The 57,671-nt window shown below is 64.8% G+C and carries 46 protein-coding genes and 1 pseudogene (1 of these 47 running past the window's edge); 15 read left to right on the forward strand and 32 right to left on the reverse strand.

Annotated features, from left to right (window positions below; translation table 11 throughout):
* Positions 1 to 223: 223 nt before the first annotated feature.
* The 13 genes and pseudogenes from A3CW_RS0126705 to A3CW_RS0126765 all read right to left on the reverse strand — a co-directional run bounded on the left by A3CW_RS0126705 (position 224) and on the right by A3CW_RS0126765 (position 15,971).
* Entirely contained in the window at positions 224 to 1,216 is a 993-nt protein-coding gene (locus tag A3CW_RS0126705; RefSeq protein ID WP_051481743.1) for a GlxA family transcriptional regulator, read from the reverse strand.
* A gap of 44 nt (positions 1,217 to 1,260) precedes the next feature.
* The gene (choW, locus tag A3CW_RS0126710) at positions 1,261 to 2,157 is read right to left on the reverse strand and encodes a choline ABC transporter permease subunit (RefSeq protein ID WP_028206284.1); all 897 of its coding nucleotides are present in this window, start codon (positions 2,155 to 2,157) and stop codon (positions 1,261 to 1,263) included.
* Positions 2,150 to 3,432 (reverse strand): annotated as a pseudogene (locus A3CW_RS0126715) (quaternary amine ABC transporter ATP-binding protein); the annotation flags it as partial. The gene choW and the pseudogene A3CW_RS0126715, both read right to left, overlap by 8 nt.
* A 119-nt stretch (positions 3,433 to 3,551) precedes the next feature.
* Positions 3,552 to 4,412 (reverse strand): glycine betaine ABC transporter substrate-binding protein, encoded by an 861-nt coding sequence (locus A3CW_RS0126720; RefSeq protein ID WP_028206286.1) that lies wholly within the window; start codon positions 4,410 to 4,412, stop codon positions 3,552 to 3,554.
* A gap of 112 nt (positions 4,413 to 4,524) precedes the next feature.
* On the reverse strand, positions 4,525 to 5,670 hold the full coding sequence (locus tag A3CW_RS0126725) for a hybrid-cluster NAD(P)-dependent oxidoreductase (protein ID WP_028206287.1): 1,146 nt from the start codon (positions 5,668 to 5,670) through the stop codon (positions 4,525 to 4,527).
* 35 nt (positions 5,671 to 5,705) lie between these two features.
* Positions 5,706 to 6,947: an aromatic ring-hydroxylating oxygenase subunit alpha gene (locus A3CW_RS0126730; RefSeq protein ID WP_028206288.1), complete on the reverse strand. Its 1,242-nt coding sequence runs from the start codon at positions 6,945 to 6,947 to the stop codon at positions 5,706 to 5,708.
* 49 nt (positions 6,948 to 6,996) lie between these two features.
* The gene (locus A3CW_RS0126735) at positions 6,997 to 7,806 is read right to left on the reverse strand and encodes a drug:proton antiporter (RefSeq protein WP_028206289.1); all 810 of its coding nucleotides are present in this window, start codon (positions 7,804 to 7,806) and stop codon (positions 6,997 to 6,999) included.
* The gene (locus A3CW_RS0126740; protein ID WP_028206290.1) at positions 7,803 to 8,972 is read right to left on the reverse strand and encodes an electron transfer flavoprotein subunit alpha/FixB family protein; all 1,170 of its coding nucleotides are present in this window, start codon (positions 8,970 to 8,972) and stop codon (positions 7,803 to 7,805) included. Before A3CW_RS0126740 ends, A3CW_RS0126735 begins: the two co-directional genes overlap by 4 nt.
* Positions 8,973 to 8,976: 4 nt before the next feature.
* On the reverse strand, positions 8,977 to 10,905 hold the full coding sequence (locus A3CW_RS0126745; RefSeq protein ID WP_028206291.1) for a (Fe-S)-binding protein: 1,929 nt from the start codon (positions 10,903 to 10,905) through the stop codon (positions 8,977 to 8,979).
* A gap of 3 nt (positions 10,906 to 10,908) precedes the next feature.
* Complete coding sequence (locus A3CW_RS0126750) at positions 10,909 to 12,972, reverse strand: NADH:flavin oxidoreductase (RefSeq protein ID WP_028206292.1); 2,064 nt, start codon at positions 12,970 to 12,972, stop codon at positions 10,909 to 10,911.
* Between the two features lie 66 nt (positions 12,973 to 13,038).
* Entirely contained in the window at positions 13,039 to 13,572 is a 534-nt protein-coding gene (locus A3CW_RS0126755; RefSeq protein WP_028206293.1) for a DUF5943 domain-containing protein, read from the reverse strand.
* 93 nt (positions 13,573 to 13,665) lie between these two features.
* Positions 13,666 to 14,637: a dipeptidase gene (locus tag A3CW_RS0126760; RefSeq protein ID WP_028206294.1), complete on the reverse strand. Its 972-nt coding sequence runs from the start codon at positions 14,635 to 14,637 to the stop codon at positions 13,666 to 13,668.
* A gap of 50 nt (positions 14,638 to 14,687) precedes the next feature.
* Positions 14,688 to 15,971: a serine hydroxymethyltransferase gene (locus A3CW_RS0126765; RefSeq protein WP_028206295.1), complete on the reverse strand. Its 1,284-nt coding sequence runs from the start codon at positions 15,969 to 15,971 to the stop codon at positions 14,688 to 14,690.
* Positions 15,972 to 16,426: 455 nt separating this feature from the next.
* Here A3CW_RS0126765 and A3CW_RS0126770 point away from each other — a divergent pair, with 455 nt between their 5' ends.
* Positions 16,427 to 17,458, forward strand: a complete 1,032-nt coding sequence (locus A3CW_RS0126770; RefSeq protein WP_028206296.1) for a GlxA family transcriptional regulator — start codon at positions 16,427 to 16,429, stop codon at positions 17,456 to 17,458.
* 594 nt (positions 17,459 to 18,052) lie between these two features.
* On the opposite strand, the gene fdhA is transcribed toward A3CW_RS0126770, so the two are convergent.
* The 8 genes from fdhA to A3CW_RS0126810 all read right to left on the reverse strand — a co-directional run bounded on the left by fdhA (position 18,053) and on the right by A3CW_RS0126810 (position 27,878).
* Positions 18,053 to 19,249, reverse strand: coding sequence for a formaldehyde dehydrogenase, glutathione-independent (fdhA, locus tag A3CW_RS0126775; protein WP_028206297.1), 1,197 nt, complete (start codon positions 19,247 to 19,249; stop codon positions 18,053 to 18,055).
* 175 nt (positions 19,250 to 19,424) lie between these two features.
* On the reverse strand, positions 19,425 to 19,922 hold the full coding sequence (locus A3CW_RS0126780) for a dihydroneopterin aldolase (RefSeq protein WP_081771828.1): 498 nt from the start codon (positions 19,920 to 19,922) through the stop codon (positions 19,425 to 19,427).
* Positions 19,919 to 20,554, reverse strand: coding sequence for a sarcosine oxidase subunit gamma (locus A3CW_RS0126785; protein ID WP_028206299.1), 636 nt, complete (start codon positions 20,552 to 20,554; stop codon positions 19,919 to 19,921). Before A3CW_RS0126785 ends, A3CW_RS0126780 begins: the two co-directional genes overlap by 4 nt.
* Positions 20,544 to 23,552: a sarcosine oxidase subunit alpha family protein gene (locus A3CW_RS0126790; protein WP_028206300.1), complete on the reverse strand. Its 3,009-nt coding sequence runs from the start codon at positions 23,550 to 23,552 to the stop codon at positions 20,544 to 20,546. The genes A3CW_RS0126785 and A3CW_RS0126790 overlap by 11 nt, the downstream gene beginning before the upstream one ends.
* Positions 23,549 to 23,851, reverse strand: coding sequence for a sarcosine oxidase subunit delta (locus tag A3CW_RS0126795; RefSeq protein ID WP_028206301.1), 303 nt, complete (start codon positions 23,849 to 23,851; stop codon positions 23,549 to 23,551). Before A3CW_RS0126795 ends, A3CW_RS0126790 begins: the two co-directional genes overlap by 4 nt.
* Positions 23,852 to 23,864: 13 nt before the next feature.
* Positions 23,865 to 25,109 carry a sarcosine oxidase subunit beta family protein gene (locus A3CW_RS0126800; protein WP_028206302.1) on the reverse strand — a complete coding sequence of 415 codons (1,245 nt, stop codon included), beginning with the start codon at positions 25,107 to 25,109 and terminating at the stop codon, positions 23,865 to 23,867.
* Between the two features lie 38 nt (positions 25,110 to 25,147).
* On the reverse strand, positions 25,148 to 26,533 hold the full coding sequence (locus A3CW_RS0126805; RefSeq protein WP_028206303.1) for an L-serine ammonia-lyase: 1,386 nt from the start codon (positions 26,531 to 26,533) through the stop codon (positions 25,148 to 25,150).
* Positions 26,534 to 26,735: 202 nt separating this feature from the next.
* On the reverse strand, positions 26,736 to 27,878 hold the full coding sequence (locus A3CW_RS0126810; protein ID WP_028206304.1) for a porin: 1,143 nt from the start codon (positions 27,876 to 27,878) through the stop codon (positions 26,736 to 26,738).
* A 346-nt stretch (positions 27,879 to 28,224) separates the two neighbouring features.
* On the opposite strand from A3CW_RS0126810, the gene betI reads away from it, so the two are divergent.
* The 4 genes from betI to A3CW_RS0126830 all read left to right on the forward strand — a co-directional run bounded on the left by betI (position 28,225) and on the right by A3CW_RS0126830 (position 33,652).
* Positions 28,225 to 28,839 (forward strand): transcriptional regulator BetI, encoded by a 615-nt coding sequence (gene betI, locus A3CW_RS0126815; protein WP_028206305.1) that lies wholly within the window; start codon positions 28,225 to 28,227, stop codon positions 28,837 to 28,839.
* A 19-nt stretch (positions 28,840 to 28,858) separates the two neighbouring features.
* Positions 28,859 to 30,328, forward strand: coding sequence for a betaine-aldehyde dehydrogenase (betB, locus tag A3CW_RS0126820; RefSeq protein WP_028206306.1), 1,470 nt, complete (start codon positions 28,859 to 28,861; stop codon positions 30,326 to 30,328).
* Positions 30,329 to 30,339: 11 nt separating this feature from the next.
* A complete protein-coding gene (betA, locus tag A3CW_RS0126825) occupies positions 30,340 to 32,058 on the forward strand; it encodes a choline dehydrogenase (protein ID WP_028206307.1) in 1,719 nt (572 codons plus the stop codon).
* A 154-nt stretch (positions 32,059 to 32,212) separates the two neighbouring features.
* The gene (locus A3CW_RS0126830) at positions 32,213 to 33,652 is read left to right on the forward strand and encodes a hypothetical protein (RefSeq protein WP_028206308.1); all 1,440 of its coding nucleotides are present in this window, start codon (positions 32,213 to 32,215) and stop codon (positions 33,650 to 33,652) included.
* A 94-nt stretch (positions 33,653 to 33,746) separates the two neighbouring features.
* Here A3CW_RS0126830 and A3CW_RS0126835 read toward each other — a convergent pair whose 3' ends face one another.
* The 3 genes from A3CW_RS0126835 to A3CW_RS0126845 form a co-directional block, all read right to left on the reverse strand.
* Positions 33,747 to 35,393, reverse strand: coding sequence for an APC family permease (locus A3CW_RS0126835; RefSeq protein ID WP_028206309.1), 1,647 nt, complete (start codon positions 35,391 to 35,393; stop codon positions 33,747 to 33,749).
* Between the two features lie 99 nt (positions 35,394 to 35,492).
* The gene (locus A3CW_RS0126840) at positions 35,493 to 36,443 is read right to left on the reverse strand and encodes a choline ABC transporter substrate-binding protein (protein WP_028206310.1); all 951 of its coding nucleotides are present in this window, start codon (positions 36,441 to 36,443) and stop codon (positions 35,493 to 35,495) included.
* A gap of 265 nt (positions 36,444 to 36,708) precedes the next feature.
* Positions 36,709 to 37,617 (reverse strand): LysR family transcriptional regulator, encoded by a 909-nt coding sequence (locus tag A3CW_RS0126845; RefSeq protein WP_028206311.1) that lies wholly within the window; start codon positions 37,615 to 37,617, stop codon positions 36,709 to 36,711.
* A 150-nt stretch (positions 37,618 to 37,767) separates the two neighbouring features.
* Between A3CW_RS0126845 and metE the strand changes: the two genes are divergently transcribed.
* Positions 37,768 to 40,062: a 5-methyltetrahydropteroyltriglutamate--homocysteine S-methyltransferase gene (gene metE, locus A3CW_RS0126850; RefSeq protein ID WP_028206312.1), complete on the forward strand. Its 2,295-nt coding sequence runs from the start codon at positions 37,768 to 37,770 to the stop codon at positions 40,060 to 40,062.
* Between the two features lie 115 nt (positions 40,063 to 40,177).
* Here metE and A3CW_RS0126855 read toward each other — a convergent pair whose 3' ends face one another.
* A complete protein-coding gene (locus tag A3CW_RS0126855; protein WP_028206313.1) occupies positions 40,178 to 41,848 on the reverse strand; it encodes a class I adenylate-forming enzyme family protein in 1,671 nt (556 codons plus the stop codon).
* Positions 41,849 to 41,858: 10 nt separating this feature from the next.
* Complete coding sequence (locus A3CW_RS0126860) at positions 41,859 to 43,187, reverse strand: MFS transporter (RefSeq protein ID WP_028206314.1); 1,329 nt, start codon at positions 43,185 to 43,187, stop codon at positions 41,859 to 41,861.
* 408 nt (positions 43,188 to 43,595) lie between these two features.
* On the opposite strand from A3CW_RS0126860, the gene A3CW_RS0126865 reads away from it, so the two are divergent.
* The gene (locus A3CW_RS0126865; protein ID WP_028206315.1) at positions 43,596 to 44,165 is read left to right on the forward strand and encodes a DUF4142 domain-containing protein; all 570 of its coding nucleotides are present in this window, start codon (positions 43,596 to 43,598) and stop codon (positions 44,163 to 44,165) included.
* 54 nt (positions 44,166 to 44,219) lie between these two features.
* On the opposite strand, the gene A3CW_RS0126870 is transcribed toward A3CW_RS0126865, so the two are convergent.
* Positions 44,220 to 44,819, reverse strand: coding sequence for a TMEM175 family protein (locus A3CW_RS0126870; protein ID WP_028206316.1), 600 nt, complete (start codon positions 44,817 to 44,819; stop codon positions 44,220 to 44,222).
* Between the two features lie 175 nt (positions 44,820 to 44,994).
* Between A3CW_RS0126870 and A3CW_RS0126875 the strand changes: the two genes are divergently transcribed.
* Together A3CW_RS0126875 and A3CW_RS50345 are read left to right on the forward strand one after the other, a co-directional pair.
* Positions 44,995 to 45,699: a cytochrome b/b6 domain-containing protein gene (locus A3CW_RS0126875; RefSeq protein WP_028206317.1), complete on the forward strand. Its 705-nt coding sequence runs from the start codon at positions 44,995 to 44,997 to the stop codon at positions 45,697 to 45,699.
* 85 nt (positions 45,700 to 45,784) lie between these two features.
* The gene (locus A3CW_RS50345; protein ID WP_051481744.1) at positions 45,785 to 46,036 is read left to right on the forward strand and encodes an H-NS family nucleoid-associated regulatory protein; all 252 of its coding nucleotides are present in this window, start codon (positions 45,785 to 45,787) and stop codon (positions 46,034 to 46,036) included.
* Positions 46,037 to 46,138: 102 nt separating this feature from the next.
* Here A3CW_RS50345 and kdgD read toward each other — a convergent pair whose 3' ends face one another.
* The 4 genes from kdgD to A3CW_RS0126900 form a co-directional block, all read right to left on the reverse strand.
* Positions 46,139 to 47,056 (reverse strand): 5-dehydro-4-deoxyglucarate dehydratase, encoded by a 918-nt coding sequence (gene kdgD / locus A3CW_RS0126885; RefSeq protein WP_028206318.1) that lies wholly within the window; start codon positions 47,054 to 47,056, stop codon positions 46,139 to 46,141.
* Positions 47,057 to 47,107: 51 nt separating this feature from the next.
* Entirely contained in the window at positions 47,108 to 48,457 is a 1,350-nt protein-coding gene (gene gudD / locus A3CW_RS0126890) for a glucarate dehydratase (RefSeq protein WP_028206319.1), read from the reverse strand.
* Between the two features lie 65 nt (positions 48,458 to 48,522).
* Entirely contained in the window at positions 48,523 to 49,611 is a 1,089-nt protein-coding gene (locus A3CW_RS0126895; RefSeq protein WP_028206320.1) for a lactonase family protein, read from the reverse strand.
* A gap of 39 nt (positions 49,612 to 49,650) precedes the next feature.
* Positions 49,651 to 50,982, reverse strand: a complete 1,332-nt coding sequence (locus tag A3CW_RS0126900; protein ID WP_028206321.1) for an MFS transporter — start codon at positions 50,980 to 50,982, stop codon at positions 49,651 to 49,653.
* A gap of 269 nt (positions 50,983 to 51,251) precedes the next feature.
* Between A3CW_RS0126900 and A3CW_RS0126905 the strand changes: the two genes are divergently transcribed.
* Complete coding sequence (locus A3CW_RS0126905; RefSeq protein WP_028206322.1) at positions 51,252 to 52,835, forward strand: aldehyde dehydrogenase (NADP(+)); 1,584 nt, start codon at positions 51,252 to 51,254, stop codon at positions 52,833 to 52,835.
* A gap of 100 nt (positions 52,836 to 52,935) precedes the next feature.
* On the opposite strand, the gene A3CW_RS0126910 is transcribed toward A3CW_RS0126905, so the two are convergent.
* Positions 52,936 to 53,676, reverse strand: coding sequence for a FadR/GntR family transcriptional regulator (locus tag A3CW_RS0126910; RefSeq protein WP_028206323.1), 741 nt, complete (start codon positions 53,674 to 53,676; stop codon positions 52,936 to 52,938).
* A gap of 409 nt (positions 53,677 to 54,085) precedes the next feature.
* On the opposite strand from A3CW_RS0126910, the gene A3CW_RS0126915 reads away from it, so the two are divergent.
* The 5 genes from A3CW_RS0126915 to A3CW_RS0126935 all read left to right on the forward strand — a co-directional run.
* The gene (locus A3CW_RS0126915; RefSeq protein ID WP_081771829.1) at positions 54,086 to 54,814 is read left to right on the forward strand and encodes a c-type cytochrome; all 729 of its coding nucleotides are present in this window, start codon (positions 54,086 to 54,088) and stop codon (positions 54,812 to 54,814) included.
* A gap of 94 nt (positions 54,815 to 54,908) precedes the next feature.
* Positions 54,909 to 56,192 carry a c-type cytochrome gene (locus A3CW_RS0126920; protein WP_028206325.1) on the forward strand — a complete coding sequence of 428 codons (1,284 nt, stop codon included), beginning with the start codon at positions 54,909 to 54,911 and terminating at the stop codon, positions 56,190 to 56,192.
* A 7-nt stretch (positions 56,193 to 56,199) separates the two neighbouring features.
* Positions 56,200 to 56,382 (forward strand): hypothetical protein, encoded by a 183-nt coding sequence (locus tag A3CW_RS0126925; RefSeq protein WP_028206326.1) that lies wholly within the window; start codon positions 56,200 to 56,202, stop codon positions 56,380 to 56,382.
* A 28-nt stretch (positions 56,383 to 56,410) separates the two neighbouring features.
* Positions 56,411 to 56,986: a cupredoxin domain-containing protein gene (locus A3CW_RS0126930; RefSeq protein WP_028206400.1), complete on the forward strand. Its 576-nt coding sequence runs from the start codon at positions 56,411 to 56,413 to the stop codon at positions 56,984 to 56,986.
* Positions 56,976 to 57,671 carry the 5' end (the start) of a cbb3-type cytochrome c oxidase subunit I gene (locus tag A3CW_RS0126935; RefSeq protein ID WP_028206327.1) on the forward strand. Its footprint extends 930 nt past the window's final position, so only the first 696 of its 1,626 coding nucleotides appear in the window; the start codon lies at positions 56,976 to 56,978; its stop codon lies off the right edge, out of view. Before A3CW_RS0126930 ends, A3CW_RS0126935 begins: the two co-directional genes overlap by 11 nt.

The following is a 57,671-nucleotide window of genomic DNA, read 5'->3' on the forward strand; positions in this document are numbered from 1 at the left end:
CATTCGGCAGCAAACAATCTGCCGCCAGTGCGATACGAAACTTCGATTTATTGAAAAGCCCCTTTGTGGGTGTCCAAAGAGGCTTGACCACTACAACCTACTTTTCTTTGCCGCTGGCAAAGAAAAGTAGGTGCCGCCCCGCACAGGGGCAACGCCTGCATACCGATGCGAAAACAAGAAAACCCAAAAAAACGGCCAAAAGCCATAACCAAAAACCAAACCCTCACTCCACCCCACGCCGCTCATGGCTAGGCGCGTGCCCAAACTGCACCCGATACGCCTTACTAAAATGGCAAGGTGAATTAAACCCACAAACAGCCGTCACACGAGAAATCGAAGTATCAGTGGTCCGCAACAGCTCCCGCGCCCGCTTCAGCCGCAACGTGAGGTAATAATGCGTCGGCGAAACGTTCAAATAAGCCTTGAACATCCGCTGCAAATGCCGCTGCGATAGCCGAACGAGCCGCGCGAGTTCCTCAAGCGACAGCGGCTCCTTGATATTCGCCTCCATCAACCGCACGACCTCCACCAGCTCCGCACGCGAAAATCCCACACGCGCATCCACGGGTATCGGCTGCAGATCGGTCGAGCCGCGAATCCGTTCGAGAATGAACTGTTCGGATACCTTGGCAGCAAGACTTTGCCCAAGGCGCGCGCCAACGAGTTCGAGCATCAAATCGAGCGGCGCGGTGCCGCCCGTGCAAGTAAGGCGGTCGCGATCGACCACAAACAGCTCGTCGGCGAAACGCACGCGCGGAAACTCTTCATGCAGGACCGTGAGATCCTCCCAATGCACGGCGCAGCGATAGCCATCCAGCAGCCCGCTCGCCATCAGCGCGTAAGCACCGGTGCAGATGCCGCCGAGCGGCACCCCTTGCTGCGCCACCATGCCGAGCGTCGCGCGCACGCCTTCGCTCATGATCTCGCGTATGCGTATGCCGCCGCACACGATCAGCACGTCGGGCAGACACGCCGGGTCGAGCGCCTGCGCGGGGCGCACCGTGATGCCGTTGCTTGCGCGGGCCGGTGCGCCGTCGAGCGAGTAGATCGACCAGCGGTAATGCTCCGCGCGCCCCACGTAGTTCGCCATGCGCAGAACCTCGACCGCACTGGAAAACGCGATCATCGAAAAGTTCTGCAACGTCAGGAAACCGAAATGTCTGAGAGACGATGCCGTGCGCGTCTCGGGCTCGGGCACGGCGATGTCGATCGTCACATTGCGCTCCTCGGGAACAGCGGTTGATCGTGTTATTTCAACGGCTACGCCTCTACGACTGCGGGACGCACGCGCATCAGATGCTTGAGTCCCGAGAACAGCGGCGCTTTCACGGCGCCCGGCGCCCGGCCAAAGCTTTCGGTGATGCGGTCGAGGATGATGGCGAGCAGCACGACGGAAAGTCCGCTTTCGAAGCCGAGGCCAATATCCAGCCGCTGAATGCTCGCGAGCACGTCGTTGCCGAGACCGCCCGCGCCCACCATCGAAGCGATGATGACCATGGAAAGCGCCATCATGATGGTCTGGTTCACGCCTTGCATGATGGACGGCAGCGCATTGGGAAATTGCACCTTGTACAGCAGCTGCCACGGCGTGCAGCCGAACGCCTGCCCTGCTTCGACGATCTCGCGGTTCACGTGCTTGATGCCGAGGCTCGTGAGGCGAACGGCGGGCGGCATGGCGAAGATCACGGTGGACAGGATGCCGGGCACGCGGCCGAGACCAAACAGCATCGCGGCAGGAATCAGATAGACGAAAGCCGGCATGGTCTGCATCAGGTCGAGTATGGGCCGCACGATGGTGTGCACGACCTTGCTTTTCGCCGTCCAGATGCCAAGCGGAATGCCGATCACGAGGCTGATCACCGTTGACGAGAGCGTGAGGCCGAGCGTCACGACGGTTTGATCCCAGAAGCCCGTAGCGTAGATCAGCAATAGCGAGCAGGTGGCGAAGATCGCGAAGCGCCAGCCCACGCGCCACAAACCGATTGCGATGAAGAGCGCCATGAGCGCCCACATCGGGATGGCCTGCAAGCCGTGTTCGACGAGGGCGGCGAAACTCTCGATTGCCTTGCCCACGGCGTCGAAGCTATTGGCGTCGTGGTCGAGCAGATAGTGAACCGACTGATCGACCCATTGGCCGACGGGAATGATCTCAGACATGGGCACCTCGATTACGCGTAATGACCTTCAGAACGGCCGCCTGATCGATGGAGCCGCAATAGCGGCCCTCGTCGTCGACCACGGGCAGCGCCGTCGTGTTCGCGCACACGCGCGAGACCACCTGCTCCAGCGGCGTGCCAAGCGTGATGCATTCGACTTTCTTCAGCGCTGGCTGCGCGGCGCCGATCGCATCGCGCGTGACGCAGCCGCTGATGCGGCGCTGCGCGTCCAGCACGAACGCGTAATCGGCGCTGCCGTTGAGCGACGAGGCCACGCTCTTCGCGTCGAGCGAGCGAATGAGCGGCACGGCTTCGCGCTGCATGAGGTCGCCTGCGGTGAGGTAGCGGCTCGTGTCCACGCCGTCGAAGAACGCGCGCACATAATCATCGGCAGGATTGCTGATGATTTCCTGTGGCGTGCCGATCTGCACGATGCGTCCGCCTTCCATGATCGCGATTCGGCTGCCAATGCGCAGCGCCTCTTCGAGGTCGTGCGAAACGAACATAATCGTGCGGCGCTGCTCCTTTTGCAGTTGCAGCAGCACGTTCTGCATTTCCTTGCGCTTGAGCGGATCGAGCGCGGAGAACGCTTCGTCCATGATCATGAGCGAAGGATTCACCGCGAGCGCGCGAGCGAGGCCCACGCGCTGCTGCATGCCGCCCGAAAGCTCGGCGGGCAGCTTCTGCGCAAACGGCGCGAGGCCGACCTGCTCCAGCACGGCCAGCGCGCGCCGCTCGCGCTCCTTGCGGCCCACGCCCGCCACTTCGAGGCCGAACGCGGCATTCGCAAGCACGCTGCGCTGCGGCATGAGCGCGAACGACTGGAACACCATGCTCATGTCGGTACGGCGCAGCGAGACCAGTTCCGAGCGCCGCACGGCCGCGATATCGCGCCCGTCGATGATGACCTTGCCGGCCGTCGGCTCCACGAGCCGGTTGATAAGCCGGCTCAGCGTGGACTTGCCCGAGCCGGACAGGCCCATCAGCACGAAAATCTCGCCCTCGTGCACCTCGAACGAGGCATTGTTCACGCCGAGCACATAGCCGGTCTTCGCGAACAGCTCGTCTTTCGTCGCGCCCTTCGCAAGCAGCTCACGCGCAAGCTTCGGGTTGGGCCCGAACACCTTGCATAATCCATCGACCACGATCTTGGGGGATTTCATCGACTCCGTCTCCTCGAACGGCAGGCGCCGGCCCGCACGGTATGTCTACATGGTTGCCAGAAAAAACCCTGTCGGGATGGCGAATTGCGACAGACGCTTACGCAAAAGCGACACGGCGCCGCTTCAGAAAAGTCATATGCTGCATATGCACAATCGCACTGCGCGCGGCCCGTGTTGGGCGCCGATCTGGCGGGGCCGCGGTGGGCCCCCTGCCGTTTTTAATTGCTTGCGATTACTGCGTGCCCGCCCAGGCGTTCACACGGTCGCCATGCGCGGCAATCCACGTGTCGGCAGCGGCGTCGGGCTTCTCGCCGTTCTGGATCGCGAGCATCACGCTATCGATCTCGCCCGGCTTCCACTGGAAGTTCTTCAGGAACGTCACCACCTGCGGAGCCTTCTTCTCGAGCTCGGGGTTGGCCACGTTGTCCACGTGCTCAGCCGCGCCGTAGACGTTCTTCGGATCGTCGAGGAAGCGCAGCTTGTACTTGGCGAACATCCAGTGCGGCGTCCAGCCCGTGACGATCACGGGTTTCTTCGACCCCACCGAGCGCGCCAGCTCGGCCGTCATCGCGCTGCCCGAACTCGGCATCACGCTGTAGCTGAGGTCGTATTGCTTGACGGCCTCGTCGGTCTTGCGCATCACGCCCGCGCCGGCGTCGATGCCGACGATGCGCCCGCCGAACGCCGACTTGTCCGCGTTGAGATCGCTGATGCTCTTCGCGCTCACGTAGTCGGGCACCACGAGGCCGATCTTCGCGCCCGTGAAGTTGGTGCCGAGGTCGACCACCTTGTCCTTGAATTGCGCCCAGTACGCGCCCTGCGTCACCGGCAGCCAGGCGGAAAGCGTCGCGTCGAGGTCGCCGCGGGCCACGCCCTGCCACATGATGCCCGCGGCCACGGGCACGAGTTGCACCGGATAGCCATAGCGTTTCTCGATGATGCGCGCGGCCACGTTGGACGTCGCGACGCTGTCGTCCCAGCCTTCGACATAACCGATCTTCAATGTCGGTTTGCCGTCGGCAAACGCCGGGGCGCTCAAGCTCACCATCGCCGATAACACACCGGTCCAAAAGAGTTTTGCAGCCTGCTTCATGGTCGATCTCCTGTGATATGGGCAAGCGCCCCGTGCCTATGCAGATTCGCCCGCCACAATCTGCCGCTAACGTCGATTTACGACGTGTTCTTGTCGTTGCGCGACGCGCGCGCTATTTGTCGACGACGAGGTCGGACAGCGGCTTCGAGCAGCACAGCAGCGCCATGCCCTGATCGATCTCGCGCTGGCGTATACCGCCGCTGTGTTTCATCTCCACCTGCCCGGAAACGAGCTTGACCTTGCAGGTTCCGCACATGCCCTGGCTGCACGAAGAAGCGAGGCGCACGCCGGCCTGGCGCGCGGCATCGAGCACGGTCTGTTGTGCACCGCATTGAATCTCGCGGCGGCTCTTCGCAAAGGTGATCTTAAAGCTGGCGGTTTCGACCGACGAATCCGCCGGGGGCTGTTCCACCGGCGCCTCGGCGTCCGCCGTAAGCGTTTCGAATGAAAAACTCTCTTCGTGGTAGCGTTCGCGCGCGAAGCCCGCTTCGTCGAGCAGATCGCGCACGGCTTTCATATAGGGCGCGGGCCCGCAGGTGAAGATTTCGCGCTCCATGAAGTCCGGGGCAATCAACTTCAGGAGCGGCAGCGAGAGAAAGCCCGTTACGCCGGACCAATCGGTCCGCGCGCCCACCCTTTCACAGACGAACGACGTGCGGAAATTCGCGCGGCTCGAAGCGATCAGTTCCAGCTCGCGCGCGAAGATGATGTCGTCGGGCGTGCGGGCGCTGTGCACGAAAACAATATCGCGGTCCTCCGCGAGATCGTGGTGCGCGCGGCTCATCGACATCAGCGGCGTGACGCCGGAGCCAGCGGAAAGAAACAGATACTTCGGCGCGGGGTGACGCGCGCAGGTGAATTCGCCGGCCGGCCCGAGCACGCGCAGCGATACGCCCGGGCGCAGGTTGTCGTGCAGCCAGTTCGACACCTTGCCCCCCGGCACGCGCTTGACCGTAATGGAAAGGGTATGCGGCCGTGCGGGCGACGACGAAATCGTATAGCACCGGTTGATGGCCTCTCCGTCGATCTCGAGTTCGAGCGTGAGGAACTGCCCCGGCTCGAACGAGAACGTGCGGCCCTGCGGCGAGCGCAGGAAAAAGCTCTTCACGTCGTGCGTTTCCTGCCATACGTGGCAGCACACGAGGGTTTCCTCGACCTCGCTCGTCCACCGCTCGGGCAGCGCGCCCCAGAACGCCGGGCGCGTCACCCGGCTGTCGCTGGCGTCGAGTGGATTGAATTGGGCCGCGTCTCGCATCATGTCAAACTCCGCTCTCATTGCTTTACGCGTGTGCGTTATGCGCCAATCTGCCGGGCGAGGCGGCCGATATACCAGGCCGAGAACTTTTCCACGAGTCCTTCCGTGTACGGCGAATACGGACCCGGTTCATACGCGCTGCTCGCCGCGCCGCGCTGCGAATACTCCACGAGCGTGCGGTCCTGGTTGTTGGTCGCGTTCCACACGGCGGTGAGGTTCTCCACGTCGTAATCGATGCCTTCGCGCGCGTCCTTGTGAACGAGCCAGCGCGTGCGCACGAGCGTTTCGCCGGCGGAAAGCGGAATCACGGAAAACGACACGATGTGATCGCTCATGAAGTGATGCCACGAATTCGGCTGCGTCCAGAACGAGAGGCCGCCGAGATCGGCCGTGTGAAACTCGCCGAGCAGCTTCTTCGAGGCGACCTTCGCGTCCAGCGTTTGCGACTCGCCGCCGCGGTCGAGCGGCAGGCGCTGCGTGCGAAAACCCGTAACGTCCAGCAGTTTTTCGATTTCGACCGACGGCAGGTCCATCGCTTCCCACTGCTTCGCGCGCTCGTTGCAGGTGCGCTCGAACGCGTCCATGCCTTCCGCGTTGGCGTCCGTGCGCGCGTAGCCAAAGCCGTATTCGTAGAGCGAAATCGTCAGCTCAGGATGATTCGCCACGCAGTGATAGCACTCGCGATTGTTTTCCATCACGAGCTTCCAGTTGCCCTTCTCGATGATGTCGACCTGGGCGGCGACCTTGCAGCCCGCCAGGTCGTGCGGCAGCAAGTACGGCTCCATCTCGGCGCGCATGAGCGCGAAGTCGGCAGGCGGTTCTTCGGCGAGACACACGAAGATCAGGCCCGCGAGATTTTCCACATGCACGTTCTTGAGACTGTGCTTGCAGCGGTCAAACTGCTCGCCCATGTGCTCGGCGAACATCAGCGCGCCGGTCAGGTTGTAGGTCCAGCTGTGATACGGGCAAACGATATTGCCCACCGATCCCTTCTCTTCGTTGCACAGGCGCGCGCCGCGGTGGCGGCAGACGTTGTGGAACGCGCGCACCTGCATGTCGTCGTCGCGCACGATCAGGATCGAGTCGCCCGCCAGATTGACGGTCACGTAGTCGCCCGGCTCGGGAATTTCCGCTTCCGTGGCGACCTCGATCCAGTGTTGCCGGAAAATCGTCTCCATATCGAGCGCGAAAATCTCCTCGCTCAGGTAGAAAGGCGCCTCAAGGCTGTAACCCGCTTGGCGGCGCTCGATCAGCGCGCGAATCTCTGCCGTTACTTTCATGTGTGCTCCGGATTTTTCATCCCAGTTCGTTGCCGACAGGCCAGCAAAATCAGTAATCGATGAGTTGATGCTCCCGCAAATACGCGAGGATCACTTGTGCTTTTTCGACCGAACTCCCTTCAATTACGACGTTGCCGCCCCGGCTTTCCGTCGTGGTCGCCGAAAGCATGCGCGCGTGGCCTGAGCGCTTCTCCGCAGCGGCGAGCCGCACGGGTTTACGCTCGATCGGGCCGACCGTCCATGCGGCCGCTTCGGTGGATTCGGCGGCGCTCACGCGTGTTGCGCTCGCGGGCCGCACCGCGCCCGCGCGCAGCCGCGCATAGGCGTAACGGGGCTGGGCGTTCGCGAGCGGATGCATGGCGATCACCGCGGGCAGCGCCGTCTGCACGCGACGGCGCAGACCCTTGGGCAGAAACTGACGCACCACGGCGCGCGTGGCGCCGTCCAGGTCGATATCCACCGCGCCGCCCACGATCGGCACGCCCAGCGCAGCCGCCACACGGTACGGCAGCATGCCGCTGTCGTGCGCGCCCTCGGCGCGCGTGCCGGTCAGCACGAGGTCGTAGCCCCGCACGCGCTCGGCGAGCACGCGTGCGGCGTCGCTGGATGGCGCGCAGCCCAGCACCTCCACTTCGTGCGCGCCTAGTGCGAGGTATTCGGCGAGCGCGGGATCGGCGGCGTCGCCTGCGTGCAGCACGTCGAGACGCGCGTGATGCCGCTCGGCCAGCGTGCGCGCGAGGTCGAGCGCTAGCGCGTCGTTGCGGCTATAACGCGGCGCGCCGCTCACGGGGTGGCGCCCCACCGAAACGAGCACCGCAATGCGCTCGATGCCACCTTGAGGATCATGGCGTGCGTTCATGCGGCGACTCCTGCAGAATGCGTTTCGTCACGGGCGGCGCTCGCCCCGCCACGCTTTGCGCGTGCGGCTTGCACCTGCTCGATCAGTGCGGCGATCGTGCCTTGCGCGTCGCCGACCACGGTTAAATTGGCGCGCTTCGCAATCGGCGCGCTGCCGTCGAGATTCACGGCAATCACATGGCGGCAGTCCTTGATGCCCTGCAAGTGCTGCACGGCGCCCGAAATGCCGAACGCGATATACACGCTCGCCTCGACCGTCTTGCCCGTTGCACCCACCTGCTTGTCACGCGTGAAGTGACCGTTGTCCACCGCCACGCGGCTCGCGCCGATTGCCGCGCCGAATGCGCCTGCGAGCCGTCCGAACGCGGCAATGTCCGTTACACCGTTGCCCGCCGAGACGATGAAATCGGCTTCTTCGAGCGCGACCTGGGCGGCGTCGATGGATTCGAGGCCGAGGTCCTTGTATGGCGACGCGAGGTCGGTAGCCGGCCGGATGAAATCGCCCGCGAGGCGTTCGCCCGCGCCGACGAAAGGCAGCTTCGCCTCGACAGCGCCCGGCGCGAGCAGGATCACGTCGGGCAGCGAGCGCGCGGCCCACGCGCGCTTCGCCTGTTCATACACGCCCACATGCTTCGCATCGATCTCGACTACATGGGTCGCCACGCTCGCACCAGCGGCGGCCGCATAGCGGCGGCCGAGGTCACCGTCGCCGCTGGCGTTGTCGGGCAGGAACACGTGCTTCGGCGCGAGCGCCGCCGCGCAGGCCTGCAGCGCGCGCAAACCGATCTCCGGCGCGAACGTGCGACGCTCGAATCCCGGCAGTTCGATCAGCTTGTCCACGCCGAGCGCCCCGGCATCGTCCTTCAGCTCACCGAACACGAGCAGCGCGACTTCGGTTTGCGCATCGGCCAGCAGCGCGGCGGCGGCAATGGCCTGGCACGCGTGATCGTCGAGTGCGCCGCGTTCCGCGTGTGCGACTACGAGCAGATGATGATTCGGATGGCTAACCACGCGGCGTGGCTTCGCTGCGCCTTCGTGCGCATGCTGCGTGAGCCATTGCGCATCGCTCGCGTCCGCGCTGCCGGCTTCGCCCAGCGTGATGCGCTTGAGGCCCGCCGCCGTGACGACGAAAGGGCGGCGCGGATCGATTCGTTTGAGGGTATTCATCGATTCACTCCAGCGAGGCGGCCACGAGTTCGGCCACGTCGAGCACGTCGGGGCGCGGGCCCACTACGCCTTCGAGCATCGCCGTGCACTGCGGGCAGGCCACGGCGACCACGTCGGCATTGACTGCGCGCGCATCGGCGATGCGGATGTCGGGAATGCGCTGCTTGCCGGGGATATCGGTGAGCGGCGCGCCGCCGCCACCGCCGCAGCAGCGTGCGCGCATACCGTGGCGATCCATCTCCACGACCTTGATGCCGATGGTCTTGAGCAGCTTGCGCGGTGCTTCGGTCTCGCCGTTGTAGCGGCCCAGATAGCAGGGATCGTGATACGTCGTGCGCTTTTCCGCGAGCGCCTGCACGGCCTTGGGCGCGATGCGTCCGGTCTCGGCGAGTTCCGCGAGGTAGGTCGTGTGATGGAGCACTTCGTAACGCCCGCCAAGCGCGCGGTACTCGTTGCGCAGGCTGTGCATGACGTGCGGATCGGCGGTGACGATGCGCGCGAAGTTCAGCGTGGCGAGCGTCGTCATCATCTGCCTCGCCATGTGCTGGAACGTCGCTTCGTCGCCGAGGCGGCGCGCCACGTCGCCCGTGTCGGTTTCTTGCGCGCCGAGCACCGCGTAGTTCACGCCCGCCTTGTTGAGTACCTTCACGAGCGCGCGCAGCGTGCGCTGATAGCGCATGTCGAACGCGCCCTCGCCCGCCACCACGAGTATGTCCACGCGCTTGCCCGGTTGCGCCACGGGCGCGTCGAGATCGACCGACCAGTCGTAGCGCGCCGCCTTGTCGTAGCCGCCCGCCGTGCCTGTTTCGCGCAGGTTTGCCAGCACTTCCGGGCCTTTGCCCGGCACCTCGCCGTGCACCAGCGTCTGGTTGCGGCGCATATCGACGATGGCATCCACGTGCTCGATCAGCATCGGGCACTCTTGCACGCAGGCGCGGCAGGTCGTGCAGGACCACAGCGTTTGCGCTTCGATCAGGCTTGACACGATCGGGCCGTTCGGCGCGCCGCCATGCTGGCCGACCTTGATGCCGGGCGTGGGGCTGCCCGCATAGGCCGCATCGGTGCCGCCCGCCATGCCGACCACGAGATCCTGAATCAGCTTCTTGGGGTTGAGCGGCTGGCCCGAGGCAAACGCGGGGCACGCGGCCTCGCATTTGCCACACTGCACGCAGGCGTCGAAGCTCAGCAACTGGTTCCAGCGAAACTCAACGGGTTTCGCCACGCCATATTCCTGCTTCTCTTCGATGTCGGGGAGCTTCAGCGCCGTGGGGGGCGTAGCCGTGCCGTTGCCGGTCCAGCCCTCGCGCGTGGCCGCAAAGCGCTCCTGGCGCGGATGGAACGCGAGGTGCAACAGCCCCGCCACGGCATGCTTCATCGGGCCGCCGCGCGCCGCGCCGAACGTCATTGCGAACGCGCCCACGGCGATCAGCACCGCGCAAAGCACCGCGAAGCCGCCCGACATGGCGCCCGCCGGTACGACCGTGAAGAGCGCCACGCCCAGCGCGAACGATCCGAGCAGCCACGGCAGCGTATTCCATGGCCCGCGCGAGAGACGCGCCGGCACCGCTTTCGCATGACGGCGGCGCCACACGAACACCACGCCGATCAGCATGGCGAGCGCCGCGAGAAAGATCAGCTTGTCGAGCCACGGCGAATAGATCGCGAAACCGTAGTTGACGAACACGAGCGCGAGCGCCGCAATGGCGCCGCCCGCGGTGGCGACGTGTGTCTTCGCGATGTACGGGTCGCGCGCCACAACGTGGTGCAGATCGACGAAATAACGCTTTGGGATACTGAACAGCTTGCCGACACCGACGGAGCCGGGCGCGGCGGCGCGCCCCACCCGCCAGAAGGCGGCCCGCTTCGCGACCGCGAACGCGAGCCCCGCCATCGACACCCACAGCAGCGCGGTAATGAGCCAGGTCGGATTCATGGTTCAGAAGTCCTTGGCGAGCCGCAGCGCGTCGTAAATCGCGCCGTGAATGTTGTGCAAGGAGATGCAGTCGCCCACGCGGAAGAGCAGGAAGCGGCCATTGCCGAGTTCTTCGGCAAGGCACGGCTGCGCCTCGGCTGCGAAGAGCTTGTGCACGTCCACCTGCCCGCGATTGACCGATTCGGGCTTGAGCGCCCAGTACAAGGCGTCGTTCGGCGTGCTGCCGTTTTCGATCACTACCTGATCGACGGCGCGCTCTTCCTGTTCCTCCGTGTACTCGTTGCGCAGTACGGCGATCTTCTTGCCGTCTTCTTCGTACACACGGTCGAGCCAGTAATTCGGCGTATGAATCACCCCTTGCGCATAGAGGCGGCGATAGAAGATCGGGAACGTGGTGCCGCCCACGTCGTCGGCAACCTTCACGTCGGGCGTCACGATCTCGACATTCGAGCCACGGCTCGAAATGAAATCGGCAACGCCGGCGCCCGCATGCGTGCTCACGCCGTCGTAGACGAGCACGTTCTGCTTCGGCTCGACCTTGCCGCTCAGGATGTCCCACGCGCTCACGGCGAGCCCCTCTTCCACGCCCCAGGCCGGAACCTGCTGAGTGAAGCTCGACCCGCCCGTGGCGAGCACGATGATGTCGGGCTTTTCCGCGAGAATGGTCTTCTCGTCGGCCGTTACGCCGAGGCGGCGATCCACGCCGAGACGCTTCGTCTCCATGTCGAACCAGCGCACGATGCCCGCCATCTGCTCGCGCTGCGGCGCTTTCGCAGCGAGCAGAATCTGGCCGCCCACGGCGTCGTTCTTCTCGAACAGCACGACGTCATGGCCGCGCAGCCGCGCCACGCGTGCAGCCTCGAGGCCCGCTGGGCCCGCGCCGACCACCACGACCTTGCGCTTCGGGCCGCGCGATTTTTCGATCACGTGCGGCATAGTCGCTTCGCGCGACGTTGCGGCGTTCTGCACGCATAGCACGTCGAGCCCGTTGTACTGGCGGTCGATACAATAGTTCGCACCCACGCACTGCTTGATCTCGTCCTCGCGGCCATCGCGAATCTTGATGACCATGTGCGGGTCGGCGATCTGCGCGCGCGTCATGCCCACGAGATCGACCATGCCGCTCGCGAGCAGACGCTCGGCCTGGCCCGCGTCGCGAATGCTCTGCGCGTGCATGACCGGCAGCTTGACCACCGACTTGATCCCTGCCGCGAGATGCACGAACGGCTCCGGCGGCAGCGCCATGGGCGGCATGCAGTTGGCGAGCGTGTTGTGCGTATCCGCGCCGGAGCCGATCACGCCGAGATAATCGATGAGCCCCGTTTCCGACATCGCCTGCGCGATTTCCTTGAGCTGCTCGTGATCGAGGCCGTCTTCGTGGAATTCGTCGCCGCACATGCGCAGGCCGACGCAAAAGTCCTTGCCCACCGCTTCGCGCACGGCCTTGAGCACTTCCACACCAAAACGCAGACGGTTTTCGAGCGAACCGCCCCATTCGTCGGTGCGAAAGTTCGTGCGCGGGCTCCAGAACTGGTCGATCAGATGCTGGTGCGCGGCGGAGATTTCGATGCCGTCCATGCCGGCGTCCTTCACGCGCTTTGCAGCCGCCGCAAAGTCGCCGATGATGCGGCGAATTTCTTCCACCTCGATGATCTTCGCGTTGCCGCGGTGCACGGGCTCCCGTACGCCAGAAGGCGACATCAAATGCGGCCAGTGCTCGCCGTGAAAGGCGGAGCGGCGGCCCATGTGGGTGGCCTGGATCATGATCTTCGCGCCGTGGCGGTGCATGGCCTCGGCCAGACGCGCGAGCGGATCGATGATCTTGTCGGTGGCGAGATTCACCGACTTCCACCAGCCCTGCGGACTGTCGATCGACACCGGGCTCGACCCGCCGCATACGGCCAGGCCCACGCCGCCCTTGGCCTTTTCCTCGTAATAGCGGATATAGCGGTCGCCCGGCAAGCCGCCCGGCTCCGCGTAGACCTCGGCGTGGGCCGTGCTGACGATGCGGTTGCGCAGCGTGAGCTGATTGAGCGTCAAGGGTTTGAACAGATTGGGGTAGCGCATCGCAGACGACCTCTGGTGTTCGTGTCTTTCGGTGTGACCTGTATTGCGGGGGGGCGGCGCGGCCGTTCAGGCGGCGATCGGCGAGACTTCGAATACGCAGTGCGCGTGGCCTTCGGCGGCGCATTGCACTTCTTTCGATTGCGAACGCGGCGCGTTTTTTCCGCCTACCGTGGTGTCGTTCACCCAGTCCATCGCGCCCGCGAACCAGCCCGCGAACATGTAGCAAAGCTTGCCTTGCTTGCCCGGTTGCGCCAGCACGAACGACGAATGACGCAATTCGATCTTCGCGCGCGCGGCGGCCGGGTCGGCCTCGCGTATCGTGAAGAGGCCCCAGCCGCGCTGCGAAAGACGCTTCAGGTAATGTTCGAACACGGCCATGCCGGCAATGCCGTGCTTTTCGGCTTCCTTCGCGCACCAGTGATACGCCGACTTGTAGCCGGCCTTGTAGAGAATCTCGGCGTACACATCACGGCCCAACGCCTCTTCCACGGCGGTGTGATTGTTGGTGAAGAAGTGACGCGGCACGTACAGCATCGGCAGCGCGTCCGTGGTCCAGACGCCGGTGGCGGGGTCGACATCGATCGGCAGTTGCGGTTGCATTTCGTGGGGCTCCAATGACTCAGTGAGCAATTTTATTCAGGGTTTCTAATTACTAGAGGTGGCCTTTCCACACTGCATGGTCAGGCCTGGCGGTCAACTGCCCCAGACTTCGCCGAACACGCGCATCCAGTTCTCGCCCATGACCTTCCTGATGCGCGTCTCGCTCCAGCCGGCTTTTTGCATGGCGGCGGTGAGATTCGGAAATTCGCCGATCGTGCGGATGCCTTCCGGGTTCACGACCTTGCCGAAATTCGTGAGGCTGCGGTAACGGCCCTTGTCGTGCGTGATCCAGTCGAAGAACTCGGTGCTGTAGCCTTGCGTGAAATCCGTGCCAATACCCACGCGGTCCTCGCCGATCAGATCGACGACGTATTCGATCGCTTCGAGATAGTCCTCGACGGTCGAATCCGGGCCTTTCTTGAGGAACGGCGCGAACATGGTCACGCCCACGAAGCCGTTCGCATCGGCAATCTCCTTCAACTGCTCGTCCGTCTTGTTGCGCGGGTGCTCCTTGAGACCCGACGGACAGCAGTGCGAATACGTCACCGGCTTCTTCGAGCAGGCAATCGCATCCGATGAAGTCTTTCCGCCCACGTGCGAAAGATCGACCAGAATGCCCACGCGGTTCATTTCCTGGATCACTTCGCGCCCGTAGCCGGAGAGGCCGCCGTCCGGCTCATAGCAGCCCGTGCCCACGAGGTTCTGCGTGTTGTAGCAAAGCTGCACGACATTCACGCCGAGTTCCTTGAACACCTCGATATAGCCGAGGTTGTCCTCGAACGCATACGAGTTCTGGAAGCCGAAGATAATGCCTGTCTTGTTCTCTTTCTTCGCCCGCAGAATGTCGTCGGTCGTGCGCACGAGCGTGAGGATCTCGCTGTACTCGCGAATCTGCTGCTTCATCTGCGCAATGTTGTCCACGGTCTTCTGGAAGTCTTCCCACACAGAAACCGTGCAGTTGACGGCGGTGACGCCGCCCTTGCGCATGTCTTCGAACACCGAGCGCTCGAACTTCGAAATGTTCAGGCCGTCGATGATGATGCTGTTGTCATGCAGAGTGCTCATTAGCCGCTCCGAAACGCTCGAATGAAATTGAAAGGCGGTGGTGTGAAGAATCAGGCTTGCGTGTAGATCGGGAAGCGCTCGCACAGCGCGAAGATCTCGCGGCGCACGCGCTGCTCGGTGGCGGCGTCGCCTTCCGGATGCGCGCGCAGCGCGTCGAACACTTCGAGAATCAGTCGGCCGATCGCGCGGAATTCGTCCACGCCGAAGCCGCGCGTCGTGCCCGCGGGCGTGCCGAGGCGAATGCCCGAGGTGACCGTGGGCTTTTCGGCGTCGAACGGAATGCCGTTCTTGTTGCAGGTAATGCCGGCGCGCTCCAGCGCCTGCTCGACCTGATTGCCCTTCAGGCCCTTGGGCCGCAGATCGACGAGCAGCAGATGGTTATCGGTGCCGCCCGTCACGAGGTCCACGCCGCCCGCCTTGAGCACCTCGCCCAGCGCCTTCGCATTGGCGAGCACGCTGTCGATATAGGTCTTGAAGCCGGCTTCGAGCGCTTCGCCGAACGCGACCGCCTTGCCCGCGATCACGTGCATGAGCGGGCCGCCCTGCAGGCCGGGGAACACGGCCGAGTTGATCTTCTTGGCGATCTCCTCGTCGTTGGTCAGCACGAAGCCGCCACGCGGGCCGCGCAGCGTCTTGTGCGTGGTGGAGGTGACGACGTGCGCGTGCTCGACGGGGTTCTGATGGCGTCCCGCCGCGATGATGCCCGCGATATGCGCCATATCCACCATCAGCTTCGCGCCGACCGAGTCGGCGATGGCGCGAAAGCGCGCGAAGTCGAGGGCGCGCGGATACGCGGAAAAGCCCGCGATGATGAGGCCAGGCTTGTGCTGCTGCGCGAGTTCTTCGACCTGGTCGTAATCAATCAGCATGGTTTCGCGGTTCACGCCGTACTGCACGGCGTTGAACCACTTGCCGGAAAGCGCCGGCTTTGCGCCGTGCGTGAGGTGGCCACCCGCGTCGAGCGACATGCCGAGCACCGTGTCGCCCGGCTTGGCGAGCGCGAGCATGACCGAGCCGTTGGCCTGGGCGCCCGAATGCGGCTGCACGTTGGCGAAACCGGCGTTGAACAGTTGCTTGATGCGGCTGATGGCAAGCGCTTCCACCTCGTCGGCGAACTCGCAGCCGCCGTAATAACGCTTGCCCGGATAACCTTCCGCGTACTTGTTGGTCAGCACCGAGCCCTGGGCTTCGAGCACGGCGCGCGACACGATGTTTTCCGACGCGATCATTTCGACCTGCGACTGCTGCCGCTCGAGTTCTTTCAGGATGCTGCTGCGAACCGCCGAATCGCGCTGCGCCAGCGTTTGCGAAAAGAAAGGTTGAGTGTTCGACATAGGGCTTCCGTGACGATGAATGAAGGACTTCCTGCAATGCTGGAGGCCCCGACGCGACTGGCTTGACAGCGGCTTTGAACCCGCTTGACCGGCTGGGGACCGACGGTTCTATTCTTGTCGTTCGAATTGGCGCTCAACGTCGAAATTCAGACGCGTTCTTTTCCTTTTCCGCCATCCGCGTCCATTTTTCACAAGTGGCCTTCGCCTCACGCCCGCCAGCGGTGCGCCTTGCCCCATGTTTTCCAATCCAAATTATTTATCGCGCATCGCAGTGCACCAATCCCGCACCCTCGTCCTATTTCCCTCTTCCGGCTTTTTTGTCCAGATGACTCAGGGTTTTGCCGCATGGCACACTGGACCCGCAAGATTCGAAAATTGCGGTAGCGTAGCCGGCCCCCCGGCCTCACCGGGCCTCCACTGGGCACCAGGCTACCGATCACAAGGAATCGTCCCCCATGCTGCCGGATCGCACAGCGTCGTTGGCGCACTTCGCGTTCATGCCGCTGCCCGACTTCACGATGATCGCGTTCACGAACGCCATCGAAGTTCTTCGTATGGCTAACTACCTGAGCGGACAGCCGCTTTACAGGTGGTCGATCATCAGCCCGGAGGGCGGCCCGGTCGCGTCGAGCAACGGGCTTTCCATCGACACGGGCCCGGCCGAATGCGTGGGGCGGCCCGATATCGTGTTCGTCTGCGGCGGCATCGATGTGCAGCGGGCCACGACGCCTGCCCATCTCGCTGCGCTGCGCCGCTTTGCGCGCATGGGTGTCGCGCTGGGCAGCCTGTGCACGGGGACCTATGCACTGGCGAAATCCGGGCTGCTGGCTGGGTATGCTTGCGCGATCCACTGGGAAAACATGTCGGCGCTGAAGGAAGAGTTTCCTTCTACGCGTTTTCTCAAGGAGCTCTTCGTCATCGACCGCGACCGCGTGACCTGCACCGGCGGCGTCGCGCCGCTCGACATGATGCTGCACCTCATCACAGCGCGTGTGGGCACCGCGCGTGTGACGCAGATCGCCGAGCAGTTCGTTGTCGAGCATGTGCGCGATACGTCTGCCCAGCAGCGCATGCCGCTCGTTGCGCGGCTCGGTTCTGCGAACAAGTCGCTCTTCGAAGTCATCTCTCTTATGGAGAACAATATCGAAGAGCCGCTTTCGCGTGAAGAACTCGCGCGGCTCGCGAATATGTCACAGCGGCAGTTGCAGCGGCTCTTTCATGAGCATCTCGGGATGACGCCTACGCATTACTATTTAACGCTGCGCTTGCGGCGGGCGCGTGAGCTGCTGCTGCAGACCGATATGTCGATTATGCAGATTACGATGGCCTGCGGGTTTCAGTCGGCTTGTCACTTTAGCAAGAGCTATCGGGATGCTTTTGGGAGTGCGCCTACTGGGGAACGGCGCAAGCGTGTAGCACCGCTATCTGGGTTGGATTCGCCTGCGGCGGCTGGTGTTGTTGTGCCTGCGCCTGTTGTTCATGTTTGAAACTTTTTTTCGCGTCGGTACGCAGGCGTTGCCCCTGTGCGGGGCGGCACCTACTTTTCTTTGCCAGCGGCAAAGAAAAGTAGGCAAAAGAAAGCCGCTTAAACCGCTAGCGCCTGCCACAGTTCACATCTCGCCGTTGATGGTGAATGGCTCCGGAGCGTCTGTCACCTCGCACCTTCAAAGTTAGTGACAAGGCGCTCATCCTTCCGGCGGCGCTCCGCGCGCCGAAGGGCATAGCTAAAGCACCTTTGGTGCGCGTGCACTCTCGCTAAGCCTGGCACGCCCCCCTGGTTTCCCATGCAGCCCCGACCGCAGCGAGCGTAGCGAGCGTAGCGAGCAGCGGGATGAATGACTGCCTTGTCACTTACTTTGAAGGTGCGAGCTGACAGACGCTCCGGAGCCATTCACCATTAACGGCGAGATGTGAACTGTGGCAGGCGCTAGCGGTTTAAGCGGCTTTCTTTTGCCTACTTTTCTTTGCCGCTGGCAAAGAAAAGTAGGTGCCGCCCCGCACAGGGGCAACGCTCGCGTACCGACGCGAAAACAAGAAAACCCCAAAAAAAACGGCCAAAAGCCAAAACCAAAAACCAAAACCTATGCCGCCAACAACCCATGCGGATCAATCACAAACTTCCGCGGCGCGCCCCCATCAAATTTCTTGTAGCCCTCAGGGGCTTCATCAAGCGAAATAACCGACACATTAACGATCTTGGCGATCGGCAGCCGGTCGAACAAAATCGCCTGCATGAGGTTGCGGTTGTACTTGAGCACGGGCGTTTGCCCCGTATGAAACGTATGCGACTTGGCCCAGCCGAGCCCGAAGCGGATGCTCAAACTGCCGTGCTGCGCGGCCACGTCGCGTGCGCCCGGATCGTCGGTCACGTACAGCCCCGGAATGCCGATCATGCCTGCGGGCCGCGTGATTTCCATCAGCGAATTGAGCACCGTGGCCGGCGCTTCTTCCGAGTGTCCGGAAGCGCCATGCCCGTGCGCTTCGAAGCCCACGCAATCCACGGCGCAATCGATTTCCGGCTTGCCGAGTATCTGTTCGATCTGCTCGCCGAGCGTCGCGTCTTTCGAAAGATCGACCACTTCGAAACCCATCGCCTTCGCATGCGCGAGACGCTCGGCATTGATGTCGCCGACGATCGTGCAGGCCGCGCCGAGCAAACGCGCCGAAGCCGCAGCCGCCATCCCCACCGGACCCGCGCCCGCAATATAGACGGTCGAGCCCGGCTTCACGCCCGCCGTCACCGCGCCGTGATAGCCCGTGGGCAGAATGTCGGAGAGGCACGTGAGATCGCGGATCTTCGACATCGCCTGGTCGCGGTCCGGAAACTTCAGCAGGTTGAAATCGGCATACGGCACGAGCACGTATTCGGCCTGGCCGCCAATCCAGCCGCCCATGTCCACATAGCCGTAAGCGCCGCCCGCGCGCGACGGATTCACGTTCAGGCAAACGCCGGTGTGCTGCTCGCGGCACATCGCACAGCGCCCGCAAGCCACGTTGAACGGCACGGAAACGAGGTCGCCAATCTTCAGCGTTTCGACGTCGTTGCCCACCTCCACCACTTCGCCGGTGATTTCGTGGCCCAGCACGAGACCGACTTGCGCCGTCGTGCGACCGCGCACCATATGCTGGTCCGAGCCGCAGATATTCGTGCTGACCACCTTCAGAATGACACCATGGCCGATCGAACGCCCGCTCGGATCGACCATCTTCGGATACGCGATCTTCTGCACCTCGACCTTGCCCGGCCCTTGATACACGACGCCTCGATTTCCGCTCATCTCGCTGTCTCCTGTTCGATGCAGCTCGCAACGCTGCTCACTAGATGGCGCTGCCTCGCGCAAACTGCACGCAAGACAACGATGCTTCGAGCGTAGCCTGAGCGCCGCATACGACGATGTGCAAAAAGCGACGCGCCCTTGCTTTGCGCCGACATCGGGCTACGCGTCCTGCCTGCTATGGCTGCCCGCCCCCGTCAGCCCGTATCCATTGCCGATAGTCGGCGCGTGTCCAGTCGAGCGCCACGCCCACGCGCCGCGTGCCCGGCCGGATCTTCGGCTTGTGCACCGCGAGCCTGAGCGTTTCCAGCGCGGGCCATTCGCGAAACGAGAACGCCGCCATGTCCGCCACCAGCGTTTCGAGCAGCCGCGTGTGCGGCTTGCGCCCGAGAAAGTCGGCAAGGCGCGTGCAATAGCCGTCGTAGTCGATCCAGTCGCCCGCTTCACCCGCCGAGCTCTTTTCGCGCGGCATGCAGCGGTAACCGAGTTGCGCGTCGATCACGAGTGGCTGCGGGGAGCCGTGCTCGTGCGGATAGATGCCGATGCGCGCCGGCACGCTCAACGCTTCGACGAATACGCTCCAGCCGCGCCCGCGCGACTCGTCGTGAGCGCCGAGCGCACCGATTGCGCCCAGCGCGCCGAGCGCCGGCTCGAACGCTGCATCGACGATCTTCATGGCGCGACCGACGCCGCGGCGTCGACCATGATGCGGCAGAAATAATCGGCGAAACTGCGACGCACGACGAGCTCGAAGCGGTCGTCACCTGTGGGAATCAGGACGATCGAAGCCTTGAAATACACGCTCTGCGCGCATTGACCCGGCTTGAAGAGGCGCGGATGCAGGTCGAGCGGGCAGCCGCGCGAGAGCACGTCGCGTGCTCGCGTGCCTTCGATCTCGATCACCGTGTTGCCGCTGCCGATGTCCACGGCCGCCGCGTAGGCGTCGCCGAGCACGGCGGTGAGCTTCGCTTCGAGCATGCCGGTTTGCACAGGCGCGAGTGAGCGCACGAGCCATTCGTCGGGTCCGAGCCAGAGCACGTCGTAATGCTCGCCGCGCGCGACGGTGTTCGGCGCAGCGGGCGGCTCGCAGCCCACGACGCTGGCAAACGCCGCGACGAACGCCGGGTCGCTCAATTCGCCGCGCACGTTCACGAGGTCGCGGAACGGCAATTCGCGCATGGCGAACGCTTTCGAGGCGCGTCCCTCCTGCGCCTTGACCAGATCCGCTGCGCCTACGAGCGGCGACTCAAGGCGCACGCCGACGACGCGCTCCGCGACCGGCAGGGGGTCTTTCGTTTCATTCAACATGCTGACGCACTCCTTCCGTGTCGTAGAAAATCGGGCTCGCGATCTGCGCGCTCACGCGCCGGCCATCGGCCATGGGAATCACCACGCGCTCGCCCATCTTGTTCAAGCCGCCCTTCACGACCGCGAGCGCAATGGAACGCTGCAGGATCGGGCTGTAATAGCTCGACGTCACGTGGCCGATCATCGGCGTCGTGCCGTCGGAGCGCGCCTGTGCATCGGGCGCGATGATCTGGCCGCCTTCGGGCAGAACATACTGGGCTTCATCGGTCAGCAGTCCGACGAACTGCTTGCGGTTCTCCTTCGCCGTATCCGAGCGCTTGAGCGAGCGGCGGCCAAGGAAGTCCTTCGTCTGCGAGACGAGGCCGCCCATGCCGAGGTCGAAAGGCGTGACCGAGCCGTCGGTGTCCTGGCCCACGATGATGTAGCCCTTCTCCGCACGAAGTACGTGCATCGTTTCCGTGCCGTACGGCGTGATGTCGAACTCGGCGCCGGCTTCCATCAGCGCTTCCCAAACGGCGCGGCCTGCATTGGCCGGCACGTTCACTTCATAGGCCAGCTCGCCCGAGAAGCTGATGCGCATGACGCGCGACTTCACGCCTGCAACGGTGCCGTTGCGATACGACATGAACGGGAACGCGGCGTTGTCGAAGTCGATGTCCTTGCATACCTTCTGCAGCACCTTGCGGCTCTTCGGGCCGACCACGGCGAAGGTCGCCCAGTGATCGGTGACGGAAGCCAGACGCACCTTCATGTCGGGCCACTCGGTCTGCAGCCAGCGTTCGAGCCACGTGAGCACGCGCGCCGCGCCGCCCGTGGTGGTCGTCATCATGTAGTGCTGCTCGCCGAGGCGCACCGTCACGCCGTCGTCGAACACCATGCCGTTTTCGTCGAGCATCAGGCCATAACGGCACTTGCCCACTTCGAGCTTGAGCCACGGGTTCGTGTAGACCCAGTTGAGCAGCTTCGCGGCGTCGGGCCCCTGGATGTCGATCTTGCCCAGCGTGGAAGCATCGAGAATGCCGACGCTGTTGCGCACCGCGAGACACTCGCGCTTCACGGCCGCGTGCAGATTCTCCCCGCTCTTCGGGTAGTACCACGGGCGCTTCCAGTTGCCCACGTCCTCGAACGCCGCGCCATGCTGCACGTGCCACTCGTGAATGCAGGTCTTGCGGATCGGGTCGAGCATGTCGCCCAGTTCGCGCCCCGCGAACGTGCCGAACGTGACGGGCGTGTAGTTCGGGCGGAACGTCGTCGTGCCCGTTTCGGGAATCGTCTTGCCGAGCGCGCTGGCGAGAATCGCCATGCCGTTGATATTGCCGAGCTTGCCCTGGTCGGTGCCGAAGCCCATGGCCGTGTAACGCTTCACGTGCTCGACCGACTCGAAGCCTTCGCGCGCGGCGAGCAGAATGTCCGCTGCCGATACGTCGTTCTGGAAGTCGACGAATTGCTTCGGCCCGCGCGCCGCATCCTTGCGGCTGCCCACGAGCCACAACGCCTGCAGCGGCGTTTCCTCGACCTCGGCGGCCCTGGGCACCGCGGGCCGCTTGATCGGCAAGCCGAGCGACTTCGCCGCGTCGATGCCGCCGTCCACACCCTGCGTGAGCGCACGGGCCAGGCCGAATTCGCCCACCGCCGCGCCGACGCTCACTTCCTCCTGCACGCGCTTGCCCGGCATGAAGCACGCCTTCGCGTCGCTCCAGTGCGCCTTGCCGCCCGACTGCGCGAAGAGGTGCAGTACCGGGCTGAAGCCGCCCGACACGGCAACGAGATCGCATGCGAGCGTGGCCTGCTGCGCGCCCGCTTGCCCGTTCGTGTAGCCCACCACATCGACTGAACTCACGCGCTGCTTACCGTGCGCACAGTTGATGGCGGCGTTGTACATCACCTTCACGCCCTGGCGGCGCGCGGCGGCCTGCAATGCGCCGTTGCCCTGCGTGCGCGCATCGACGACTGTGACGGTCGCGCCGCATGCCTTCAGGTCGAGCGCACAACGGTAGCCCGCGTCGTTGTTCGTGAACACGACCGCATTGCGGCCCGGCAACACGCCATAGCGATGGATATAAGTCGATACCGCCGAGGCCTGCATGATGCCCGGCAGATCGTTGTTGCCGAAGACGATGGGACGCTCATGCGCACCCGTCGCGAGAATCACGCGTTTGGCGCGGATTTTCCACAACAGCTCGCGCGTACCCTGGCGCGTCGACACCGGCAGATGCTCCGTCAAACGCTGCGTCACGGTCACGAGATTGTGATCCTGATAGCCGAAAGCCGTGCTGCGCGACAGGATCTTCACGTCGGGCATCTGCTTGAGTTCGGCTTCGATCTTCTCGACCCAGTGGAGCGCGGGACGGCCATCGATATCGGCCTTGCACGACAGCAGGCTGCCGCCCAGTTCGCGCTGGTCGTCGACCAGAATCACGCGTGCGCCGGTTGCGCCCGCCGTATGCGCGGCCGCGAGACCGGCGGGGCCGCCGCCGACCACGAGAACGTCGCAATGCGCGAAGCACTTGTCGTAGCGGTCGGCGTCGCGCACTTCGGGCGCCTTGCCGAGACCCGCGGCGTCGCGGATCTTTTCCTCGTATTTCGGCCACCATTTGCGCGGCCACATGAAGGTCTTGTAGTAGAAGCCCGCCGGCAGAAAGCGCGAAAACTTCTGGTTGATCGCCATGCGATCGTTTTCGAGGCTAGGCTCGGCGTTCACGCTCGTCGCGATGAGCCCCTGGCACAACTCGACTTCGGTCGCGCGCGCATTGGGCACCGTATACGCGCCGCGCTCGAGTTGCACGATGGCGTTCGGCTCGGCCACGTCCGCCGTCATGATGCCGCGCGGGCGGTGGTACTTGAAGCTGCGCGCGACGAAATGCACGTCGTTGGCGAGCAGCGCCGAGGCGAGCGTGTCGCCCTGGAAGCCCTGATACGTGCGGCCGTTGAACGTGAAATTCAGCGGAATCGCGCGGTTCACGCGCCCACCGGCGCCAAGGCGGTTCTTCTGGCTCATCGCTGCGTGCTCCCTTGCTTGTTGCCTTGCGCCTCATCTGCTGCGCCGAAGGTCTCGTAACACTGAATCTCGTAGGTGACCGTGTCGCGCGTCGCCTTGAACCAGCGGCGGCAACCCTGCGCGTGCAGCCACTGCTCCTTGTGCACGCCGCGCGGGTTGTGACGCATGAAGAGGTAGTCGCCCCATTCCGCGTCGGTGAGCTTGTCGGTCTCGAGCGGACGCGCGATGTCGGCTTCGCCGCCGCACGTGAACTCGACTTCGGCGCGGGGACCGCACCACGGGCATTCGATCAGCAACATGTTGTGGTCTCCTTCAGTGCGCGACGGCGGCTGCGCCGTGTTCGTCGATCAGATGGCCGGTATAGAAGCGGTCCAGCGAGAACGGCGCGTTGAGCGGATGCGGTTCGTCCTTCGCAATGGTGTGCGCGAACACCCAGCCCGAGCCCGGCGTCGCCTTGAAGCCGCCAGTGCCCCAGCCGCAGTTGAAATAGAGACCTTTCACATCGGTCTTGCTGATGATCGGGCAGGCGTCCGGCGAAACGTCGACAATGCCGCCCCACTGGCGGTTCATGCGCACGCGCGAGAACACCGGGAACATTTCAACGATGGCCTGCAGCGTGCCCTCGATGACGTGGAAGCTGCCGCGCTGGCCAAAACCGGTGTACTGGTCCACGCCCGCGCCGATCACGAGATCGCCCTTGTCGGACTGGCTGATATAGGCGTGCACCGCGTTCGACATGATGACGGTGTTCACGACCGGCTTGATCGGCTCCGACACCAGCGCCTGCAGCGGGTGGCTTTCCAGCGGCAAACGCACGCCGGCCATGTCCGCGAGCGTCGTGGTGTTGCCCGCCGCCACCACGGCGACCTTCTTCGCCTTGATGAAACCCTTCGACGTATCGACACCGGTCACGCGCGCGCCGTCGCGGCGAATGCCCGTCACCTGGCAGTTCTGAATGATGTCCACGCCGTGCTGGTCCGCGCCGCGCGCGAAGCCCCACGCCACGGCGTCGTGGCGCGCCACGCCCGCACGGCGCTGGATCGAGGCGCCCAGCACGGGGTAACGGCTGTTCAGATTGATGGTCGGCTCGATTTCCTTGATCTGCTCGGGCGTGAGGAACTCGGCGTCCACGCCGTTCAGGCGGTTCGCATTCACGCGGCGCTCGGTGTCGCGCACGTCCTGCAGCGTATGCGCGAGATTCATCACGCCGCGCTGGCTGAACATCACGTTGTAGTTGAGGTCCTGCGAGAGCCCTTCCCAGAGCTTCATCGCCTTCTCATAGAGCGCCGCCGACTCGTCCCACAGATAATTCGAGCGCACGATGGTCGTGTTGCGCGCCGTATTGCCGCCGCCGATCCAGCCCTTCTCCAGGATCGCGACGTTCTTCACGCCGTGCTCTTTCGCGAGATAATAGGCCGTTGCGAGACCATGCCCGCCGCCGCCGACGATCACCACGTCGTACTCCTTCTTCGGCTCCGGGCTTCTCCACTGCCGCTCCCAGTTCTCGTGATACGACAAACCGTTGCGGAACAGACTGAATATCGAATAGCGGCTCATCTCGCAGACCCCTTGTTGCGCGTTACCATTAGCTTCAGTTAGCACTCGATGACGTTCACGGCGAGACCACCGCGCGACGTCTCCTTGTATTTCGTCTTCATGTCGGCACCCGTTTCGCGCATCGTCTTGATGACGTTGTCGAGCGTGACGTAATGCTCGCCGTTGCCCTTGAGCGCCATGCGCGCGGCGTTGAGCGCCTTGATCGCGCCCATCGCGTTGCGCTCGATGCAGGGAATCTGCACGAGGCCACCCACCGGGTCGCAGGTCATGCCGAGGTTGTGCTCCATGCCGATTTCGGCGGCGTTCTCCACCTGGCCCGGCGTGCCGCCCATGACGGCAGCAAGCGCCGCAGCGGCCATCGAGCACGCCACGCCCACTTCGCCCTGGCAGCCCACTTCCGCGCCCGAGATCGACGCCGTTTCCTTGTAGATGATGCCGATGGCCGCGGCCGTGAGCAGGAAGTTGGCAATGCCGTCTTCGTTTGCGCCCGCCACGAACTTCACGTAGTAGTGCAGCACCGCGGGAATCACGCCCGCCGCGCCGTTCGTGGGCGCCGTGACGACGCGGCCGCCCGCCGCGTTCTCTTCGTTCACGGCCATGGCGTAGAGATTGACCCAGTCGAGCATCGAAAGCGGATCGCGCAGCGACTCCTCGGAGCGCGAACGCAGATGCACCGAGAGATCGGCGGCGCGGCGCTTCACATGCATCGGGCCGGGCAGCTCCCCATGCATCTTGCAGCCGCGCTCCACGCAGGCGGCCATCGCGCGCCAGATCACGAGCAGCCCTTCGCGCACTTCCTCCGGCGAGCGTGCCGCGCACTCGTTCGCGAAGGTGACTTCGGCGATCGAGCGGCCGCTCTCCTTGCACACGCGCAGCAGGTCGTCGCCGGTGCGGAACGGATACGGCACCTCGCGTCCGCTGCGCACGCCGTTCACGCGGTCGCCGTCGCGGTTCACGACAAAGCCGCCGCCCACCGAGTAGTACTCTTTTTCGACGAGCAGCTGCCCGTTTTCGTCGAAGGCCTGAAAACGCATGCCGTTCGGGTGGAGCGTGTTCGCGCCGCCCATCGTCTTGCGAAAGAAGCCGATGCACTCCTTTTCGTCGAAGCGGATGGTTTGCTTGCCGAGCAGCACGAGCGTCTTCTCGCGGCGCATGGCGGCGAGGCGCGGCTCGATCTGGTCGGGATCGACCGAGTCGGGCAAGTTGCCTTCGAGGCCGAGCAGCACGGCCTTGTCGGTGCCGTGGCCCTTGCCCGTCGCGCCCAGCGAGCCGTACAGCTCGACTTTGACGCGGCGCACAAAGGCGAGCAGATTGGCGTCCTCGATATGGGACGCGAAGCGGCACGCGGCAACCATCGGGCCGACCGTATGCGAGCTGGACGGACCGATTCCGATCTTGAACAGGTCGAAAACGCTGACGTTCATCTGACTTCCCTTCGCGCTGAGCGCATGGATGAGCTTGGATGCAAGTAGACCAAAGAGGCCATGGCAGCCGATAGAACAAAAACGCCATCGCCGTTGGACGGCCTCGCCAGCCAGGGTTTCGGGCGACGCCGGCGGACGTTTCGCCAGCGTTTAACCGGGGGTTTTCCCGAAGTTTGCGGCGGAAAAGCACCCGCCTGCCCGCTCAGAACGAATGCCGCAAGCCAACGCGCACGTCGGCCTGCGTCGTGGTGGAAGACGGCGTGAAGCTATAGCCGATCACCGCGTCCACCCCCTGCGAGGCCTTGAGCCAGTCGCCCGAGAGATAGACGTCCGTGGTCTTCGAAAGCAGGTAATGCAGGCCCGCCGAAAGCTGGTTCCAGTGGTGGCCGTCGAAGTGGGTGTACTGATATCCGCCCGCCACGCTGAACGCGGGCGTCACCTGCCAGTTCGCGCCGCCTTCGCCCACCTGCATGTGCTCGCTCTCGCCGAACGCCTTGATCTGCGTGTACGTGAAAGCGCCCATGAGCGTGACGTCGCCGATGGCGTAGCTCGCGCCCGCGCCGAAGGTGGCCTGCTTGTCCACGGGGAACGGCGTCTCCGAATAGAGCGAACTCACCGCGCCCGTGGCCGGATCGACGCTGACGGTCGGCCTGCCAAAGAACGTGCGCACGCCGATCATGTTGTACGGGTCGAACGCGTAGATACCCGATGGGTTGTTCAGCTGCGTATAGGCGGTGCCCATCGCGAACGGGCCGTTCTGGTACTGCGCGCCTACGCTCCAGGCGCTGCCGGTGTGGAAGTCGCCGGGCGTGTTGCTGAACGAATACATGCCGCCGAACTGGAATCCGCCGAACGTGTTCGACATGAACTTCACGGCGTTCGGCAGATGGTCGCCGTTCATGCGGTCGAAGTCGCCCTGGTTGATTGCGTAGCCGCTCGCCCACGCCGTGACGTTGTAGAGGTAGACGAACTCCTGCGTCATATCGGCCTGATTGCCGAACGTAAGCGTGCCCCAATCGTTCTGGAGTCCGACATAAGCGAGGCGGCCGAAAAGCGAGCCGCCGTTGGCGATCTGTCCGTTGCCGAGGTGAAAGCCGCTCTCCAGCTGGAACACGGCCTTCAACCCGCCGCCGAGATCCTCGGTGCCCTTGAGGCCCCAGCGGTTCGCCTGCGCAATGCCATCGTCGAATTTCACTTGATGCGAGCCGCCCGCATTGCTCACGTACGTCACGCCCGCGTCGATGATCCCGTACAGGGTGACGCTGCTTTGGGCATGGCTCGCGGTCGAGACAGCGCTCAATGTCACCGCGATGCCGCTCAGTGCCACCGCATTCAGTTTTCTCATGGTGTCGGGTCTCTCTGGTCTGGCGATACAGGTTGTCGGGCCGCGCCGGCAACGCGTGACGCCTTGCGCGGTGGATCAAAACGTACAAGTCCAAATCTCGCCCGACTTGCGCAGACACGACACGCGCTGGCGCTAACGCGACACGCCAGCCACAGAAAAACCCCTGCAAAACAGGCGCAATCCGTTATCTGGCGGGCCTCGCGAGGGGTTCCGGAGATGCGATCATCGGTAATCCGACGCGGACTTTGTAAAATCCGCCGATCCCGCCATTTCTACGTTTTTATTGATTGAACATTCAATAAAAAATACCTAGAGTGGAAACCTCCCCGAATCGCCCGGAATTACCATGCCCAAGATCGGAATGCGCGACGTGCGCCGCGCGCAACTCATCGACGCCACCCTGCAATCGATCGACGAGTCGGGTCTCTCCGGCACGACGCTCGCCACCGTCGCGCAGCACGCGAAGATTTCCACTGGCATCGTCAGTCACTATTTCGGCGGTAAGGACGGCCTGCTCGAAGCCACCATGCGCCACGTGCTGCACGACCTCTGGGAGGCCACGGTGCGGCGCCGTCTCGCTGCGAAAGACGAACCGCGCGCGCGCTTGCGCGCCATCGTCGCGGCCAATTTCGACGTCTCGCAGGTGAACGCACCCGTCATGAAGACGTGGCTCGCGTTCTGGGCCGAGAGCATGCATCAGCCCGCGCTGCGCCGGCTGCAGCGCGTCAACACGCGGCGGCTCCATTCGAACCTCTGCGCGGAATTCGAAAAGGTGTTGCCCGGCGCCGCGGCCCGGCGCGCCGCAAGCGGACTCGCCGCCCTGATCGACGGCCTCTGGCTGCGCGGCGCGCTCACGGGCGAACCGTTCGACACGAAGGCCGCGCTGCGCGTGGCCAACGACTACATCGACCTGCTGCTCGAAGCGCGCGCCAAGCCGCGCTCAGGCAAGTCGGCCAGATAACCCGGCCTGGAGCCCATCGATGCCCCTCTTTCCCCTGCAACGCCTCTTCATCGACGGCACCTATACCGACGCCACCAGCGGCGAAACGTTCGACACCTACGATCCCGCCTCCTGCACGCGGCTCGCCACGGTACAGCACGCGAGCGCCGCCGATATCGACCGTGCCGTGCAATCGGCGCGAGCCGGACAGCGCGTCTGGGCCGCCATGACAGCCATGCAGCGCTCGCGCGTGCTGCGGCGCGCGGTCGAGTTGCTGCGTGAGCGCAACGACGAACTCGCGGCGCTCGAAACGAGCGACACGGGCAAGCCCATCGCCGAAACGCGCAGTGTGGACATCGCCACCGGCGCCGACGTGATCGAGTACTACGCGGGCCTTGCACCCGCGCTCGAAGGCCAGCAGATTCCGCTGCGCGAAAGCTCGTTCGTCTACACGCGGCGCGAGCCGCTGGGCGTCACGGCGGGCATTGGCGCATGGAACTATCCGCTGCAGATCGCCTGCTGGAAATCGGCGCCCGCGCTTGCCGCCGGCAACGCGATGATCTTCAAGCCGAGCGAGATCACCCCGCTTTCGGCCTCGAAGCTCGCCGAGATCTATATCGAGGCGGGCGTGCCGCCCGGCGTGTTCAACGTGGTCCATGGCGACGGCCGCGTGGGCGCCATGCTGAGCCTGCATCCCGGCATCGAGAAGATTTCGTTTACGGGCGGCGTCGAAACGGGCAAAAAGGTCATGGCGGCCGCGGGCGGCTCGACGCTCAAGGAAGTCACGATGGAACTGGGCGGCAAGTCGCCGCTCATCGTCTTCGAAGACGCCGACCTCGAGCGCGCCGCCGATATCGCCGTGACCGCCAACTTCTTTAGCGCCGGCCAGGTGTGCACCAACGGCACGCGCGTGTTCGTCCATCAATCGGTGATTGCCGCATTCGAGGCGCGCGTGCTCGAACGCGTGCAGCGCATCCGCGTGGGCAACCCCACCGATCCTGCCACCAACTTCGGCCCGCTCGCCAGCGCCGCGCAACTCGACAAGGTGCTCGGCTTTATCGAAAGCGGCAAGCGCGAAGGCGCGCGGCTGCTCGCGGGCGGCGCGCGCCTCACGCAGGGCGATTTCGCGCGCGGCCAGTACGTGCAGCCCACCGTGTTCTCCGGTTGCCGCGACGACATGCGCATCGTGCAGGAGGAAATCTTCGGCCCGGTGATGAGCATTCTCGCCTTCGCCAACGAAGCCGAAGTGATCGCACGCGCCAACGAATCGCTTTACGGCCTGGCCGCCGGTGTCGTGACCGAAAGTCTTTCTCGTGCGCACCGCGTGATTCATCGGCTCGAAGCCGGCATCTGCTGGATCAACACGTGGGGCGAGTCGCCCGCCGAAATGCCCGTGGGCGGCTACAAGCAGTCGGGCGTGGGCCGCGAAAACGGCATCACCACGCTCGAGCACTACACGCGCATCAAATCCGTCCAGGTGGAACTGGGACCGTATCAGCCCGTTTTCTAAGGGAGTCCTGCATGGCAGCGCAAGAGTACGACTACATCATCATCGGCGCGGGATCGGCGGGCAACGTGCTTGCCGCGCGCCTCACCGAGGACCGCGACGCGACGGTGCTGCTGCTCGAAGCGGGCGGCCCCGACTACCGCTTCGATTTCCGCACGCAGATGCCCGCGGCGCTCGCCTACCCGTTGCAGGGCCGCCGCTACAACTGGGCCTACGAAACCGATCCCGAGCCGCACATGAACAACCGGCGCATGGAATGCGGCCGCGGCAAGGGGCTGGGCGGGTCGTCGCTCATCAACGGCATGTGCTATATCCGCGGCAATGCGCTCGACTACGACGGCTGGGCCGAGCGCAAGGGGCTCGAAAACTGGAGCTATCTGGACTGCCTGCCCTATTTCCGCAAGGCCGAAACGCGCGACATCGGCGCGAACGACTATCACGGCGGCGAAGGTCCCGTTCATGTGACGACGAGCAAGCCGGGCGTGAACCCGCTGTTCGAGGCCATGATCGAGGCGGGAGTGCAGGCGGGCTATGCGCGCACCGACGACCTCAACGGCTACCGCCAGGAAGGCTTCGGGCCGATGGACCGCACCGTGACGGCCAAAGGCCGGCGCGCGAGCACCGCACGCGGCTATCTGGATCAGGCAAAGCATCGGCCTAACATCGACATCGTCACGCACGCGGTGACGGACCGCATTCTGTTCAGCGGCAAGCGGGCGTGTGGCGTCGTCTTTCTCGACGGGCCCGCGCGCGTGACCCGCTACGCGCGCCGCGAAGTGCTGCTGTGTGCGGGCGCGATCGCCTCGCCGCAGATCCTGCAGCGCTCGGGCGTCGGCCCCGGTGCGTGGCTGCGCGAGCTCGACATTCCCGTTGTGCTCGATCTGCCGGGCGTCGGGCAGAATCTTCAGGACCACCTGGAAATGTACATGCAGTACGAGTGCAAGGAGCCGGTCTCGCTTTACCCTGCGCTCCTCATGCGCAATCAACCGGCTATTGGCCTTGAATGGATGCTGCGCGGCACCGGTATTGGCGCAAGCAATCATTTCGAGGCGGGCGGCTTCATTCGCACGCGCGACGACGACCCGTGGCCGAACCTTCAATATCACTTTCTGCCCGTTGCGATCAATTACAACGGCAGCAATGCGATCAAGATGCACGGCTTCCAGGCGCACGTGGGCTCCATGCGCTCGCCGAGCCGCGGGCGCGTGAAGCTGCGTTCGCGCGACCCGCGCCAGCATCCGTCGATTCTCTTCAACTACATGGCCGAGGCGCTCGACTGGCGCGAGTTCCGCGACGCGATCCGCATCACCCGCGAAATCCTTGCGCAGCCCGCGCTCGACCGGTTTCGCGGACGCGAGTTGAGCCCCGGTGCGGCGCTCAAGACCGACGCCGAGATCGATGCTTTCGTGCGCAACCGCGCGGAAACGGCCTATCACCCGTCGTGTTCGTGTGCGATGGGCTACGACGACATGGCCGTGGTGGACGGTGAAGGCCGCGTGCATGGACTCGATGGCCTGCGCGTGGTGGACGCGTCGATCATGCCGCGCATCACCACCGGCAACCTCAATGCACCGACCATCATGATCGCGGAGAAGATCGCGGACCGGATACGCGGGCGTGAGGCGCTTGCGCGATCGGGTGCGCCGTATTTCGTTGCGAATGGGACGCCGGCGCGGGGGGCGCGTGTTTCCGCGGCGGAAGGCACGTCGCGCAGGGAGAAAGTACGCGCATAGCGTGACGCTTTAAGCAACGCCGATGGGCCGGAGCCGGCGTGCAGGATCTGCGCGCCGGCTCACGCTCTCCACCAAATGATGGACGCGAAAACGCACCGCAATCTTTAGGCTTAGGGAGCGGAGCGTTCATCTGCGGCGCATCGGGAGATCGAGCATGGCCGTCTATAGCTGGGCCCCTGGCGCGGCCGGGGATTTTACGTCTGCGGCAAACTGGACCGTCAACGGTGCAGCCGCCACGCAGCCGCCTGGGCCGAACGACTTTGCGAGCATCGATGGCGTCGGCGTCGTGGTGACCGGTGGCGGGACCGTACAACGGCTGAAGTTCTACGGGAGCGCTACCGTATCGGGTCTCTTGACGGCGACTTATGGCGTGCAAGCCAACCAGGTGCTGACGCTCGACCCAGGCGCGGTCCTGACCACACCGAGGCTTGGCTTGCCCATAGACGGCAGCCACGGGGGCACCTGCGCGCTAACGGTCGGCACGCAAGCCGCTGTCGCGATCACGCCGTTCCATTCGGTGGACAATTACGGAATCCTGATCGGTGACGCCGGGCCTCCATCCGCCGCGTTGGTGGTTCAAGGCGCGGGGGCTGTCGTCGATGGCGGCAATCAGCCGATTGCGGTCGGGCAAGGCAGCCCCGGCACGCTGACCATTGCCGATGGGGGCACCGTCACCGCAGGCAATGGCGACCCACTCGTCTATCCCTGGGCACTCGTCGTCGGCAATCATGCCGAGGGGACCGTGAGCGTCTCGGAGGCGACCCTCACCACGCGCGGCCAGATCATCGTCGGCCGCCAGGCCAACGGCACGCTTACCATCGAGGGCTGCAGCGTCGTTGCCGCCAGCGATCTGTATATCGGCTGGACGCCGCAAACTCACGTGAGCGGCAAGGTGTCGATTTCGGGCCCACGCGCGCGGCTTGTCGTCGAAGGCGCCTTGGGCGTTGGCGCTGCGCTGGGAACGGGTTCCCTCGATGTGGCGGCGCACGCTATCGTATCGGCAGGCTTGGGCGTCAACGTCAGTGCGACGGGCACATTGACGCTCGATCACGGACAAATCGACACGGCCGCGCTCGGCGTGGACAAGGGCGGCACCTTGTCCGGCAGTGGCCGGGTGACTGCGCCCATGGGTTTCGAGAACAACGGCGGGACCATCACGGCAAACGGGCCGCTGATTTTGGTGGGAGACCTAAGCAACGACGGCACGATCAACGCCGATGCCGGCAGCGAACTCGTATGCGCGGGTTCGCTGGGGGGCACCGGGACGATTGCGCTCGACGCGGGCGCCGTCGTATCGGTTGCGGCGGTGGCAAGCTCGCAAACCATCACGTTCGCCAGCAACACGGGCAAGCTGGTTCTGCTCAACCCCGGGGCCTTCGCTGGCGTGATAGCGGGCTTTGTGAAGGGCGACGTCATCAAGCTGCACGCTCCCGCTACGCAAGGTACGTTCGTATCCGGTCCCGTCAACGGCCTCACCGGCGGGGTGCTGACGCTCGAGGACGCGCACAGCAACCCGGTCGCGCAATTGAGCATGATTGGCTCGTATGCAACCGGCGATTTCACGGTCACGTTGGGCGTCATCAAGCATCATTGATGCAGCGTGCGATCAATTACGCGAAAAGCGCGCCAAAAAACGCGGCACCACGCGAGCAACTCGCCCGCACGATGCCGCCAACACTGAAGCCCACTCAGACCGATGCGGCCAGCCAATGCGAAACCGCAATCGTCAGCGCCGCCGCAACGAGCGCACCATAAGGCGCAAGACTGAACCACCGGCTGCGCACTGGCACGCTCACTTCCATATCGAGCGCACTGCCCGCCGGAAACCGCCCGCGATCCTGCCAGTAATGCCGGAAAGCAAACACCGGCACGATCAGCAGCATGGCGATGAGGCCATCGCGCAGCGTCCCCTCGCCTTGCAGATTGGCCCCCGCGCCTACGAACACTAGGTTCGCATAGCCGCACAGCGCACCCAGCGTGAGCAGCCACGTCGGGCAACGAAACGGACGTGTCCACGCGCCACGGTCCATGCGATGAATCCAGCCCGACTGAAGGTTCAGGAACACGAACAACATGTAGCAGACGTTCGAGATCGACAGCACCGTCATATAGTCCGACATCGCGAGCAGGACGAGATTGAAACCCAGATCGGTCCACATCGCCGCTGTCGGCGCACCGTGCTCGTTCACGCGCGAGAGGTAGCGCGGCAGCCAGCCGTCCACCGAAGCCTGATAAAGCGTGCGCGACGAACCCATCATCGACGTCATCACGATCAGCAAGATGGAGAGCATCAGCATCACCACCACGGCGTTGCCCACCCAGGCGCCGCCGCCCACCATCGCGGCCATCGCGGCGCCCACACCGGTGCCGTCGCCAATGCGCGGATCGAGCATCATCGCCGTGCCCAGTGAGCCCTGAAACGCGAGCGGAACGAGCGTCATCACGACGAGGCAAAGCGCGCCCGACCAGAATATCGCCCGCGCCGTATCGCGCCGCGGGTCGCGAAACTCGCGCGTATAGCACACCGCCGTTTCGAACCCGTACGATGCCCATCCCGCCATGAACATCGCGCCCAGCGCCATGACCACGCCCTGCCCATTCCATGCGCCGAACACCGCCGCGCTGAGATTGCCGTGCGCGTCGTGCCCGAGCGGCAGCAGCGGAAAGAGATGCTTTGCGGGAACATCGCCCGTGATGAAGGGCACGAGGCCGACGATCAAAAGCGGCGTGAGCGAAGCGATGCCCAGAATCTTCTGCGTTTTCGCGGCCTTCGAAGCGCCGCTGTGCTGAAGCCGGAACGTGATGAGCAAGAACGCCGCAGCAATCACGAACGTCGCATTGATGCGCAGCGTGAGACCTGGCTTGATGAAGTTCAGGTTGGCGAGCGTCCAGTGCCACTGCATGATCGCCGCTTCGGGTGCGAACAGCGTGGCGAGCGCGTAGTTCGCGGCGAGTCCACAGCCAAGCGCGAGCATGGGCGACCACGCGAGCCAGTTACACCACACGGAAACCGGCGCGATCATCTTGCTGTATCGGACCCAACCAATTGCTCCGTACACCGAAGCGCCGCCCGACTTGTGCGGAAAGAGCCCTGAAATCTCGGCGTAAGTGGCGCTTTGCACGAGGCCCATCGTAATCGACGCGATCCAGATGGCCCAGGCCGGCTGGCCGATGGTCGCGCAAACGCCGCCAATCGTGAACAGCACGCCCGCGGGCACGCCGCTCGTCACCCAGAACGCATCCTTCCATGTGAGGCCGCGTTGCAGCGCATGGCCATGACTGTCTCGTGCGGTGCTCTCCTCTGCGCCGTGCGTACCAATTCCCGCTTGCTCCATCTGCCTCCTCCTCTTTTGAACGCTAATCAACCAAAATTGCTGCGCAAATAGGGATGTACCGCAGGGGTGTCCGCGGCTTTCGCCGCGGACAAAGGCGCGTTAGTGCACGCCCAACGAGGCGCGCACGGCAGGCAGGCCCGGCTTGCCGTCCAGCGTGGTCACGCCGGCGAGCCAGTTGTCGAGCACCTGCGGATTGCTGCGCAGCCAGTCGGCGGCGGCCTTGTTGGGGTCTTCCTTGTTGGCGATCGGCACCATCAAATGGTTCTCGATGGCGGTCGTGAACTGCAGGTTGGAGACGAATTTCGCCACGTTCGGGCAGCGCGCGGCATAGTCGGGCGGTTCCGCCGTCAGCACGCGCGCCGCGCCATAGTCAGGCCCGAACACCGCGTCGCCGCCCGAGAGATAGTCGATTTTCATCTGCACGTTCATCGGATGCGGCTCCCAGCCGAGGAACACGATCCATTGCTTCTCGCGCACGGCGCGGTTCACCTGCACGAGCATGCCCGCCTCGCTCGATTCGACGAGCTTGAATTTGCCGAGTCCATACTGGTTTGCGCCGATCATCTTCTGGATCAGCGCGTTGCCGTCGTTGCCGGGTTCGATGCCGTAGATGCGCCCTTGCAGCTTGTCCGCGTACTTCGCAATGTCCTGGAACGATTTGAGGCCGCCCTGGTAGACGTAATCGGGAACGGCAAGCGTATATTTCGCGCCCGTGAGATTCGGCGTCGAGAGCACCTTGATCGAGCCCGACTTCGCGAAAGGCTCGATGATCGGGTCCATGGTCGGCGACCAGTAGCCGAGGAACACATCGATCTGCTTGCTCTTGAGCCCCGCAAACGTGATCGGCACCGAGGCGATCGTTTTGGTCGGCGCATAGCCGAGCGCGCCGAGGATCGTTGACGCCACGCCCGTGGTCGCCGCGATATCGGTCCAGCCCACGTCCGCGAAGCGCACGTCCTTGCATGCGGCGGGGTCGGCCGCGTAGGCGCTGGTGCAGAGGATCGCGGCGCACGCGAGCGCGCCTGTCTTAAGCAGGGGGAATCGGCACATCGTCATCTCCTCAGGAATCGAACTGCGTCGCAGGGTCATGAAGTCTCATGACACATGGTTGTCCGGCAAAAAGCGGACTAACGTAGCAATTGCGACGAGCAATTGCGCAGAAGCGACAAGCGATTCCAGCGAGCGCCGATGAACAGCGGCTTTAAGTTAATTGAACGATCAATATACGGACTTGCGCGGCGTTCCTTTCATTTTCAAAACGTAATCAGGCCGCCACACGCGTCCATTGCCGCAAGCTCGCGTGCGCCGCGCCGCGTCAGCCTCGCACGCGGGGCTGTTGCCAGACCGGGTCGCGCGCGAAATCGACAAAGGATTTCAGGTAATCGACCACGGCGTCGCCTTCCCGCGTGCCGAGAAAGATCTGCTTCGCGATGCCCTGCTTGCCGAGCTTCACGATCGCGAGCGGCATGCGGTCTGCGTATTCTTCCGCGAGCCAGCGCGGCAACGCAGCCACGCCGCGATGGCTCGCGACCATCTGCAGCATGATGTCGGTCGTTTCGATCGTCTTGTGACGGCGCGGCGTGATGCTTGCGGGCCGCAGAAACTGGTTGTAGATATCGAGCCGGTCGGTATCCACGGGATACGTGATGAGCGTTTCGTCGACGAGCTGCTCGGGCTTCACGTAGCGCACGTTCGCGAGCCGATGGTTTTCCGCGACCACCAGCACCTGTTCGTAGTCGAACACCGGATCGAAACGCAGTCCGGGCCGGTTGAGCGGATCGGGCGTGACCAGCACGTCGATGTCATAGCCGATCAACGCGCCGATGCCGCCAAACTGAAAACGCTGCTTCACGTCCACGTCGACGTCGGGCCAGCGCGCCAGATACGGCGAGACCACCTTGAGCAGCCACTGATAGCACGGGGCGCATTCCATGCCGATGCGCAGCGTGCCGCGCTCGCCCGCGGCGTACTGCTTCATGCGCTCTTCCGCGAGTTCGAACTGGGGCAAGAGGCGTTCGGCCAACGAGAGCAGATATTGCCCGGCCTGCGTCAGCCGCAGGCTGCGCCCCTCGCGGTCCCAGATTTGCGTGCCGAGCTGCTGCTCGATCTTCTTGACCGTATGGCTCAACGCCGATTGCGTGAGGAAAAGCGACTCCGCGGCGGCGGTCAGCGAGCCCTGCCGGGCGACTTCGCGGACGATGACAAGATGAATGCGTTCGAGCATAAAAAAGGAGAATCCCGTGCCAGGCTGGCGATAGATGAAGAAAACTAATGGATGGATGAAATAATGCCATTTTTCTTCATCGTCTGATACCTCTATGATCGCTGCCACTCTGGATCGTTTTCTGCACTTTCATTTCGGACGGCACCACACATGGTCACCACGCACAATCTCGGCTTTCCGCGCATCGGCGCGAAACGCGAACTCAAATTCGGTCTGGAACGCTACTGGAAGGGCGAATCCTCGCGCGACGAACTGAAGGCGCTCGGCGCGCAACTGCGCGCGCGTCACTGGGAAAACCAGAAGGGTCTCGACCTCGTGCCCGCCGGCGACTTCGCGTTCTACGACCAGGTGCTCGACATGAGCTTCACGCTCGGCAACCTGCCCGAGCGCGTGCAGGGCTTCCACGGCGACAAGCTCGACAACTACTTCCGCGTGGCGCGTGGCCGCTCGGCGGCAGGCGCCGAGGACCATGCCGCTTGCTGCGGCGGCGTCGCGGCCGGCGAAATGACGAAGTGGTTCGACACGAACTATCACTACATCGTCCCCGAATTCACGGCCGACACGCAGTTCAACCTCGACACCTCGCGTCTTTCCGAGCAACTGCGCGAAGCCCGCGAACTGGGCGTGAAGGCCAAGCCGGTGATCATCGGGCCGCTCACGTACCTGTGGCTCGGCAAGGCCAAGGACGACTCGGACAAGCTGGCGCTGCTGCCGCGCATCATGCCCGTGTACCGCGCGCTGCTCGACTACTTCCGCGTGATGGACATCGAATGGGTGCAGATCGACGAGCCGATTCTCGTGACCGAACTCGATCCGGCCTGGCGCGCCGCGTTCGCGACGGCGTATGAAGGGTTCGAACTGCGCAGCATCAAGCTGCTGCTGGCCACCTACTTCGGCCAACTGCAGGACAATCTCGACCTCGCGTGCTCGCTGCCCGTCGACGGTCTGCATATCGACGCGATCAACGCCCGAGACGAAGTCGCGCTGGCCGCGCAAAAGCTGCCGGCGCAGAGCGTGCTTTCAGTGGGCGCGATCAACGGCCGCAATATCTGGAAGACGGACCTGAACGCCACGCTCGACTGGCTCGAGCCGCTCGCGAAGCAACTGGGCGAGCGCCTCTGGATCGCGCCGTCGTGCTCGCTGCTGCACGTGCCGGTGGATCTCGCGAGCGAAGAGAAGCTCGACGCTGACATCCGTTCGTGGCTCGCGTTCGCACTGGAAAAGCTCGACGAAGTGAAGGTACTCGCCACGGCGCTGAATGTTGGCCGCGACAAAGTCGCCGCTGAACTCGCCGCGAACGCCGCTGCGGTTGAAGCGCGCCGCCAGTCGCCGCGCGTGAACAACCCCGCAGTGAAGGCCGCAATCGCCCGCATCGACGCGCAGCTAGGCAATCGTCAGCACGCTTACGCCGAGCGCGCCGCGAAGCAGGCCGCACGCCTGAAGCTGCCCGCATTCCCGACCACCACGATCGGCTCGTTCCCGCAAACGGCGGAAATCCGCCAGGCGCGCAGCCAGTTCAAAAGCGGCGCGCTCGACAACGCGGGCTACCAGGCCGCCATGCGCGCCGAAATCGAGCGCAGCGTGCGTGAGCAGGAGCAACTGGGTCTCGACGTGCTCGTGCACGGCGAAGCCGAGCGCAACGACATGGTCGAATACTTCGGCGAGCAGCTCGACGGCTACGCGTTCAGCCAGTTCGGCTGGGTGCAGTCGTACGGCTCGCGCTGCGTGAAGCCGCCCATTCTGTTCGGCGACATCAGCCGCCCGAAGGCAATGACGGTGGAGTGGATCACCTACGCGCAGTCGCTCACGAACAAGCCCATGAAGGGCATGCTCACCGGCCCCGTGACGATCCTCAACTGGTCCTTCGTGCGCGACGACCAGCCGCGTTCGGTCTCGTGCTACCAGCTTGCGCTCGCCATTCGCGAAGAAGTGCTCGACCTGGAAAAGGCCGGCGTGGGCGTGATCCAGATCGACGAGGCCGCGCTGCGCGAAGGTCTGCCGCTGCGCCGCGCGCAGTGGGGCGAGTATCTGCGCTGGGCCGTGGAATCGTTCCGCATCACGGCAAACGGCGTGGAAGACGAAACGCAGATCCACACCCACATGTGCTATTCGGAGTTCAACGACATCATCGCGTCGATCGCCGATATGGACGCGGACGTCATCACGATCGAGACCTCGCGCTCGGACATGGAACTGCTCGACGCGTTCGACAACTTCAAGTATCCGAACGAAATCGGGCCTGGCGTATACGACATTCACTCGCCGAACATCCCGACCGAAGCGCACATCGTGCAGCTGATGCAGAAGGCCGCCGGGCGCATTCCGGCAGAACGCCTGTGGGTCAACCCTGACTGCGGTCTGAAGACGCGTCAGTGGGCCGAGGTGATTCCGGCGCTGACCAACATGGTCGCTGCCGCCAAGGCGTTGCGCAGCCAGGTGCAATAAGGCGCCGAAGCGCACGCCCGCTAGCCCGTTAGCCCGTTAGCGAGTCGTGTCATGCGCCCCGAGCCTGTCTCGGGGCGCATCAGTTTTCAACCCAATCGAGTTGCTCGCGCAACCATTACCGCAACTCGCGCCGCAAGATCTTCCCCGTGGCTGTCTTCGGTAATTCGTCGCGGAACTCGACGATGCGCGGGTATTTGTACGCAGCCATGCGCGCCTTGCAGAACGCGATCAGTTCCGCCGCGTCGGCCACCGCGCCCGCACGCAGGCTCACCACCGCTTTCACGGTCTCGCCGCGATACGCATCGGGCACGCCCACCACGGCCGCTTCACGCACGGCGGGATGGCCGTAAAGCACGTCTTCCACTTCACGTGGCCAGACCTTGTATCCGGCCGCATTGATCATGTCCTTCTTGCGGTCGACGAGATAGAACCAGCCCGCTTCGTCCATGAAGCCGACGTCGCCGGTATGGAACCAGCCGCCGCGCAACGCATCGACCGTCGCCGCCGCGTTGTTCCAGTAGCCGGGCACGATCATCGGTCCGCGGCAGACGATCTCGCCCGTTTCACCGGGCGCGAGCATGTGCCCATCATCGTCGACGATCGCCGCTTCGGCGCCCGGCACGGGCACGCCCATGGCCAGCGCGCCGCTGCGCGGATCGACGGGCGCCGTCCGCGCGAGCGGCACCAAGTGCGTGGGCGAATTCGTTTCGGTGAGCCCATACGCGCCGTGGATCACGTGGCCGAACTTCGTGCGAAACGCCTCCACCACACTGGGCGCGATGGGCGCGCCGCCCGAATAGATCTTCGTGAGCGTCGCCAGTTGCTCGCGGGTCGCGTCGGCGTGATGCAGCAGCGCGATAAACACGGTGATCGCGCCAATCGTGAATTCCGCGCGGTGTTCCTCGATGGCGTCGAGCGTGGCCGCCGGGTCGAAGCGGTGCGTGAGAATGAGCGGCGCGCGCGCAATCCACGCCGCGCCGATGTGGCCAACCAGGCCGGTAATGTGAAAGAGCGGCGCCACGCCGAGTATCGGGCCGCCTTCGCGCAGGCCGCAGAAATCGCGGTAGGTCTGCGAGTTGAACGCGAAGTTGCCGTGCGTGCAGATCGCACCTTTCGGGCGGCCGCTCGTGCCCGAGGTATAGACGAGCATGGCGGCGTCGCTCGCCGCCAGCGCGACCGGCGGCGCCTTGCGCCCTGGCTGCACGGCCTGCGCTGCCTGCAAAAGATCGCGTGCGCCCTCGCCTGCCCCGCTTGCCTCGCGCTGTGCACCGAACACGCGTGGATCGTCGCGTGTTTGCAGCGCACGCGCGCGCGTCGTGAGTACCCGCGGCGCGGCTTTGCCTTCGGCTTCGATACTCGCCATCACTTCGCGAACGACTTCGCCTTCGAGCGCGGCGTCGCAGATCAGCACGCGCGTTTGCGAATCGTCGAGCAACAGTCTCAGTTCGCGCGCGCGGTTCATCGGATTGACCGGCACCATCACGGCGCCCGCCTTCCAGATGCCGAGCAAGGCCATCACGAACTGCGGCACGTTCTGCAGATAGAGCGCTACACGGTCGCCACGCTGCACGCCTTCGTCCAGCAGCAAGCAGGCGATGCGATCGCTCCATGCGTCGAGCGCCTGCCAGTCGAGCCTGCCGTCGAAGTAGAGCAGCGCGCTTTCGTGCGGCGCGCGAGCGAGCGCCGCCGCGAACATGTCGAGACCGTTCGTATAGTCCTGGCGAGGATTCGGCTCGATCCCGGCGTCGTATAGCGCGCGCCAGGGAAAGCGTTCGTAGGCGTTCACGTTGGTCTCCTCAAGCTGCGTCCGCGGACTGGCCCACCGTGCTGCGCGCCATGAACCAGTAGAACAGCGCCGCGCAGGCCGCGATCGCGCCGCCCATGATGAACGCCAGCGAATACGATCCCGTGCGGTCGACGATAAAGCCTGCCACGACCGGCGAGAACGCCCCGCCGAAATAGCCGCCGAAGTTCTGGATCGCGCTCACGGAAGCGACCATCGAAGACGGGGCGATGTCGGCTGCGAGCGCCCACGCGTTGCCGATGGTGGCGGCGATGAACGCCAGCCCCAACGTCATCAGCGCGACGCTCGTGCCTATCGTGCCGGCGAGTGGCAGCGCCGCCGCGCACACGCCCGCGCCAATCGCGCCCACCACGATCAGCATGCGCTTGGCGACCATGGGCGAAGCCACGCGGCGATCCACGAGTTTCTTCGCGATCCAGCCCGCGACGATCTCGCCCACCGCGCCGCCGAACCACGGAATGCTCGCGTAGATGCCCAGTTGTGCGAACGAAATATGAAAACGATCGAGCAGATAGAGCGGCAGGAACACGAGGAAGATATTCCACAGCCAGATCGCGCAGAAGTAGCCGAAGATCATGCCCCACACGCTGCGCGAGGCGAATAGCGCGCGCCAGCGAATGGGCGCGGTGGTGAGCGAGCGCTCGTGGCCGCCGCCGCCCGCTTCGATATACGCAAATTCCTCGCGCGTGAGCCGCTTGCTTTGCGCGGGGTTGCGATAGAGAAACAGGAACAGCACGGCGAAGACGATGCCGATGGCGCCCGTCACGTGAAAGAGCGAGCGCCAGCCGAACGCGATCATCAACGCAACCAGCACGGCGGGCGCGAGCGCGGGCCCCCACTTCGACGACGAATCCCAGATGCCGGTGGCGAAGCCGCGCTCCTTGGCGGGAAACCACGCGGCCGTGATCTTCGCGGAGGTCGGCCAGCACGGCGCCTCGCCCACTGCGAGCAGCACGCGCATGACGATGAGGCCCGAGATCGAGCCGACCACGCCGGTGAGCCACGTCGCCACGCTCCACCAGATCATGCCCACTGCATAGGCGCGCTTCGCGCCGAAGCGGTCGATGATCCAGCCTGCCGGCAACTGCATCACGGCGTAGGTCCAGGCGAACACGGTGCCCAGCAGGCCGATCTGCGTGCGCGTGAGGCCGAGGTCGTGAATCATGCCGGGCGCGGCGATCGCGAGATTCGCGCGATCGAGGTAGTTGATGATGCCGCCGAACAGCAGCCAGATCAGCACGCGCCAGCGAAAATTCGCGGCGGTGGTGGCTGTGGCAGTCGATTTTGTGGTGGATGCGGTTGCAACCAGCTCGTCGTCCATCCTGTCTCCTCCTCGTTGGCCTACGTTTTTTTGCATGCGCTGATGCGCAAGCTCGTGAGACTCAAACCGCGTTCGTGCCCAGATCGTGGGACTTTTCGCTGTAGCAGCAACGATAGCGCGAGGGACATTGTGCGCCGGTTGACGCGAATGGAAAACGCCGTATTTGCATAAACGCATGACGTCGATGTGAATACGCGGATCGTTATTTCTGTCGCATGCTTTCTTACCAACCGTTACACAAGCGAAGCAATCGTTTCACCTGAACGGCGAGCGACTTCATAGAATTCCCCAGACCGTTGAGCAGCAAGGCGCCACGCCACAACGGTCCCGCGCAGAGCCGCACGGAAAGCCGCATTACGCAAGGCCCTGCGCGTGCAATCGATACCAACTACGCAGAAAGGAGTTCACATGACTCGCCTCTCGCTTGCCTCGCTCATCGCGGCTTCGGCCGCCAGCCTTTGCGCCGTTACGCTGAGCGCCCATGCGCAGACCCCCGCGCCTTCCGCGGCTTCTGCCTCGACTTCGGCCGCACCCGGCAAGCTTCACGAAGCCGACAAGGCCTTCATCGCGGACGGCACGCAAACCGTCGCCACGCAGCGCGATGCCGCTCGCATTGCCGACTCGCGCTCGACCGACCGCGAAGTGAAGGCCTTTGCGGAAAAGCTGGTGGCCGACTATTCGAAGCTGTCCGACTCGATGCGCGCGGCGAGCCCGCGCGGCGTCGACGTTCCGCGCAACGACCCGGATGCGGCGGTGATCAGCAGCATCAACGATCTGCGCGGCGCGGACTTCGACAAGACGTATATCGAGCAGGTCGCGCTGGCCGGCCAGCAGAAAACGCTTTCGGCATTCCAGGCGGAGATCGCCTCGGGCCGCGATGCGGGCCTCAAGAAGGCCGCCACGGAAGGCCTGCCTGTGATTCAGGCCGACTATGCCAAGGCTCAGGAACTCGCCAAGCGCAAGCACCTGGCAGGCTGATGACGATGTGATGCTCGAAGGGGCCGGCCGCATGCGCGCCGGCCCCAGTGCCGTTTACTCTTCCTTCTTTTCGCCGGCCGCGAGGGCGAGCCGCTCCATGCGTCGATCGGGCACGAGCCAGAGCAACGCCACAAAGAAGTAGAAGGCCGCGCCAATGCGCGGATAGTCGAACGCCGCGAGCGCAAACCCCGCCAGATACAGCGCCGGTGAAATCTTGCCCTTCACGTCATTGCCCAGCGCAATGGCAAGCGGGCTTTGCGTCCCGTGATAGCGCACCAGCGTGAATTGCAGCACCACATAGGCCAGCGCGCAGAGCAGCAGGTTGACGCCGTAGAGCGCGGTCGGCCAGCGCCCGAACTCGTTCTCGCCCATCCAGCCCGTGGTGAACGGCAGCAGCGAAAGCCAGAACAGCAGATGCAGGTTGGCCCAAAGCACCGACCCGTTCACGCGGCGCGCCACCTGCAGCATGTGGTGATGGTTGTTCCAGTAGATCCCCACGTAGATAAAGCTCAACACGTAGCTCAGATAAACCGGCCAGAGCGGCGCGAGCGCAGCAAGATCGTCGCCATGCGGCACCTTGAGTTCCAGCACCATGATGGTGATGATGATGGCGAGCACGCCATCGCTGAATGCTTCGAGTCGGTTTTTTTCCATCTGCGGAATCGGCTTGCAAGGGATGTAAGGCGAGCGGCAAGTATCGCCGAAGTCGCCGCGCGACGCCACGTAACCGCTGGGGGCATCGCAGTTGCGCAGGTTGCGCCATACATCGCGCGCGCATTCCTGGCCTATGATGCCTTTGAGCGCCACGTCCGGCCGCCCGCCTCGAATCATGAACTCCACGACATCCGCAACCCGCGACCGTCCCGAGCACCCCGACCGCCCTGAGCGGCGCGTGCCTGTCTGGGATCTGCCCACGCGGCTTTTCCACTGGCTGACCGTCGTGCTCGTGGCGGCCGCTTACGTCACACAGCGCATGAACTGGATGCAGATGCACGTGCGCCTCGGCGAGACGCTGCTCGCGCTCGTGCTGTTTCGCATCCTGTGGGGGTGCTTCGGCAGCGAGACCGCGCGCTTCTCGCATTTCGTCGCCTCGCCGCGCAAGGCGATCGAGCATCTGCGCCATCTGGGGCGGCGCGAGCCCGACGTCCAGGTGGGCCACAACGCGGCCGGCGGCTGGATGGTTCTGCTGCTGCTCGCGCTGCTGCTGGTCGAAACGCTCACCGGTCTCTACGACAACAACGACATCGCCGACGAAGGCCCGCTCAGCGAAATCGTGCCCGCAAAAATTGCCAACGCGATCGCCGGCCTGCACGCGTGGGGCTGGGATCTGCTCGCGGCAGCGGTCGTGCTGCACGTGTGCGCGATTGCGGTCTATGCGCTCGTCAAAGGCCACAACCTGGTCGGCCCGATGGTGAGCGGCAAAAAACGCCTGCCCGCCTCGGTGCGCGCGCCCGCGCGCGGGTCGCTTTGGCTCGCGGCCTTGCTGATGGGGTTATCCGGCGTCGTGGTGGCGCTGCTCGCCGCGTATCTTTGATGCCGGAAATTGCGGTGTAAAGCCCACGCGAAGCCTGCACAACGCGTAAAATCAGCGGCTCGTTTTCACTCGACAAGAATTATCGATGGCTACCTACCGCGAATTGCTCGCCCAGAAGCGCGAACTCGACGAGCGCATCGAAGCGGCGCGCGCCGAAGCGGCACACGCGGCGCTGACCAACGTGCGTGCGGCAATCGCCGAATTCGGCTTCACGCCCGACGAGGTGTTCGGCAAGCCGCGCCGCGAAAAGACCGCGCGCCGCGCCCGCAACGCCGAAGGCAATGAAGGCAAAAAGCGCGAGCGCGCCAATCTGGACCTGTTCGGCGACAACGCCTGACCGGCCGCCCACGCCCTTCACAAGCAAACAGGGCCGCAAGGGCCCTGTCGCAAGCCATGCCGCGCACCGGCTGGCGCGAGCATGGCGTGAACACCACACGCGTTACTGCGCGCCGAGCTTCTTGATCAGCACGTCGAGTTGCGCCACTTCCTCTTGCGTGAGGTCGGTGAGCGGCGCGCGCACCGGGCCCGCGTCGCGGCCCACGAGCTTCGCGCCCGCCTTCACGATGCTCACCGCGTAGCCCGCGCGGCGATTGCGAATGGCGAGGTACGGCAGGAAGAATTCGTCGATGAGCTTGCCCACCGTCGCGTGGTCGTCGGCGGCAATCGCGCGGTAGAACTGCATGGCCGTCTTCGGAATGAAGTTGAATACCGCCGACGAATACACGGGCACGCCCAGCGCCTTGTACGCCGCTGCGTAGACTTCGGCGGTGGGCAGACCGCCCAGGTACGAGAAGCGGTCGCCCAGGCGGCGGCGGATCGTCACCATCGCCTCGATCTCGCCCACGCCGTCCTTGAAGCCGATGAGGTTCTCGCAGCGGTCCGCGAGCTGCTCGAGCATGTCGGCGTTGAGCTTCGAATTGGCGCGGTTGTAGACGATCACGCCCATCTTCGGCACGGCCTTGCAGACCTGCTCCACGTGTGCGGCAATGCCTTCCTGCGACGCTTCCGTGAGGTAGTGCGGCATCAGCAGAATGCCCTGCGCGCCGTTGCGCTCGGCTTCCTGCGCGTATTCGATGGCCACGCGCGTCGCGCCGCCCGCGCCCGCGAGAATCGGCACCTTGCCCTTGCAGGTTTCGGTGGCGGTCTTGATGACCTGCGAGTATTCGCTCTTCGTGAGCGAGAAGAATTCGCCCGTGCCGCCCGCCGCGAACAGCGCGCTCGCGCCATACGGGGCCAGCCATTCGAGGCGCTCGGCGTAGGTGCTCGCGCGGAAGTTGCCTTGTGCGTCGAAGTCGGTCACGGGGAACGAAAGCAGGCCTTCGGAGACGATTTGCTTGAGTTCTTGCGGCGTGGTCATGGTCTTGATCCTGTTGCGAAGTCAGTAGAGGTGTTCAGTCGAAGACGGCGTTCAGCGCACGAGGCACGGACGCTTGTTGTCGAATTTCCAGTTGGGAATGAGGTATTGCATGGCGATCGCGTCGTCGCGCGCGCCGAGGCCGTGCTCCTTGTAGAGCGCGTGGGCCTTTTCCAGCGCGTCCATGTCGATTTCGATGCCGAGGCCCGGCTTGTGCGGCACCTGCACCTTGCCGCCCACGATCTGCAGCGGCTCGCGCGTGAGGCGCTGGCCGTCCTGCCAGATCCAGTGCGTGTCGATCGCCGTGATCTTGCCGGGCGCCGCGGCGGCCGCATGCGTGAACATCGCGAGCGAAATGTCGAAGTGGTTGTTCGAGTGCGAGCCCCACGTGAGGCCCCAGTCATTACACATCTGCGCCACGCGCACCGAGCCCTGCATGGTCCAGAAGTGCGGGTCGGCGAGCGGAATGTCCACCGATTGCAGCTGAATCGCGTGGCCCATCTGGCGCCAGTCGGTCGCGATCATGTTGGTGGCCGTGGGCAGGCCGGTGGCGCGGCGGAATTCGGCCATCACTTCGCGACCCGAATAGCCGTTCTCCGCGCCGCACGGATCTTCCGCGTAGGCGAGCACGTCGTGCTTGTCGCGACACAGGCGGATGGCTTCCGCGAGCGACCACGCGCCGTTCGGGTCGAGCGTCACGCGCGCTTCGGGAAAGCGCTCGGCCAGCGCCGTGACCGCTTCCATTTCCGCGTCGCCCGCCAGCACGCCGCCCTTGAGCTTGAAGTCGTTGAAGCCGTAGCGCGCTTGCGCGGCTTCGGCCAGGCGCACGACGGCTTCCGCCGTCATCGCCTCTTCGGTGCGCAGGCGCTCCCAGTCGTCGCGGCCATCGGCGCCGCTCGCGTAGGCGAGATCGGTCTTGTTGCGATCGCCAATGAAGAACAGATAGCCGAGCATCTCCACTTCGCTGCGCTGCTGGCCTTCGCCGAGCAGCGCGGCAACGGGCACGTTCAGATGCTGGCCGAGCAGGTCGAGCAGCGCGGCTTCGAGCGCCGTGACCGCGTGAATCGTGGTGCGCAGGTCGAAGGTCTGCAGGCCGCGGCCGCCCGAGTCGCGATCGGCGAACTGCTTGCGCACGGTGTTGAGCACCGACTGCATGTTGCCGATGGACTGGCCCACGACGAACGCGCGCGCGTCTTCGAGCGTCTTGCGGATCGCCTCGCCGCCCGGCACTTCGCCGATGCCGGTGTTGCCCGCGCTGTCGCACAGCAGCACGACGTTGCGCGTGAAGAACGGACCGTGCGCGCCGGAGAGGTTCAGCAGCATGCTGTCGCGGCCCGCCACGGGCACGACGCGCAACTCGGTCACAACGGGCGTGGCGTTCGGTTGAACGGTTTGTGTAGACATGAACGGATTACCTGTAAAAGTGCGGCGCGCTGCGCCCTGACAATCGAAACCTTGGGTTGAACCGGTCAAGCGTTGGCGGCGACGATCTCCACCCAGTTCGCGCCGTTGCCGCCCTCGCCGCGCGAGACGGGTGTGAGCGCGCCGCTCGCCGCATCGATCGCGTAGACCGATACGTGTTGCGATTTTTCTCCGCATGCCACGAGAAAACGGCCCGTCGGGTCGATGCGAAAACCGCGCGGCTGCGTCTCGGTCGCGGTCGCGCCCACGTAATCGAGCGCGCCGTCCTGGGAGACGCGCAGCGTGAGAATCTGGCTCGTCGTGCGCTCGGACACGTAGACGAAGCGCCCACCGGGCGAGACGTGGATATCGGCGGCCCAGACGAGCTTCGCGAGCACGGCGGGGTCGGGCTGCACGGGATCCGTGGGGCTCGGGCGCGCCAAGCCGTCGTTCAGATGCGCGAGCACCGGCGCGCGCGGCGAGACGTGCAGCGCCGCGAGCTTGCCCGTGGCGGCGTCGCGCGCGAAAGCCGCCACCGTCGCGCGGAATTCGCTCAGCACGTACAGCACGTCGCCGTTGGGCGAAAAGCGCAGATGCCGCGGACCGAAGCCCGCCCCGAGATCGACCGTGCCGGTCTCGACGAGGCGCCCCGCGTCTTCCAGCGCGAAAACAAACACGCGGTCGCTGCCGAGCGACGACGCATAGGCGAAGCGCCCATCGGCGGAAACGATCACGGCGTGCGCGTGCTCGATCTCGCCGATCACCTGCAGCGGCGCGCCATGCCCGTTCCCGAGATCCTGCGCGCCATACAGGCTCACGCGATGCTCGCCGTACGAAGCGCCCAGCAGGAAACGCCCCTGCGGCTCGGCACACAGATACGCGAGGCTCGATTCGATCGGCGTCTGCACGCGCGGTGCGAGACTGCCGCTTTGCGCGTCGATGGCGTAGTCGTTGATGCGCTTGTCCGCGCCGCGCGTGGCCGCGTAAAGGCGGCGGCGATCGGGCGAGAGCGCCATCGGCATCACGTTGTCCTGCGCGGCCACGCGCGCTTGCGGCGTGAGCGCGCCATTGCGCGCATCGAGATGAAACACGCCAATGTCGCCGTCTTTCGAATTCGCGACGTAGACGAAGAAGCGTTCAGGGTTCGGCTGGTTCATGGTGTGGGTTTCCTTCTCGATTGAGGGTTGCGCGCGGGCTCAGTGCGCGCCGCTGCGGACCGAATCGTCGGCAAAGGCACGGCGCGACGGCTTGTTACGGGCGAGGAACGCGGCGGCGGCGGCAATCAGCGAGGTCACGCCAAGGCCGTAGAGGCCGCCCGTAATCGAGCCCGTATGCTGTTGAAGATAGCCGAACGTGGCCGGCGCGAAGAACCCGCCCAGGTTGCCGAGCGAATTGATGAGCGCGATCACGCCGGCGGCCACGCGGGTGTCGAGATAGCCTTGCGGCATCGGCCAGAACAGCGACGAAGCCGCCTTGAAGCCGATGGCCGAGAAGCAGATCGCCACGAACGAGAACACCGGGTCCGACGACGTCGAAGCGAACAGGCCGCAGGCCGCGATTACGAGTGCGACGGCGAGCCACGCCTGCTGGAAGCGGTACTTCGCTGAGAGCAGCGCGAAGCAGTACATCGCGACGATGGCGATCAGCCACGGAATGGCGTTGTAGAGGCCCACCTGGAAGTCGGTCAGGCCGCCCATCTTGCGGATGATCGTGGGCAGCCAGAACGTGGCCGCGTAGATCGTGAGCTGGATGGCGAAGTAGAGGAAGCAGAACAGCACGATCTGCGGGTCCTTCAAGAGGCGCAGCACCGGCACGTGCGCGCCCGTGGCGGCTTCGCGCTCGGCCTGCTCGCGCGCCAGGTACGTTTCGAGCGCGCCCTGCTCGTCGCTCGTGAGCCACTGGGCATCGCGAATGCGCGACTTCAGGAACACCCAGCTCACGCCGCACAGAACGATGGAAAAGCCGCCTTCGATCAGGAACATCCACTGCCAGCCCGCGAGACCCAGGCCGCGCACGGAAAGCAGCGCGCCCGTGATCGGACCCGAGAGCACCGAGGCGAACGCCGAGCCCGCGAGAAACACCGCCGCCGCCTTGCCGCGCTCTTTCTGCGGCAGCCACTGCGCGAAGTAATAGATCACGCCGGGAAAGAAACCTGCTTCGGCAACGCCCAGCAGAAACCGCAGCACGTAGAACGAGGTGTCGTTGTGCACGAACGCCATGGCGGCCGCCACGACGCCCCACGTACCCATGATGCGCGTGAGCCAGGCGCGTGCGCCATACTTTTGCATGAGGATGTTGGACGGCACCTCGAAGATCGCATAGCCCACGAAGAACAACCCCGCGCCGAACCCATACGCCGCCGCCGAAAGACCGATATCGGCTTTCATGTGCGCGCCGGCGAAGCCGACGTTCACACGGTCGATATAGTTCGCGATGAACATGATGAGGAAAAGCGGGAGCACGTGCCGCAGGACCTTCGCGCTGGCTGACTCCAGCAGGTCCTCATAACGGTTGGCAGGGACGGACATCGGGGTGGTCTCCTTCAGGCGCTGGCGGCGCGCGGATTAGATGTGTCGTGGTACGTTGTCTGATGACATTCTAAGCTCGGCTGTCGAGGGAGCCAATGTCGTGTTTACCCTGCTCCGGAACCGGAATCATAACCGATAAAGCTCGAACTGGCGTGCCTGTAGCACTTCTCGCCTGCCAAAGGCGCCTGCCGTGGGTGGGCGGTAACGACGATCTGGCGTATACTAGTTGTACGATGACTTAACTCACTGCAACGAGACTCGGAGACGATATGCAAATCACTGGCGACATGCTCATTGGAGGCCGCGCGGTGCGCGGCTCGGAAAAGCCGCTCGCGGCTTTCAATCCCGCCACCGGCGAAGCGATCCCCGCACCGGCCTTCGGCAGCGGCACGGCCGCCGACGTCGACGCCGCCTGCCAGCTCGCCGCAGAGGCGTTCGACGCCTACCGCACGCTGCCCCTCGCCGTGCGCGCGGCGTTCCTCGAACGTATCGCCGACGGCATCGCCGCGCTCGGCGACGCGCTCACCGAACGCGCCCACGCGGAAACCGGCCTGCCCAAGGCGCGCCTCGAAGGCGAGCGCGGCCGCACCGTCGGTCAACTCAAGCTGTTCGCACAGGAAGTGCGCCAGGGACTGTGGCTCACGCCCACGCTCGACGCCGCCCTGCCCGAACGCAAGCCGCTGCCGCGCGCCGACCTGCGTCTGCAGAAAATCGCGCTCGGCCCGGTCGCCGTGTTCGGCGCGAGCAACTTCCCGCTCGCGTTCTCGGTAGCGGGCGGCGACACGGCCGCGGCGCTGGCGGCGGGCTGTCCGGTCATCGTCAAGGCGCACGGCGCGCACCTCGGCACCTCGGAGATGGTGGGCCGCGTGATCCAGCAGGCCGTGCAGGAGATGGGACTGCCCGAGGGCGTGTTCTCGCTCATCGTGGGCGCGGGGCGCACCGTGGGCGAGGCGCTCGTTGCGCACCCGGCCATCAAGGCCGTGGGCTTCACCGGCTCGCGCGCGGGCGGCACGGCGCTCATGCGCATCGCCGCGAACCGGCCCGAGCCCATCCCGGTCTACGCGGAAATGAGCAGCATCAATCCCGTGTTCCTGCTGCCCGAGGCGCTCGCGGCGCGTGGCGCGGCCATCGCGCAGGGCTTCGTCGATTCGCTCGTGCTCGGCGCGGGTCAGTTCTGCACGAATCCGGGTCTGGCAATCGGCATCGAGGGTCCGGCGCTCGACCAGTTCGCGCAGGCCGCCGCGCAGGCGCTGGGCGTCAAGCCCGCGCAGACCATGCTCACGGCGGGCATCCATGCGGCGTATGAAGAAGGCGCGCGGCGGCTGGCCGAAACCCAGGGCGTGAGCGCCCTCGCGCAAGGCCAAAGCGCGAGCGGCCCGAACCAGGCGTTCGCCGCGCTCTTCGTGACGGACGCGCAAACCTTCCTCGCGCAGCCCGCCCTCGAAGACGAAGTGTTCGGCCCGGCCTCGACGCTCGTGCGCTGCAAGGACGAAGCCGAACTGCTCGCCGTGGCCGAGCACTTCGCGGGCCAGCTCACCGCGACGATCCAGATGGACCGCACCGACGTGCCCGCCGCGATGCGCCTCGTGCCGATTCTCGAACGCAAAGCCGGCCGCCTGCTCGTGAACGGCTTCCCGACCGGCGTGGAAGTTACGCACGCGATGGTGCACGGCGGCCCGTTCCCGGCCACCTCCGATAGCCGCGCGACCTCGGTGGGCACGAGCGCGATGGAGCGCTTCCTGCGGCCGGTGTGTTATCAGGACTTCCCGGCCGAGCTGCTGCCGCAGGCACTGGCGGACGCCAATCCGCTCGACCTCTGGCGGCGCAAGAACGGCGAGATGGTGCGCGGCTGAGTTGCCTCGTCAGCGCCTTGCGCGCATTGCAAATGAAAACAGCGGCTGCAGTTCAACCTGCGGCCGCTGTTTTTCCATGCAGGGTACGCGCTGGAACGCGTTATGCCCTTTCGCCGGACTCGGCCGCCGCGCGGCGCAGCCGCTCGCGGCTGCTCGACAGATGCATGCGCATGGCCGCGCGTGCGCCTTCGGGATCGTGACGGGCGATGGCGTCGAAAATGCTCTCGTGCTCGCGGTTCACCAGCTCGGCGTAAGCCTGCGGATCGCGATGCGCGATGCCAGCCGAATCGACGCGACGGCGCGGGATCAACGCGGCGCCCATCTGCGTGAGGATGTCGACGAAATAGCGGTTGCCCGTGGCGCGCGCCACCGAGACGTGGAATTCGAGGTCGGCGCCCGAGCTGTCGCCGCCCGTGCGGATGACGACGTCGAGCGTGTCGAGCGCGGCGCGCATGCCGGCCAGGTCGCGCTCGCTCGCACGCTGGGCGGCAAGGCCCGCGGCCTCCGTTTCGAGACTGATGCGCAACTCCAGCACGGAAAGCACATCGTCCAGCGTGCTGGCCGGCACGACGTCGAGACCGAGCGGCTCGCGGCGCGGCTCCAGCACGAAGCTGCCAATGCCGTGACGCGTTTCGATCACCGACATGGCCTGCAGACGCGAGATGGCCTCGCGCACCACCGTGCGGCTCACGCCCAGTTGCGTCATGAGGTTGCTTTCGGTGGGCAGCTTGTCGCCGGGCTTGAGCGCGCGCGCGGCGATCTGCGCGCTGATGAAGTTGACGACCTGCTCGGCGAGATTGCGGCTACGCGCGGCGATGGGCGTGGCAAGCGACTCCGCCATGTGGATCTCCTTGGCTCGATATGCGTGCGTAAGTCATGTCATTCCATTATACGTTGTCGGACAACCGCTGGAAAAGCGCGCGCGCATGCGACTGAGGACATCCTACGACCGCATGGTGGACGCCACCCGTGCAGGCCCGGGCACCCCGCGAAATCGCTCCGTGAACGATCCTTATTTTATTTCGCATTCCGATGCAATTCGCGCCGCGCCGACCCGCAGGAAGAAGCGCACATCGTTGTGTTAGCAAACATATCGCGCTGCAATAATCCGGCAGATTTATTTGCACATACTGGCTGCACAAGTCGGCGTTCTCCGATAATCTCCTCGAAAAGGTGCGCGCCCGACCGTCTTGGACAATGAGAATCCCCCACGGACGACGCCTCAACTGATATCGAATCGCAACGCGTTTGTGTCGTTACCATCCGCAACGAGGGAATCATTGAGAACCCGCATCGTCCTACTCATCCTTGCGCTCGCGCTGCCATGGGCGCCGCTCCTCGCGGCGCCGCCCGCCGAGCCCGCGCCTGACACGATGCAGGCCCGCGTGATGGGTTGCGCGGCCTGTCACGGCGCGCACGGCGAAGGCACCGACAACGACTACTTCCCGCGTCTCGCGGGCAAGCCGGCCGGCTATCTGTTCAACCAGCTCGTCGCCTTCCGCGACGGCGGCCGCAGCTACCCGCCCATGAACTATCTGCTGGCGTATTTGCCCGACGCCTACCTCAAGCAGATCGCGGAATTCTTCTCGCAGCAGCACCCGCCCTATCCGCCGCCCGCCAAACCCACGGTCGACGCGGCCACGCTCGCGCTCGGTAAAACGCTCGTCATGAACGGCGACAGCAAGCGCAACGTGCCCGCCTGCGCAGGCTGCCACGGCGCCTCGCTCACGGGCATGCAGCCGGCCATTCCGGGCCTCGTGGGCCTGCATGCGAACTACATCAGCGCACAACTCGGCGCGTTCCGCTACGGCACGCGCCGCGCCGCTGCGCCCGACTGCATGCACGACATCGCCACCCGTCTCGCCGACCGCGACATCACCGCGATCGCGGCCTGGCTCTCGTCGCAACCCGCGCCCGCCGATACGACGCCGGCGGCGGCCTCGCCGCTGCCGCTCGCGTGCGGCAGCGTCCATAACTAGCCGGGGCCTCGACGTGCGCAGACTTCGATCCCTTCTCCCGTCATCGTCAAAGCCACTCGCGACGCGCCTCTCGCTCGCGGCCGCCACGCTCTGCATGGGCGCCGCGGTCGCGCTCGCGCAAACGGCCGCGCCCAGCGCGAACGCAGCGGACGCGGCGAGAGCCGCCGCGGCGGCAGCCACGGCCAACGCGAAGCCGATTGCGAGCAACGCCGAACTGATCGCGCGCGGCGAATATCTCGCGCGCGCCGGCGACTGCATTGCATGCCACACCGTGCCTTCCGAGCAGATGTTCGGCGGCGGGCGTCCGATGGAAACGCCGTTCGGCACGCTCTACACGCCGAACGTCTCGTCGGACAAGACCTTCGGCATCGGCTCGTGGACCGCCGACGAGTTCTACCGCATGCTGCACGAGGGCAAGTCGCGCGACGGCACGCTGCTCTATCCGGCCATGCCGTTCGCGTCGTACACCAAGGTCACGCGCGCGGACTCGGACGCCATTTTCGCGTACCTGCTCTCCACGCAGCCCGTGCACAAGGAGAACCGCCCGCACGACCTGCGCTTCCCGTATAACAAGCGCGCGCTGCTGCTCGGCTGGCGCACGCTGTTCTTCCGTCAGGGCGAGTTCAAGCCCGACCCGAAGCAGTCCGCCGAATGGAATCGCGGCGCCTATCTCGTGGAAGGCCTCGGCCACTGCACGATGTGCCACACGGCCATCAACGCGCTGGGCGGCAACTCGCCCTCGAAGGCGTTCGAGGGCGGTCTGATTCCCGTGCAGAACTGGTACGCGCCTTCGCTCACCTCGAACAAGGAAGCGGGCCTTGGCGACTGGAGCATCGAGGACATCGTCGATCTGCTGCACGCGGGCGTGTCGAAGCGCGGCGCCGTGTACGGCCCGATGGCCGAAGTGGTCTACGACAGCTTCCAGTACCTCACCGAAGACGACGTGCGCGCCGTGGCCGTGTATCTGAAGTCGCTGCCGGGCCGCAACAACGAGGTCGACAAGTCGCCCAAGAGCACCTTCGTGACGGAGGAAGCCGCCCGCCTCGTGCCGCTCGGCAAGAAGATCTACGAGTCGCAGTGCGCGGTGTGTCACGCGACCGAAGGCCAGGGCAAGCCGCCGCATTTCCCGCCGCTCGCCGACAACCAGTCGATCCAGATGAACTCGGCCGTGAATCCCATCCGCATGGTCCTCAACGGCGGCTATGCACCGGGCACGCGCAAGAATCCCATGCCCTATGGCATGCCGCCTTTCGCGCAGTCGCTCTCCGATGAAGAAGTGGCGGCCGTGGTCACGTATATCCGCACGGCGTGGGGCAATCACGGCACGCCGGTTTCCGAGCACGAAGTGAACGCGCTGCGTTCCGCGCCGCTTTTCTGAGGCTGCGATGATCGAAACTCCCGTACCCGAACAACCGGGCGAGCGCCCGCAACACGAACAGGTCGACGAAATCGTGGCCAGCGGCCCGGGCGGCGCGCTCGCGGTAGCGGGCATTGCCACGGCGATCGTGGCCGCGCTCTGGTTCATCTTCTACTTCGTCGTGTTCCTGCCGCGCGGCGTCATCCAATAGCTCAGACAGACAAGAAAAGGCCGGCCTCATGTCGAATCCGCTCGATAACCATGCCAGTGCCGAAGTCGCCGCGCGCGTCGAGCGCCGCTGGGCGACGCTCATGGTGGCGTTCGTCTCCCTGCTCGTGGCCGTGGTGGTGTTCACGGGCCTGCACTGGGCCATGATGCCGCCCTCGCGCGTGGAACTCGTCAATCCGGAAACGCTGCACCTGTCCGGCGAATTCGTCGAGTCGAACCTCGGCAGCGCCGTGGAGACCGACGGTTCCGTGACGGTGCGCATTCTCGCGCAGCAATACTCGTTCACGCCGCAATGCATCGTCGTTCCGACGAACACACCCATTACGTTCCGCGCGACGAGCGCCGATGTCGTGCACGGCTTTCTCGTCACGGACACCAACCTGAACTCGATGGTCGAGCCGGGCTACATCTCGACGTTCCGCACGACCTTCGACAAACCCGCCGACCACCTCATGCCGTGCCACGAATACTGCGGCACGGGCCACCAGGGCATGTGGGCCCACGTGAAGGTCATCGACAAGGATGCCTTCATGCAGATGGCGAACCAGGCAGGCAATTCCGCGCGGAGACTCAGCTGTGTTAAATAACAAGCGACTCGTACTCGCCCACTTCTGGCTCGCGTTCATCGTCTTTGGCGTGGCGCTGCTGCTCGGCGCGTGGCAGATGTTCGTGCGCAGCCCGCTGCACCCCTGGCTCAACGACCCCGAGCTTTACTACCGCTCGGTCACGGAACACGGCACCGTGATGGGTTACGTGTTTCCCACGCTCATCGCCATGGGCTTCGGCTACGCGGTCAGCGAACTGGCGCTCAAGCGCCCGCTCGTGGGCGTGAAGTGGGCCTGGCTCGGCTTCATCCTGCTCGCGCTCGGCGCCGTCACGGCCTCGGTACCCGTGGCGCTCGGCCTCGCCTCCGTGCTCTATACGTTCTACCCGCCGATGATCGGCAACGTGTTCTATTACCTGGGCGTCGTGCTCGTCGTGGTGGGCTCGTGGGTCTGGGTCGCGCTGATGGGCATAAACACCGCGAAATGGAAGCGTGAGAATCGCGGCAAACCCCTGCCGCTCGCCATGTTCGCGACCACGGCGGGCGCGTATCTCTGGGGCTGGACCGCGGTGGGCGCGGCCATCGAAGTGCTGTTCCAGATCCTGCCCGTGGCCTTCGGCTGGCGCAATACGATCGACGCGGGTCTCGCGCGCGTGTTCTTCTCCTGGACCCTGCACGCCATCGTCTACTTCTGGCTCGTGCCCGCCTATATCGCCTACTACACGATC

It is taken from the genome of Paraburkholderia nodosa DSM 21604, assembly GCF_000519185.1.
Classification (GTDB): domain Bacteria; phylum Pseudomonadota; class Gammaproteobacteria; order Burkholderiales; family Burkholderiaceae; genus Paraburkholderia; species Paraburkholderia nodosa.

Coding starts and splice junctions, on each gene's coding strand:
- A3CW_RS0126840 (WP_028206310.1), bottom strand. CDS start 36,443: ATGTGCCGATTCCCCCTGCTTAAGACAGGCGCGCTCGCGTGCGCCGCG.
- gudD (WP_028206319.1), bottom strand. CDS start 48,457: ATGTCTACACAAACCGTTCAACCGAACGCCACGCCCGTTGTGACCGAG.
- A3CW_RS0126790 (WP_028206300.1), bottom strand. CDS start 23,552: ATGAGCCAGAAGAACCGCCTTGGCGCCGGTGGGCGCGTGAACCGCGCG.
- A3CW_RS0126905 (WP_028206322.1), top strand. CDS start 51,252: ATGCAAATCACTGGCGACATGCTCATTGGAGGCCGCGCGGTGCGCGGC.
- A3CW_RS0126750 (WP_028206292.1), bottom strand. CDS start 12,972: ATGCGCTACCCCAATCTGTTCAAACCCTTGACGCTCAATCAGCTCACG.
- A3CW_RS0126725 (WP_028206287.1), bottom strand. CDS start 5,670: ATGATGCGAGACGCGGCCCAATTCAATCCACTCGACGCCAGCGACAGC.
- A3CW_RS0126845 (WP_028206311.1), bottom strand. CDS start 37,617: ATGCTCGAACGCATTCATCTTGTCATCGTCCGCGAAGTCGCCCGGCAG.
- A3CW_RS0126795 (WP_028206301.1), bottom strand. CDS start 23,851: ATGTTGCTGATCGAATGCCCGTGGTGCGGTCCCCGCGCCGAAGTCGAG.
- A3CW_RS0126860 (WP_028206314.1), bottom strand. CDS start 43,187: ATGGACGACGAGCTGGTTGCAACCGCATCCACCACAAAATCGACTGCC.
- choW (WP_028206284.1), bottom strand. CDS start 2,157: ATGTCTGAGATCATTCCCGTCGGCCAATGGGTCGATCAGTCGGTTCAC.
- A3CW_RS0126745 (WP_028206291.1), bottom strand. CDS start 10,905: ATGAATCCGACCTGGCTCATTACCGCGCTGCTGTGGGTGTCGATGGCG.
- A3CW_RS0126785 (WP_028206299.1), bottom strand. CDS start 20,554: ATGTTGAATGAAACGAAAGACCCCCTGCCGGTCGCGGAGCGCGTCGTC.
- kdgD (WP_028206318.1), bottom strand. CDS start 47,056: ATGACCACGCCGCAAGAACTCAAGCAAATCGTCTCCGAAGGCCTGCTT.
- fdhA (WP_028206297.1), bottom strand. CDS start 19,249: ATGAGCGGAAATCGAGGCGTCGTGTATCAAGGGCCGGGCAAGGTCGAG.
- A3CW_RS0126875 (WP_028206317.1), top strand. CDS start 44,995: ATGAACTCCACGACATCCGCAACCCGCGACCGTCCCGAGCACCCCGAC.
- A3CW_RS0126870 (WP_028206316.1), bottom strand. CDS start 44,819: ATGGAAAAAAACCGACTCGAAGCATTCAGCGATGGCGTGCTCGCCATC.
- metE (WP_028206312.1), top strand. CDS start 37,768: ATGGTCACCACGCACAATCTCGGCTTTCCGCGCATCGGCGCGAAACGC.
- A3CW_RS0126910 (WP_028206323.1), bottom strand. CDS start 53,676: ATGGCGGAGTCGCTTGCCACGCCCATCGCCGCGCGTAGCCGCAATCTC.
- A3CW_RS0126760 (WP_028206294.1), bottom strand. CDS start 14,637: ATGAGCACTCTGCATGACAACAGCATCATCATCGACGGCCTGAACATT.
- A3CW_RS0126735 (WP_028206289.1), bottom strand. CDS start 7,806: ATGAACGCACGCCATGATCCTCAAGGTGGCATCGAGCGCATTGCGGTG.
- A3CW_RS0126780 (WP_081771828.1), bottom strand. CDS start 19,922: ATGAAGATCGTCGATGCAGCGTTCGAGCCGGCGCTCGGCGCGCTGGGC.
- A3CW_RS0126805 (WP_028206303.1), bottom strand. CDS start 26,533: ATGAACGTCAGCGTTTTCGACCTGTTCAAGATCGGAATCGGTCCGTCC.
- A3CW_RS0126740 (WP_028206290.1), bottom strand. CDS start 8,972: ATGAATACCCTCAAACGAATCGATCCGCGCCGCCCTTTCGTCGTCACG.
- A3CW_RS0126730 (WP_028206288.1), bottom strand. CDS start 6,947: ATGAAAGTAACGGCAGAGATTCGCGCGCTGATCGAGCGCCGCCAAGCG.
- A3CW_RS0126830 (WP_028206308.1), top strand. CDS start 32,213: ATGGCCGTCTATAGCTGGGCCCCTGGCGCGGCCGGGGATTTTACGTCT.
- A3CW_RS0126810 (WP_028206304.1), bottom strand. CDS start 27,878: ATGAGAAAACTGAATGCGGTGGCACTGAGCGGCATCGCGGTGACATTG.
- A3CW_RS0126930 (WP_028206400.1), top strand. CDS start 56,411: ATGTCGAATCCGCTCGATAACCATGCCAGTGCCGAAGTCGCCGCGCGC.
- betA (WP_028206307.1), top strand. CDS start 30,340: ATGGCAGCGCAAGAGTACGACTACATCATCATCGGCGCGGGATCGGCG.
- A3CW_RS50345 (WP_051481744.1), top strand. CDS start 45,785: ATGGCTACCTACCGCGAATTGCTCGCCCAGAAGCGCGAACTCGACGAG.
- A3CW_RS0126720 (WP_028206286.1), bottom strand. CDS start 4,412: ATGAAGCAGGCTGCAAAACTCTTTTGGACCGGTGTGTTATCGGCGATG.
- A3CW_RS0126770 (WP_028206296.1), top strand. CDS start 16,427: ATGCTGCCGGATCGCACAGCGTCGTTGGCGCACTTCGCGTTCATGCCG.
- A3CW_RS0126925 (WP_028206326.1), top strand. CDS start 56,200: ATGATCGAAACTCCCGTACCCGAACAACCGGGCGAGCGCCCGCAACAC.
- betB (WP_028206306.1), top strand. CDS start 28,859: ATGCCCCTCTTTCCCCTGCAACGCCTCTTCATCGACGGCACCTATACC.
- A3CW_RS0126865 (WP_028206315.1), top strand. CDS start 43,596: ATGACTCGCCTCTCGCTTGCCTCGCTCATCGCGGCTTCGGCCGCCAGC.
- A3CW_RS0126895 (WP_028206320.1), bottom strand. CDS start 49,611: ATGAACCAGCCGAACCCTGAACGCTTCTTCGTCTACGTCGCGAATTCG.
- A3CW_RS0126800 (WP_028206302.1), bottom strand. CDS start 25,109: ATGAGCCGCTATTCGATATTCAGTCTGTTCCGCAACGGTTTGTCGTAT.
- A3CW_RS0126900 (WP_028206321.1), bottom strand. CDS start 50,982: ATGTCCGTCCCTGCCAACCGTTATGAGGACCTGCTGGAGTCAGCCAGC.
- A3CW_RS0126920 (WP_028206325.1), top strand. CDS start 54,909: ATGGGCGCCGCGGTCGCGCTCGCGCAAACGGCCGCGCCCAGCGCGAAC.
- betI (WP_028206305.1), top strand. CDS start 28,225: ATGCCCAAGATCGGAATGCGCGACGTGCGCCGCGCGCAACTCATCGAC.
- A3CW_RS0126835 (WP_028206309.1), bottom strand. CDS start 35,393: ATGGAGCAAGCGGGAATTGGTACGCACGGCGCAGAGGAGAGCACCGCA.
- A3CW_RS0126755 (WP_028206293.1), bottom strand. CDS start 13,572: ATGCAACCGCAACTGCCGATCGATGTCGACCCCGCCACCGGCGTCTGG.
- A3CW_RS0126765 (WP_028206295.1), bottom strand. CDS start 15,971: ATGTCGAACACTCAACCTTTCTTTTCGCAAACGCTGGCGCAGCGCGAT.